The sequence below is a fragment of the Amycolatopsis sp. cmx-4-83 genome, from assembly GCF_046548815.1.
GTDB classification, from domain to species: Bacteria; Actinomycetota; Actinomycetes; order Mycobacteriales; family Pseudonocardiaceae; genus Amycolatopsis; species Amycolatopsis pretoriensis_A.
The window spans coordinates 515,258-571,918 of sequence record NZ_JAEBEF010000006.1 but is presented as its reverse complement, the minus strand read 5'-3'; the positions used below and the strand labels follow the sequence as shown (position 1 = coordinate 571,918).

Annotated in this window: 49 protein-coding genes and 1 pseudogene (1 of these 50 running past the window's edge); 18 read left to right on the top strand and 32 right to left on the bottom strand. The window is 72.1% G+C overall.

What is annotated here, in order from left to right; genetic code table 11:
- Positions 1-8 precede the first annotated feature (8 nt).
- On the top strand, positions 9-1,145 hold the full coding sequence (locus ACLJQM_RS21370; RefSeq protein ID WP_410632515.1) for an FAD-dependent monooxygenase: 1,137 nt from the start codon (positions 9-11) through the stop codon (positions 1,143-1,145).
- Positions 1,146-1,700: 555 nt separating this feature from the next.
- Here ACLJQM_RS21370 and ACLJQM_RS21365 read toward each other — a convergent pair.
- Entirely contained in the window at positions 1,701-2,378 is a 678-nt protein-coding gene (locus tag ACLJQM_RS21365; protein WP_247023431.1) for an NUDIX hydrolase, read from the bottom strand.
- Between the two features lie 84 nt (positions 2,379-2,462).
- Between ACLJQM_RS21365 and ACLJQM_RS21360 the strand changes: the two genes are divergently transcribed.
- The 5 genes from ACLJQM_RS21360 to ACLJQM_RS21340 all read left to right on the top strand — a co-directional run bounded on the left by ACLJQM_RS21360 (position 2,463) and on the right by ACLJQM_RS21340 (position 6,915).
- The gene (locus ACLJQM_RS21360) at positions 2,463-3,464 is read left to right on the top strand and encodes an SPFH domain-containing protein (RefSeq protein ID WP_247023432.1); all 1,002 of its coding nucleotides are present in this window, start codon (positions 2,463-2,465) and stop codon (positions 3,462-3,464) included.
- Positions 3,461-4,330 (top strand): hypothetical protein, encoded by an 870-nt coding sequence (locus ACLJQM_RS21355; RefSeq protein WP_410632514.1) that lies wholly within the window; start codon positions 3,461-3,463, stop codon positions 4,328-4,330. Before ACLJQM_RS21360 ends, ACLJQM_RS21355 begins: the two co-directional genes overlap by 4 nt.
- A 95-nt stretch (positions 4,331-4,425) precedes the next feature.
- Positions 4,426-4,731 (top strand): DUF6403 family protein, encoded by a 306-nt coding sequence (locus ACLJQM_RS21350; protein WP_410632513.1) that lies wholly within the window; start codon positions 4,426-4,428, stop codon positions 4,729-4,731.
- Positions 4,724-6,049 carry a hypothetical protein gene (locus tag ACLJQM_RS21345; protein ID WP_410632512.1) on the top strand — a complete coding sequence of 442 codons (1,326 nt, stop codon included), beginning with the start codon at positions 4,724-4,726 and terminating at the stop codon, positions 6,047-6,049. Before ACLJQM_RS21350 ends, ACLJQM_RS21345 begins: the two co-directional genes overlap by 8 nt.
- Positions 6,046-6,915 (top strand): hypothetical protein, encoded by an 870-nt coding sequence (locus ACLJQM_RS21340; protein ID WP_410632511.1) that lies wholly within the window; start codon positions 6,046-6,048, stop codon positions 6,913-6,915. Before ACLJQM_RS21345 ends, ACLJQM_RS21340 begins: the two co-directional genes overlap by 4 nt.
- On the opposite strand, the gene ACLJQM_RS21335 is transcribed toward ACLJQM_RS21340, so the two are convergent.
- Complete coding sequence (locus ACLJQM_RS21335) at positions 6,903-9,125, bottom strand: glycoside hydrolase family 15 protein (RefSeq protein ID WP_410632510.1); 2,223 nt, start codon at positions 9,123-9,125, stop codon at positions 6,903-6,905. The two genes, ACLJQM_RS21340 and ACLJQM_RS21335, sit on opposite strands and share 13 nt — an antisense overlap.
- Before the next feature lie 162 nt (positions 9,126-9,287).
- Between ACLJQM_RS21335 and ACLJQM_RS21330 the strand changes: the two genes are divergently transcribed.
- A complete protein-coding gene (locus tag ACLJQM_RS21330) occupies positions 9,288-9,995 on the top strand; it encodes a TetR/AcrR family transcriptional regulator (protein WP_360768715.1) in 708 nt (235 codons plus the stop codon).
- 3 nt (positions 9,996-9,998) lie between these two features.
- Here the strand turns inward: ACLJQM_RS21330 and ACLJQM_RS21325 are convergent, their stop codons facing one another.
- The 10 genes from ACLJQM_RS21325 to ACLJQM_RS21280 form a co-directional block, all read right to left on the bottom strand.
- Positions 9,999-11,093 carry a glycerate kinase gene (locus ACLJQM_RS21325; protein ID WP_410632509.1) on the bottom strand — a complete coding sequence of 365 codons (1,095 nt, stop codon included), beginning with the start codon at positions 11,091-11,093 and terminating at the stop codon, positions 9,999-10,001.
- Complete coding sequence (locus tag ACLJQM_RS21320) at positions 11,090-11,467, bottom strand: gamma-glutamylcyclotransferase (RefSeq protein WP_410632507.1); 378 nt, start codon at positions 11,465-11,467, stop codon at positions 11,090-11,092. Before ACLJQM_RS21320 ends, ACLJQM_RS21325 begins: the two co-directional genes overlap by 4 nt.
- An 11-nt stretch (positions 11,468-11,478) precedes the next feature.
- On the bottom strand, positions 11,479-12,930 hold the full coding sequence (locus tag ACLJQM_RS21315; RefSeq protein ID WP_410632506.1) for an NCS2 family permease: 1,452 nt from the start codon (positions 12,928-12,930) through the stop codon (positions 11,479-11,481).
- 109 nt (positions 12,931-13,039) lie between these two features.
- The gene (locus ACLJQM_RS21310; protein WP_360768727.1) at positions 13,040-13,522 is read right to left on the bottom strand and encodes a nucleoside deaminase; all 483 of its coding nucleotides are present in this window, start codon (positions 13,520-13,522) and stop codon (positions 13,040-13,042) included.
- Between the two features lies 1 nt (position 13,523).
- A complete protein-coding gene (gene pucD / locus ACLJQM_RS21305) occupies positions 13,524-15,815 on the bottom strand; it encodes a xanthine dehydrogenase subunit D (RefSeq protein WP_410632505.1) in 2,292 nt (763 codons plus the stop codon).
- Positions 15,812-16,282 (bottom strand): (2Fe-2S)-binding protein, encoded by a 471-nt coding sequence (locus ACLJQM_RS21300; protein WP_247023444.1) that lies wholly within the window; start codon positions 16,280-16,282, stop codon positions 15,812-15,814. Before ACLJQM_RS21300 ends, pucD begins: the two co-directional genes overlap by 4 nt.
- Positions 16,273-17,142 carry an FAD binding domain-containing protein gene (locus tag ACLJQM_RS21295; RefSeq protein WP_410632504.1) on the bottom strand — a complete coding sequence of 290 codons (870 nt, stop codon included), beginning with the start codon at positions 17,140-17,142 and terminating at the stop codon, positions 16,273-16,275. The genes ACLJQM_RS21300 and ACLJQM_RS21295 overlap by 10 nt, the downstream gene beginning before the upstream one ends.
- A 194-nt stretch (positions 17,143-17,336) precedes the next feature.
- On the bottom strand, positions 17,337-19,025 hold the full coding sequence (gcl, locus tag ACLJQM_RS21290; protein ID WP_410632503.1) for a glyoxylate carboligase: 1,689 nt from the start codon (positions 19,023-19,025) through the stop codon (positions 17,337-17,339).
- 1 nt (position 19,026) lies between these two features.
- The gene (locus tag ACLJQM_RS21285; protein WP_410632502.1) at positions 19,027-19,914 is read right to left on the bottom strand and encodes a 2-hydroxy-3-oxopropionate reductase; all 888 of its coding nucleotides are present in this window, start codon (positions 19,912-19,914) and stop codon (positions 19,027-19,029) included.
- Complete coding sequence (locus tag ACLJQM_RS21280; protein WP_247023447.1) at positions 19,911-20,717, bottom strand: hydroxypyruvate isomerase family protein; 807 nt, start codon at positions 20,715-20,717, stop codon at positions 19,911-19,913. The genes ACLJQM_RS21285 and ACLJQM_RS21280 overlap by 4 nt, the downstream gene beginning before the upstream one ends.
- Before the next feature lie 130 nt (positions 20,718-20,847).
- Between ACLJQM_RS21280 and ACLJQM_RS21275 the strand changes: the two genes are divergently transcribed.
- Entirely contained in the window at positions 20,848-22,083 is a 1,236-nt protein-coding gene (locus ACLJQM_RS21275) for a HEAT repeat domain-containing protein (RefSeq protein ID WP_410632501.1), read from the top strand.
- Here ACLJQM_RS21275 and ACLJQM_RS21270 read toward each other — a convergent pair.
- From ACLJQM_RS21270 to ACLJQM_RS21255, 4 genes are read right to left on the bottom strand one after another with little or no spacing between them, the layout of a single operon-like run.
- Entirely contained in the window at positions 22,080-22,937 is an 858-nt protein-coding gene (locus ACLJQM_RS21270; RefSeq protein ID WP_360768748.1) for a 2Fe-2S iron-sulfur cluster-binding protein, read from the bottom strand. The genes ACLJQM_RS21275 and ACLJQM_RS21270 overlap by 4 nt on opposite strands.
- Positions 22,934-24,679 carry an NAD(P)H-dependent oxidoreductase subunit E gene (locus ACLJQM_RS21265; RefSeq protein WP_410632500.1) on the bottom strand — a complete coding sequence of 582 codons (1,746 nt, stop codon included), beginning with the start codon at positions 24,677-24,679 and terminating at the stop codon, positions 22,934-22,936. The genes ACLJQM_RS21270 and ACLJQM_RS21265 overlap by 4 nt, the downstream gene beginning before the upstream one ends.
- Before the next feature lies 1 nt (position 24,680).
- Positions 24,681-26,600 carry a molybdopterin oxidoreductase family protein gene (locus ACLJQM_RS21260; RefSeq protein WP_410632499.1) on the bottom strand — a complete coding sequence of 640 codons (1,920 nt, stop codon included), beginning with the start codon at positions 26,598-26,600 and terminating at the stop codon, positions 24,681-24,683.
- Positions 26,601-26,614: 14 nt separating this feature from the next.
- Complete coding sequence (locus ACLJQM_RS21255) at positions 26,615-27,610, bottom strand: 2-dehydropantoate 2-reductase (protein WP_360768756.1); 996 nt, start codon at positions 27,608-27,610, stop codon at positions 26,615-26,617.
- A gap of 181 nt (positions 27,611-27,791) precedes the next feature.
- Between ACLJQM_RS21255 and ACLJQM_RS21250 the strand changes: the two genes are divergently transcribed.
- Positions 27,792-28,529, top strand: a complete 738-nt coding sequence (locus ACLJQM_RS21250; protein WP_281506294.1) for a GntR family transcriptional regulator — start codon at positions 27,792-27,794, stop codon at positions 28,527-28,529.
- Positions 28,530-28,559: 30 nt separating this feature from the next.
- Here the strand turns inward: ACLJQM_RS21250 and ACLJQM_RS21245 are convergent, their stop codons facing one another.
- Genes ACLJQM_RS21245 through ACLJQM_RS21230 form a run of 4 tightly spaced genes read right to left on the bottom strand, consistent with a single transcriptional unit; the run spans position 28,560 to position 35,079 of the window.
- Positions 28,560-29,936, bottom strand: a complete 1,377-nt coding sequence (locus ACLJQM_RS21245) for an OFA family MFS transporter (RefSeq protein WP_410632498.1) — start codon at positions 29,934-29,936, stop codon at positions 28,560-28,562.
- A gap of 15 nt (positions 29,937-29,951) precedes the next feature.
- Positions 29,952-32,096 carry an acetate--CoA ligase family protein gene (locus ACLJQM_RS21240; protein WP_410632497.1) on the bottom strand — a complete coding sequence of 715 codons (2,145 nt, stop codon included), beginning with the start codon at positions 32,094-32,096 and terminating at the stop codon, positions 29,952-29,954.
- Entirely contained in the window at positions 32,097-33,326 is a 1,230-nt protein-coding gene (gene frc, locus ACLJQM_RS21235) for a formyl-CoA transferase (protein ID WP_410632496.1), read from the bottom strand.
- A gap of 13 nt (positions 33,327-33,339) precedes the next feature.
- On the bottom strand, positions 33,340-35,079 hold the full coding sequence (locus ACLJQM_RS21230) for a thiamine pyrophosphate-binding protein (RefSeq protein WP_410632495.1): 1,740 nt from the start codon (positions 35,077-35,079) through the stop codon (positions 33,340-33,342).
- Positions 35,080-35,363: 284 nt separating this feature from the next.
- Here ACLJQM_RS21230 and sucC point away from each other — a divergent pair, with 284 nt between their 5' ends.
- From sucC to ACLJQM_RS21215, 3 genes are read left to right on the top strand one after another with little or no spacing between them, the layout of a single operon-like run.
- Positions 35,364-36,509, top strand: coding sequence for an ADP-forming succinate--CoA ligase subunit beta (sucC, locus tag ACLJQM_RS21225; RefSeq protein WP_410632494.1), 1,146 nt, complete (start codon positions 35,364-35,366; stop codon positions 36,507-36,509).
- A gap of 3 nt (positions 36,510-36,512) precedes the next feature.
- Positions 36,513-37,391: a succinate--CoA ligase subunit alpha gene (gene sucD / locus ACLJQM_RS21220; RefSeq protein ID WP_410632493.1), complete on the top strand. Its 879-nt coding sequence runs from the start codon at positions 36,513-36,515 to the stop codon at positions 37,389-37,391.
- On the top strand, positions 37,391-38,386 hold the full coding sequence (locus ACLJQM_RS21215) for a LysR family transcriptional regulator (RefSeq protein WP_410632492.1): 996 nt from the start codon (positions 37,391-37,393) through the stop codon (positions 38,384-38,386). The genes sucD and ACLJQM_RS21215 overlap by 1 nt, the downstream gene beginning before the upstream one ends.
- Here the strand turns inward: ACLJQM_RS21215 and fdhD are convergent.
- The 3 genes from fdhD to ACLJQM_RS21200 form a co-directional block, all read right to left on the bottom strand.
- A complete protein-coding gene (gene fdhD / locus ACLJQM_RS21210) occupies positions 38,374-39,207 on the bottom strand; it encodes a formate dehydrogenase accessory sulfurtransferase FdhD (RefSeq protein ID WP_410632491.1) in 834 nt (277 codons plus the stop codon). The genes ACLJQM_RS21215 and fdhD overlap by 13 nt on opposite strands.
- A gap of 1 nt (position 39,208) precedes the next feature.
- Positions 39,209-40,519, bottom strand: a complete 1,311-nt coding sequence (locus ACLJQM_RS21205) for an OFA family MFS transporter (RefSeq protein WP_410632490.1) — start codon at positions 40,517-40,519, stop codon at positions 39,209-39,211.
- A gap of 377 nt (positions 40,520-40,896) precedes the next feature.
- Positions 40,897-41,310: a histone-like nucleoid-structuring protein Lsr2 gene (locus ACLJQM_RS21200; protein WP_247023462.1), complete on the bottom strand. Its 414-nt coding sequence runs from the start codon at positions 41,308-41,310 to the stop codon at positions 40,897-40,899.
- 95 nt (positions 41,311-41,405) lie between these two features.
- Here ACLJQM_RS21200 and ACLJQM_RS21195 point away from each other — a divergent pair.
- Positions 41,406-41,864, top strand: a pseudogene (locus tag ACLJQM_RS21195) (class I SAM-dependent methyltransferase); the annotation flags it as partial.
- A 288-nt stretch (positions 41,865-42,152) separates the two neighbouring features.
- Here ACLJQM_RS21195 and dinB read toward each other — a convergent pair.
- On the bottom strand, positions 42,153-43,343 hold the full coding sequence (gene dinB / locus ACLJQM_RS21190) for a DNA polymerase IV (protein WP_247023464.1): 1,191 nt from the start codon (positions 43,341-43,343) through the stop codon (positions 42,153-42,155).
- Positions 43,344-43,497: 154 nt separating this feature from the next.
- On the opposite strand from dinB, the gene ACLJQM_RS21185 reads away from it, so the two are divergent.
- Positions 43,498-43,917 (top strand): hypothetical protein, encoded by a 420-nt coding sequence (locus ACLJQM_RS21185; RefSeq protein ID WP_247023465.1) that lies wholly within the window; start codon positions 43,498-43,500, stop codon positions 43,915-43,917.
- A 16-nt stretch (positions 43,918-43,933) separates the two neighbouring features.
- On the top strand, positions 43,934-44,446 hold the full coding sequence (locus tag ACLJQM_RS21180) for a 2'-5' RNA ligase family protein (RefSeq protein WP_247023466.1): 513 nt from the start codon (positions 43,934-43,936) through the stop codon (positions 44,444-44,446).
- 4 nt (positions 44,447-44,450) lie between these two features.
- Here the strand turns inward: ACLJQM_RS21180 and ACLJQM_RS21175 are convergent, their stop codons facing one another.
- From ACLJQM_RS21175 to ACLJQM_RS21160, 4 genes are all read right to left on the bottom strand, one after another.
- Positions 44,451-45,530, bottom strand: coding sequence for a hypothetical protein (locus ACLJQM_RS21175; protein ID WP_410632489.1), 1,080 nt, complete (start codon positions 45,528-45,530; stop codon positions 44,451-44,453).
- A gap of 9 nt (positions 45,531-45,539) precedes the next feature.
- A complete protein-coding gene (locus tag ACLJQM_RS21170) occupies positions 45,540-46,130 on the bottom strand; it encodes a hypothetical protein (protein WP_410632488.1) in 591 nt (196 codons plus the stop codon).
- Between the two features lie 19 nt (positions 46,131-46,149).
- Positions 46,150-46,584 carry a helix-turn-helix domain-containing protein gene (locus ACLJQM_RS21165; protein WP_247023469.1) on the bottom strand — a complete coding sequence of 145 codons (435 nt, stop codon included), beginning with the start codon at positions 46,582-46,584 and terminating at the stop codon, positions 46,150-46,152.
- A gap of 461 nt (positions 46,585-47,045) precedes the next feature.
- Complete coding sequence (locus tag ACLJQM_RS21160; protein ID WP_410632487.1) at positions 47,046-47,876, bottom strand: helix-turn-helix domain-containing protein; 831 nt, start codon at positions 47,874-47,876, stop codon at positions 47,046-47,048.
- A 76-nt stretch (positions 47,877-47,952) separates the two neighbouring features.
- Here ACLJQM_RS21160 and ACLJQM_RS21155 point away from each other — a divergent pair, with 76 nt between their 5' ends.
- Positions 47,953-48,303: a VOC family protein gene (locus tag ACLJQM_RS21155; protein ID WP_360768794.1), complete on the top strand. Its 351-nt coding sequence runs from the start codon at positions 47,953-47,955 to the stop codon at positions 48,301-48,303.
- Positions 48,304-48,346: 43 nt separating this feature from the next.
- Here the strand turns inward: ACLJQM_RS21155 and ACLJQM_RS21150 are convergent, their stop codons facing one another.
- Positions 48,347-50,473: a discoidin domain-containing protein gene (locus ACLJQM_RS21150; protein WP_410632485.1), complete on the bottom strand. Its 2,127-nt coding sequence runs from the start codon at positions 50,471-50,473 to the stop codon at positions 48,347-48,349.
- Between the two features lie 227 nt (positions 50,474-50,700).
- Between ACLJQM_RS21150 and ACLJQM_RS21145 the strand changes: the two genes are divergently transcribed.
- Together ACLJQM_RS21145 and ACLJQM_RS21140 are read left to right on the top strand one after the other, a co-directional pair.
- Positions 50,701-51,633, top strand: a complete 933-nt coding sequence (locus tag ACLJQM_RS21145; RefSeq protein ID WP_247023473.1) for a DUF1996 domain-containing protein — start codon at positions 50,701-50,703, stop codon at positions 51,631-51,633.
- Positions 51,630-52,169, top strand: coding sequence for a DUF305 domain-containing protein (locus ACLJQM_RS21140; RefSeq protein ID WP_410632484.1), 540 nt, complete (start codon positions 51,630-51,632; stop codon positions 52,167-52,169). The genes ACLJQM_RS21145 and ACLJQM_RS21140 overlap by 4 nt, the downstream gene beginning before the upstream one ends.
- A gap of 72 nt (positions 52,170-52,241) precedes the next feature.
- Here the strand turns inward: ACLJQM_RS21140 and ACLJQM_RS21135 are convergent, their stop codons facing one another.
- The 3 genes from ACLJQM_RS21135 to ACLJQM_RS21125 all read right to left on the bottom strand — a co-directional run.
- Positions 52,242-55,457: a TIM-barrel domain-containing protein gene (locus ACLJQM_RS21135; RefSeq protein WP_410632483.1), complete on the bottom strand. Its 3,216-nt coding sequence runs from the start codon at positions 55,455-55,457 to the stop codon at positions 52,242-52,244.
- A gap of 117 nt (positions 55,458-55,574) precedes the next feature.
- Positions 55,575-56,063, bottom strand: coding sequence for a DinB family protein (locus ACLJQM_RS21130; protein WP_410632482.1), 489 nt, complete (start codon positions 56,061-56,063; stop codon positions 55,575-55,577).
- Between the two features lie 16 nt (positions 56,064-56,079).
- Positions 56,080-56,661, bottom strand: the 3' portion of a protein-coding gene (locus tag ACLJQM_RS21125; protein WP_360768808.1) for a LacI family DNA-binding transcriptional regulator. The gene runs 450 nt beyond the window's last position; only the last 582 of its 1,032 coding nucleotides appear in the window; the start codon falls outside the window, past its right edge; its stop codon occupies positions 56,080-56,082.

The following is a 56,661-nucleotide window of genomic DNA, read 5'->3' as shown; positions in this document are numbered from 1 at the left end:
GTAGCACCATGACCGAACAGACCGCACTGATCTCCGGCGCGGGCGTCGCCGGGCCGACGCTGGCGTACTGGCTGGCCCGCGCGGGCTTCCGGCCGACCGTGGTCGAGCGCGCCGCCGGGCTGCGCTCGAGCGGCAGCCCGGTCGACGTCCGCGGGCCGGCGTCACGCGTCGCCGAGCGGATGGGCATCACGGCGAAGCTGCGCGAGGCGAGCACCGACGCGACGGCGCTGAAGTTCGTCGACGACGCGGGACGGCGCACCGGCCGGGTCGCACTGGGCGGCGACGGCGGCATCGAACTGCCCCGCACCGACCTCGCGGCGATCCTGCACGAGGCCGCCGCCGAAGACGCCGAGTTCGTCTTCCACGACTCGATCACCGAACTGCGCCAGGACGGCGGCGGGGTGGACGTCACGTTCGAGCGGGGTGCGCCGCGGCGCTTCGACCTGGTGATCGGCGCGGACGGCCTCCACTCGAACGTGCGGCGGCTGGCGTTCGGGCCGGAGCACGCGTTCGTCGAGCACATGGGCGTGTACATCGCGACTCTGCCGCTGGCGGAGCCGCCGGCCGACCGGACGGAGCTGGTGATGTACAACTCGCCGGGCCGCGCGGTGGCGGTCCACCCGTCCCGCGGTCACGGCATCGCGGCCTTCATGTTCCGCGGTGACGCCGTGCCGGGCTTCGACCACCGGGATTCGGCGCTGCACAAGCGCATGCTCGCGGAGGCGTACGACGGTGCCGGCTGGCGGGTGCCCGAGCTGCTGAAGCGCGTGCGCGAGGCGGACGACCTGTACCTGGACTCGGTGAGCCGGGTCCGGATGGACACCTGGGCGGCGGGCCGGATCGTCCTGGCGGGCGACGCGGCATCGTGCGTGTCGTTGTTCGGCGACGGTTCGACGTTGGCGATGGCGGGCGCGGACACGCTGGCCGAAGAGCTGGGCCGGACTCCGGGCGACGTGGCGTCGGCGTTCCGCCGGTACGAGGCCGCGCACCGCAAGCTGGTGGAACCCAAGCAGCGCAACGTCTCCACGGCGGCAGCCCTGCTGATCCCGGCCACGCGGCGCGGCTTGGCGGCCCGCAACTTCGGCACGCGGCTGCTGCCCCTGGTCACGGCGGCCCGGAAGCTGGTGCTGGCCCGGGCGGCCTGAGCCCGACACCTCCGACGCCGGACCGGCGGCTGCCGACCCGGCGGACGCTGGGTCAGCGACGCCGGCTCCGACGCTGGTCCAGCAGCCTGCGGCCCGCCCGACACTGGACCGGCAGCCTGCGGCCCGCCCGACGCCGGTCCGACAGCCCGTAGACCACCCAACACTCGGCCGACAGCCCGCGACCCACCCAACACCGGTCCGACAGCCCGCAGCCCACCCAACACTGGACCCGCAGCCCGCCCAACACTGGACCGACAGCCCGCAGCCCACCCAACACTCGACCGACAGCCCGCGACCCACCCAACACTGGACCGGCAGCCCGCGGGCCGGTCCAGTCGCGGGCTATCGGACCGGCAGCCGCCAGCCGGTCCGATGGCGGCCTCGCCCGCGCAACGCCAAGCCGGCGGCCCGTCACAGGCGCCCCGCCGGCCAGCGGCAGACGCGGGTTCAGCGTGGATCCGGCCTGCCGCACGGCCCGCCCGGCGGCTGCCGGCCTACTCCGGTTCCGGCGGAGCAGCCCAGCCTCACCGACCAGCCCCAGCCGGCTCCACCCGGTCAAGCCCGCAGCATCGGCGGGTACAGCAGCTCCGCTCTCCCCCGCCGGTACAGCTGCGCCGGCCGGCCACCATCGCGGGTCGTCGTGCGGCCGGTCGGGGTCAGCAGACCCTCCGTCCCCGTCACCTTCCGGTGGAAGTTCCGCGGGTCCAGCCGCGTGTCCCAAACCAGCTCGTACACCCGCCGCAGCTCGGCCACCGTGAACTCGGCAGCACAGAAAGCCGTGCCCAGCGGGGAATACTCCAGCTTCGCCCGGGCCCGCTCGAGACCGTCCGCCAGGATGCGGTCGTGGTCGAACGCCAGCCGCTCGGCCGCCAGCGATCGGACCGGGGCCCACCGGGCCTCCGCCGCGTCCGTTCCGGCGAGCGGAGTCGGCAGGTCCGGCGCCAACGCCAGGTAAGCGATGGTGATCACGCGCATCCGCGGATCCCGGTCCGGTGCCCCGTACCCCGCCAGCTGTTCGATGTGGACGGTCCCCGCCGCCAGCCCGGTCTCCTCCGCCAGCTCCCGCCGCGCCGCGTCCGACAGGTCCTCGTCGGCGCGAACGAACCCGCCCGGCAACGCCCACTCCCCTTCGTACGGCGGGACTCCCCGGCGCACCACCAGCGCGCACAGCTCGTCCCCGGTCAGGGTGAGCACGACGAGGTCCACGGTGACGGCGAACGGAGGGTGACCCATGCCACCACCCTACCTCTTAATCGTCACCTTGACGATTACGCCCGCCACCCCATATCGTCACCACGACGATAAGAGGAGGTCCCCATGGCCGACATCGACCGCCGCTTCGGGTTCCGGCACCTGCGGGGTGCGCCCACCGTGCACATCCGGCACTTCCGCCGCGGCCAGCTCGCGCACGACGGCGTCGGGCTGTCGTTCTGGTACCGGCCGCTCACCGCGGTCGTCTCGGAGGTGCCGGTCGACGACCGGGAGCTGCCGCTGCTGTTCCACGCCCGCACGGCCGACTACCAGGACGTCACCGTCCAGCTCGCGCTCACCTTCCGGATCGAAGACCCGACGCTCGCCGCGCAGCGGATCGACTTCTCCATCGACCCGGACACCGGCCGCTGGCGGGGCGATCCGCTCGCGCAGATCAGCGGGCTGCTCACCGAGAACGTCCAGCAGTACGCCGTCGAGGTCCTGACGCGCACGCCGCTGGAAACCGCGCTGGTCGACGGTGTCCAGGCGGTCCGCGACCGGATCCGCGCCGGGCTCGCCGAGGAGGACACCCGGCTCGCGCAGACCGGCTCGGCGGTCGTCGACGTCCGCGTCGTCGCCATCCGCGCCGAGCCGGAGGTCGAGAAGGCGCTGCAGACGACCGCGCGGGAGAAGGTGCAGCAGGAGGCCGACCGGGCGACCTACGAGCGGCGCGCCCTCGCCGTCGAACGCGAGCGCGCCATCGGTGAAAACGAGCTGCAGAACCAGATCGAGCTGGCCCGGCGTGAGGAGCAGCTGCTCGCCCAGCGCGGTGCGAACGCCCGCCGGCAGGCCGAAGAGGCCGCGGCGGCGAACCGGATCGAGACCGAGGCGCAGGCGTTGCGCCGGGAACGCCTGACGCAGGTCGAGGCCGACGGCAAGCGAGCGCTCGGCGAGGCCGAAGCCGCGGGTGAGGCCGCCCGGCTGGCGGCGTACCGCGACCTGCCCGAAGGCGTGCTCACCGGGCTGGCGCTCAAGGAACTGGCCGGGAACCTGCCGAAGATCGACAGCCTCACGGTCACCCCGGACCTGCTCGCCCCGCTGCTGACCAAGCTGGGCGTGCGGTCGTGAGCCTCGCCCCGCGCGTCGTGCTCGTGCACCGGCGCACCGAACTCGACGAGCTGCTGGCCCGGCACGGCACGCGCGGCCAGGCGGAGTTCTTCCTGCGCACGCGCGGCCGAGACCTCGCCGAAGTGACCGAGGCGGACGCCGCCCTGCGCGCCGCGCTCAAGACGGCGTCGGCGGCCATCCCGCTGGACTGGCGGCGCGGCGAGGTCGAACGCGCGGACCTGGACCGGTTCCTGTTCACGCCGGAGGACGTCGTCGTGGTGGTCGGCCAGGACGGCCTGATCGCCAACGTGGCCAAGTACCTCGACGGGCAGCCGGTGATCGGGGTGACGCCGGGCCGGCCCGGTGTCCTCGTCAAGCACCCGCCGGCCGCGGTCGCGGAGCTCGTGCGCGCCACCGGCGACGTCGAGCGCCGGACGATGGCCGAGCTCACCGCGGACGACGGCCAGCGGCTGCTGGCGCTCAACGAGATCTACCTCGGGCACGCCGGGCACCAGACAGCCCGCTACCGGCTGGGGGTCGGTGGCGGGCCGCTGGAACGCCAGGCGTCGTCGGGGATCCTCGTCGGGACCGGCACCGGGGCGACCGGCTGGTGCGGCTCGGTGTGGCGCGAACGCCACAGCGGGCTGCGCCTGCCCGGTCCCGGCGAGGCCCGGCTGGTCTGGTTCGTGCGCGAGGCGTGGCCGTCGCCGTCGACCGGCACCGAGCACACCGAAGGCGAGCTGACCGGGACGCCGCTGACGGTCGAAGTCGAATCCGACCGCCTGGTCGCGTTCGGCGACGGTCTCGAAACCGACATGGTCGCCCTCACCCGCGGCCAGACCGCGACGTTCGTCCCGGCCGCGAAGACTGTCCACTTGGTCCGGTGACCGGCCGGGACACGATGCGGCAACGTTGTCACATTCCCGGGCTCCGGCCGTCAGAATGACGTCCTCGCCGAAGATCGAAGTGCGAAGGTGGCCGGATGACGTGGCTCGTGTGGGTGCTCGGCGCGGTGGTGCTCGCCGCCGCCGGGGCCGGGGTCGTCGCGCTGCCGTGGTGGCGGAACCGGGACCTGCGCCGGCGGACCGCCTGGTCGGCCGCGCGGGCGGCGATCGACGCCGCCGCCGTCAGCCGGGACGCGGCGGCCGTGCCCCATCCGGAAGCCGAGCAGCTGCTGACGCGGGCCGAGACGATCGCGGCCGCCCGCGGCGGCGAACGAGCGGCCCGGGCGGCCGAGGACCACGCGCGCCGCGCCGACGCGCTGTGGCGGGAGGCGGCCGGTGGCTGACCGGATTCGCTGGGTCCTGCTCGCCGCGGCCGTCGCCGTGCTGGTCACGTTCCTCCTGGTGCAGAAGCAGAGCACCGACGTCAGCTACGGCCAGGCACCGGCGGCGAAGGACCCGATCCCCGAAGGCTCGGCGGGCGAGCTGAGCGGCGCGACCCTCCCGTCGGACGAACAGCTCACCGCGATGGTCGGCGCCGCGCCGGTCGTGCGGCTCCCGGGTGCGATCGCGACCTGGGACGACCAGGCCGTGCGGGCCGCGGCCGGCGGCCCCGGCTACCGGATCCTCGTCGTGCCGCCCGGGCTGAAGAAGGCGGACACGCAGCGGGTGCACGAGGTCGAAGCCGCGACCGTCCGCATCGTCGGCACCGAGGTCAGCGGCGGGATCTACCAGGCTTCGGCCGACCGCGCGAGCGAGTGGATCCACCAGTTCGCCACCGGGGACGTCACCGGGTCGCTGACCACCCTGATCGCCCGCCTGAACCACCGGCCCGAGCCGCCGGACCAGCCCGCCATCGCCCGGCGCGACCCGACGGCCGGGGAGCTGACCGCCGTCACCACCGCCCTGCGCGGCACCGGCCGGTACCTCGCCCCGGGCGCCACGCTGAACGACGCTCCCGCGACCACCTCCGCGTTCCCCGGCGCGCAGCCGCTGTACGTGGCGCTGCCGCGGCAGCCGGCCGGACAGCCGCTCGTCCACTTCGGACCGGCGCTGGCGAAGGAGTTCCCCGGCCGGCCGATCGTCGCCGTGTACGGCCAGTGGATCGAGTACGACGGCCCGTCGGCCGCCGCGTTCTCCGACGTCGTGACGGCCAGCTTCTACGGCCAGTTCGCCGACCGGCTCAGCGAGTACGCCTACCCGCAGCGCAACGTGCTGGGCGCGTGGCTCGACCGCGTCACGGCCATCCGCTACGCCGGGCTGTTCGACCGCCCGCTCCCCTACACCCCGTTCGACCCGCTCCGGGTCACGCTGCCCGCGCTGCCGTGGCTGTTCGCCGCCTGCGCGGTCGGGTTCCTCGCGCTCTCGGCCCGCCGGGTGGTGCACCGGGACCGGCCGGCCACGACGGGTGTGCCCGCGCGCCTGGCCGGGCTGACCGCGCTCGCCGTCGAGGTCTCCGGGCTCACCGACGGCGCCTCGGCGGCGGCACTGGGCCGCGGGATCACCCAGCTGACGGCGGCCGGGGAAGCGTTCACCGAGAAGCTTCCGGACCGGCACGTGCACAGCCTGCTCGACGCGGCCGAGTCCGATTTGGACACCACCGCCGACCTCATCGGCCGCCCGGACTACCGGCCGGCCGCGTTCCTGCGGGGGCGGCTCGCGTGACCCGGTTCTTCCGTTCGGCGTTCGGGATCGCGGTGCTCGGCTGCCTCGTGCTCGCGGGGTGGGCGGTGTGGTCGGCGGGCGTGTTCGACGGCCCGGTCGCCCGGCAGCTGCGCTCGGCGTCGGTGTACGCCGCGCCCGGGGTCACCCTCGACCGGCCGGCCGCCGAGCGCGTGATCGGCAACCGGCGGCTGGTGGTCGCGTTCCTCGAACCGGGCGCGGACCTGAGCGACGCGTGCGACAGCCTGGGCAGCGCGGCCGACGGCACCCTCGCCGTGATGCTCGGCCGGGACGGCGACGACTACGAGAAGTACGGGTGCTCGCGGCTGCCCGGCCGCGACGACGAGAACTTCGGCAAGGCGTTCGTCGCGGAGTCGATGATCGGCAACGGCATCGACGCCTTCGCCGACCGGCCCGTCGAAGCGCTGAAGGTGCTGGTCGTCAACTACGACCTGCTCGTGCGCTCCGGCGCGATCCCCGACGGCGGCCGCACGGTCAGCCCGTCGCTGCCGCGGTACCTGATCGCCGCCGCCGCGGCCGGGGCCGTGCTCCTGGGCTCGTCGGCGCTCTACCTCACCGCGCGCCGGGCCACCCGGACCGCGGTGGCGCGGCGCGAACGCCGGGACGCCGAAGCGGACGAGCGGACCGAACTGGCGGCGGCCGCGGCCGTGCTGGCCCAGGAGATCATCGACCTGGACGCCCGCTACGCCCGCCAGACCGGCAAGAGCAAGTTCGCGCGGAACTACCGGACCCTCGTCGCGGCCTACGCGAAGCTCCTGCCGGACCTCGGCCGCGACACCCCGGAGCTGCGGGCCCGGGTCGAGAAGCTGCTGACCCGGGCCCGCGAGCTGGCCGCTCAGGTGCCGTAGCGGGACTTGACGATCGACGGCGTGTCGAGGTTGCGGCCCGCGTCTATGTTCTGCGCCAGCCGGAGGTACTGGCCTTCGGCCCACATCAGCGGGCCCGCGCTGCCGGTCGGGCGGCCGAGCCCGAAGCACCCGGCGTCGCCGCGGTCCCAGACCTGTTCGGGCACGAAGTACCCGTCGTTGGCCGAGTCCGCCATGGACTTGAGGTACACCGCCGCCGAACGGCCGTTGGCGAGTTCGTACTGGCCCCGCTCCCCCGACAGCACCGGCCAAAGCCGTCCGAACCGCTGGTTTCCGCCCGCCGGCCAGCCACTGCAGTTCGCGGTGCTCTCGCCGTAGTTGTCGTGCGGGTAGCGGTGGAAGTAGACGTCGCCGTTGGGCAGCGTCACCTGCATCGGCGCGTTGCCGTCGGAGGCCGCCGCGGTCGGGGCGACCGAGTTCGCGATCGTGGTGTCGCCGGCCGGGCGGATGCCGAGGCGCACCAGGTCGAGGAAGCCGAAGTCGGTCACGTCGTGTTCGTAGAAGCAGCCTTCGTCGAAGCAGATCGTCGCGCCGTCGTTGGGGTTCCCCGCCCGGTCGAGGCGTTCGTAGTAGGTGTGGCCGCCCCAATAGCCGGACGTCGTCACCGTCCAGCCGGCCAGGGAGTTGCGCCAGGAGTCCGCTGTGGACTCCCACGAGGTCGCGCTCGCGGTGTCGCCGTTGGCCCGGGCGATGGCGCCCGCGGCGATCAGGCCGGCGACTTCGGCCGCGATCGACGACGGCGACTTGCCGTACTGCTCCTCCCACCGCTCGGTGGTGTCGGGGCCGGTCGAGACGATGTGGTTCGCCGTCGTCTTGACCTTGGCGTAGGTCGAGGCGTCGGTGAGACCGGTCAGCCACGCGAGCAGGATCGCGTCGGCGTCCTGGTCGAGCTGTTCGCAGCAGCCGAGCTGCTGGGCGCTCGCGCCGGCGACCCCGGAGACCGGGCTGTAGCGCGGGAACGAACCCGCCGGGTACGTCGTGCCGTCCCCGGCGGTCGGGCTGCCGATCCACTGGGAGTTCCAGAGGAACTGCGCCATCCGCTTGGCCTGGGCGCTGTCGCCGGCGGCCAGCAGACCGGTCGCCTGCTGGTAGAGGTCGCGGCCCCAGACGCGGTGGTAGCCGTCGTTGAGGTGGTCGCCGTTGGTGAAGTTGCCCCACGGCGTCGCCAGGCCGGCGACGCTCGCGCCCGGGTGCTGCTTGTCCTCGGCGGTCTTCAGCGCCATCGCGGCGACGTAGTAGGCGCGCCGCCGTTGCGTGTCACCGGAGACGCTGGCCGGGGCGGGTTTCAGGCTGCCGACGTAGGAGTTCCAGCCGCTGCGGTAGGACGCCGAGACGCCGGCGAACCCGCTGCTCAGCGACCCGCTCGCGGCCGAGGTCGCGGCCGCCGGGGTGGCACCGAAGCCGAGCGCGACGGTGAACGTCGTGTCGCTGCCGACCGGGATCTGGCCACATTGGACGACGTTGCCGGTGCCGGAGACGTTGTCGAACTGGTTGTTCAGGTTCTTGTCGGCGCGCAGGTCGGTCAGGCAGTCGCTGCCCGCACCGGTGTAGCCGTTGTCGTGCGCGGTGAAGCCGGTCGAGACGCGCAGGGCCTGGACCACCGTGGTGGCCGAGCCGCCGAACAGCGTCTCGGTGCCACTGGCGAGCAGGCCGCTGCCGTCCCACCAGGCGTTGTCGTTCGCGCCGCCGCCCGCCATCGACGGGTTGGCCAGCAGGTAGAGCCGATAGCTGCCGCCGTCGAGGGACTGGAACCGGGTGTTCGTGACCAGGGTGGCGCGGGCCGGGTCGGTCACGTAGTCGGTGGTGATCCGGTACTTCCCGCTCTTGGCGGTGTTGGTGACGGTGTACTGCAGCGCCTTCTCGTCGGGCATCGTGACGACGTGGTTCGTGGCGTCGCGTTCCAGGTCGACGAAGGTCGAGCCGTCGGTGACGACGTACTGCACGTCCTGGGTGTTCGGGACGTCGGCGCGGGGGTAGAAGACCTCGGACGTGACGCCGTCGGCGACGGTGAACCACACCGGGCTGCCGGCCGTCGTCGAGGTGCCCAGCGCGGACTTGTTGCCGGTCGCCCAGGACGCCCCGCCGCCGCAGCAGTCGGTCGCGGTGCCGCTGGCCAGCGCCGTGCCCTGGCCGAGCCCGGCGAGCAGGACCCCTGCTCCGGCGCAGGCCAGGACCGCTCTCCACCTGATCATTTCCGACCTCCGACGGCGTTGTCGTCAATATGTTGCGAGCGGCAACATATTGAGCCACCAGCAGGTGACAAGCAATGTCCGGTCGGGCTGAACCGATCCAGCCCTCCGCCGGACGGCCCAGCGCCAGACTAGTGCTACCCGAGATTTGTTACCATTGGAACCATGGTGACGAAGACTCCGGTCAGCCCGGCGGCGGAGACCCGCGAGCGGATCCTCAAGGCGGCGGCCGAACTGCTGGCGGCGGAGGGCCGCGACGGGCTCTCGACCCGCGCGGTCAGCGCGGCCGCCGGTGTCCAGCCACCCGCGCTGTACCGGCTCTTCGGCGACAAGGACGGCCTGCTCGACGCGGTCGCCGCGTACGGGTTCGACGAGTACCTGACCAGCAAGCGCGCGCTGGGCTCGACCGGCGACCCGGTCGAGGACCTGCGGCGCGGCTGGGACCTGCACCAGGAGTTCGGGCTGTCCCGCCCGGAGTTCTACGTGCTCATGTACGGCGACGCCCGCCCGGGCCGCACCTCCCCCGCCGCGCGCGAAGCCGAAGGAATGCTGCGCGAGATCATCGAACGGGTCGCGGCGGCGGGCCGGCTGCGGGTCAGCGTCGAACGCGCGGCCCGGCTCGTGCACGCGACCGGCATGGGAGTCGTGCTCTCGCTGATCGCGACCCCGGAGGCGGACCGCGACCGCGAGCTTTCGGCGACGGCGCGGGAAACGGTGCTGAGCCGCATCCTCACCGATACCGCGGAACCGGCGTCGTCCGGCCTGCCCGAACGGGCGATCGCCCTGCGCGCCGGGCTCGGCGGCACCACCGCGCTCACCGACGCCGAGCGGGTGCTGCTCGCCGAGTGGCTGGACCGCATCGCCGACGCCTGAGCCTCACCGGCCCAGGTGGTCCGCCCCCACCCGGCGGGCCAGGCGGCGCAGCAGCGGTCCCGCCTCCGCCATGCAGCGGGCCGGGTCCGGCTCCAGGTCCGTCAACGCGTACGCCGCCGCGATCCCGGCCCCCGCCAGCTCGGACGCCGACAGCTTGCAGCGCCCGGAGACCGCGACGCACGGGATCCCCGCGGCCGCCGCGGCCCGCGCGACCCCGGCGGGAGCCTTGCCGGACAGCGTCTGGTGATCCAGTGACCCCTCACCGGTGATCACCAGCGAAGCTCCGGCCAACGCCGACTCGAAGCCCAGCAAGTCCAGCAGCAGCGAGATCCCCGGCCGCATCCGCGCGCCCAGCACCGCCATCGCGGCGAACCCCACTCCCCCGGCCGCTCCGGCACCGGGCCTCGAGGCGAACTCCGGACCCGCGATCGACGCCCAGTGCCGCAACGCCGAATCGAGCGCTTCGACGTCCGCGGGGGAAGCGCCTTTCTGGGGTCCGTAGACGAAAGCCGCGCCACTCGGCCCGTACAGCGGATTGTCCACATCGCTCGCCAGCTCGATGTCCACTTCGGACAGACCGGACAAGTCCAGTGAGGACAGCCGGGCCAACGCCGCGCCACCGAAAGGGAGTTCGCGGCCGGCGTCGTCCAGCAGCCGGGCACCCAGCGCGGTCAGCAGGCCCGCGCCGCCGTCGGTGCACGCGCTGCCGCCGACGCCGAGCACGATCCGGCGGCAGCCCGCGGCCACCGCCGCCGCGATGACGTCCCCCGTTCCCGCGCTCGTCGCCGTGAGCGGCGCGGGCGCCCCGGGCAGCCGGTGCAGCCCGGACGCCTCAGCCAGCTCGACGACCGCGGTGTCCCCGCGGACCGCGTACGACGCCGTCAGCGGCGCCCCCGTCGGTCCGCGGGCCGGGACGCGCACCCGCTCGTACCCGGCGGCGACGGCGGCGTCGACCGTGCCGTCGCCGCCGTCCGCCACCGGCAGGGTCTCCACCGTGACCGACGGGTGGCCGTCGGCGAGGCCCGCGGCCACCGCCGACGCCACCTCGGCCGCGGTCAGCGACCCCTTGAACTTGTCCGGCGCGACGAGGACTTTCACGCGCTCGCCTTGTAGGCCCGCCAGTCGCCTACCTCGGTGATGTCCCGCAGGGCGACGTGCGAGGTGTACGGCCGCCGCAGCAGCATGGCGAACGCCGAACTGCCGTCGGTCAGCTCCACCACGCCGAGCTCCAGCTCGTGCGGTTCGGACGGCAGCACCTTGTCGCGCAGGTCGTCGAGCGAAACGTCGTAGACCTCGCCGACCACCTCCGCACCGCCGTGCGACACCGGGTACAGCGCCGGGCACTGCTCGCCGACGGCGTAGAACCGGTACTTCGCCGCGGTCCGCGCGGTGCTCACGAACGGTGAGCCGTCCAGGAGGTGGTGCAGCGGTTCGCCGCGCATGGCGCCGCCGTTGAAGAACATCAGGGCCACGGGATTTCTCCTTAGCGGAAGAGGGCTTCGACGCCGTCGACGGCGAAGTACACCGCGAACACCAGCGCCAGCACGGAAAGCAGCCAGCCGGCCTCGCGCCACTTGCCGCGGCCGATCTTGATGAGCACGAACGCGATCAGGCCGGCGCCGACGCCGTTGGTGATCGAGTAGGTGAACGGGATCAGGGCCGCGGTCAGGAACACCGGGATCGTGTAGTCGGGGTCGTTCCACGGGATGGTGCGGCACTGCGCGACCATCATGCCGCCGATGACGACCAGCGCGGGCGCCGCGGCCTGCGCCGGCACCACGCCGGCGAGCGGGGTGAACAGCAGCGTCCCGGCGAACAGCAGCCCGGTGACGACGCTCGCCAGCCCGGTCCGGGCGCCTTCGCCGACGCCGGCCGCGGACTCCAGGAACACCGTGTTCGGCGACGAGCCGGTGACCCCGCCCGCGATCGCGCCCGCGCCGTCGACCAGCAGGATCCGGCCCATCCGCGGGACCTTGCCGTTCTTCGACAGCCCGGCCTCGTCCGAGACGCTGGTGATCGTGCCCATGGCGTCGAAGAACCCGGACAGCACCAGCGTGAACAGGAACACCGTGGCCGCGAGCGCGCCCGCCGAGGCGAACCCGCCGAACAGGTCGATGTGGCCGAACAGCCCGAAGTCCGGTGCGGCGACGACGTGGTCGGGCAGCGCCGGGGTGGTGAGGCCCCAGCCGCCGACGCCGAACCCCTCGTGCAGCACGACGGCGAGCACGGTGGACACCCCGATGCTGATCAGCACCGCGCCGGGGACCTTGCGGGCCATCAGCACGATCATCAGCAGCAGGCCGAAGCAGAACACGACGATCGGCCAGCCGTGCAGGTGCCCGCTCGCCCCGAGGCGCACCGGGACCGTGGTCTGCGCCGCGTCCGGCACCCGGGTCACGAACCCGGCGCTGACCAGCCCGACCAGGGCGATGTAGAGCCCGATCCCGACGGTGATCGCCATCTTGAGCGGCCTGGGGATGGCGTTCATGATCCGTTCGCGGACGCCGCTGACCGCCATCAGCACGATGCACACGCCTTCGAGCACGACCAGCCCGAACGCCTGCGCCCACGTCATCGACGGCGCCATCTGGAAGGCGACGATGCCGTTGATGCCGAGGCCGGCGGCCAGCGCGAGGGGCGCGTTGCCGACGAGTCCCATGAGGACGGTCATCACGGCGGCGGCGAGCGCCGTCGCGGTGGTCACCTGCGCGGCGGAGAGCCGGGCGCCGGTGATGTCGGCGGAGGCGCCGAGGATGAGCGGGTTGAGCAGCACGATGTAGGCCATCGCGACGAACGTCGTGACGCCGCCGCGGACTTCACGGCCGATGGTGCTCTGCCGGGCCCGCAGCTCGAACAGCCTGTCGAGCAGGGATCGGCGCTGCGGTGGTTCGGGTACTCCGTCGACCACTGGTGCGGTGACTTCGGTCTGGGTCATGCGTCCTGCCCTTGCCGGTGGGTGTGCTCGGCCAGGCCGAGGCACAGCACCGTGCCTGGGCGAGCGGGACGTTCGATTCGGTTGTGCTCCGGTCAGCTGGCCTTGTGGGTCAGTAGTCGGTGCGGTCGGCCTTGTCGAGCCAAGCCGCGAAGGGGGCGAAACCGTCCTTTGCGGACAGTTGCGTGACGGGGACCGTCCAGGTGTCGCGGGGACGGTCGAAGAGTTCGTAGAAGGCGCGGTCGTCGAAGCCGGCCTTGGCCGCGTCGTCGCGGTCGGCGGCGAAGAGGACCTTGCCGACGCGCGCCCACAGCGCCGAGGACAAGCACATCGGGCACGGCTCGCAGCTGGACACGAGCACGCAGCCGTCGAGCTTGAACGTGCCGAGTGCCTGGCAGGCCGCCCGGATCGCGACGACCTCGGCGTGCGCGGTCGGGTCGAGGTTGGCGGTGACGCGGTTGACGCCGGTCGAGACGATCTCGCCGTCCTTCACGATCAGCGCGCCGAAGGGGCCGCCGCCGTTCGCGACGTTGGTCTCCGCGATGCGGACGGCTTCGTCGAGCCATTCGGTCTCGGCGGAAATCGACGTGGTCATCTCAGACTCCAGTGATGTGTTCGGGGCGGATGGGGACGCGCGGCAGCTCGAGGCCGGTGGCCGCGCGGATGGCGTTGGCGATCGCGGGGGTCGCCGAGATGGTCGGTGGTTCGCCGACGCCGCGGACGCCGTAGGGCGCGTGCGGGTCGGGCCGCTCGAGGACGTCGACGCGCATCGGCGGCATGTCCAGGATGGTCGGGATGAGGTAGTCGGTGAACGACGGGTTCCGCACCTTGCCGTCCTTGACCAGGATCTCCTCCATCACGGCCAGGCCGAGGCCCTGCGCCGAGCCGCCCTGGATCTGGGCGACGACGGCGTCGGGGTTCATCGCCTTGCCGACGTCCTGGGCGCAGTCCAGCTGCACGACCTTGACCAGGCCGAGATCGAGGTCGACGTCGACCACCGCGCGGTGGGCCGAGAAGCCGTACTGCACGTGGGCGTCACCCTGCCCGGTCTCCGGGTCCAGCGGGTAGGTGGGGCGGTGGTGGAACTCGCGGGTCTCCTCGATCGCGGCGTCGCCGAGCAGTTCGGCCAGGTCCGCGACGACTTCGCCGTCTGCCGCGACGACCTTCCCGCCCACCAGGGACATCCCTTCGGCGGACACGCCGAGCCGCGCGTACACCGCTTCGGCGACCGCGCGGCAGGCGTTGCGGACCGCGCCGCCGGTGACGTAGGTCTGGCGTGACGCCGAACTGGACCCGGCGTCACCGACGCTCGTGTCGGCCGGGTGCACGCTGACCCGCGTCAGGCCCAGCTCGGTGCGCGCGATCTGCTGCTGCAGGGTGACGAGTCCCTGCCCGACCTCGGCCGCGGCGGTGTGCACCATCGCGACCGCTTCGCCGCCGAGCACCTCCAGCCGGACGCGGGCGGTCGAGTAGTCGTCGAGCCCTTCGGCGTAGGAGATGTTCTTGATCGTGACGCCGTAGCCGACCCCGCGGACGACGCCTTCGCCGTGCGTGGTGTTGGACGCGCCGCCGGGCAGCTCGCGGATGTCGCGTTCGCCGGCCGGCTCGGGCGGCAGCGGCAGGTCGCGCACCCGCTGGACCAGCTCGGCGACCGGCGCCGGGAAGTCCACCACCTGGCCGGTGACCACAGTGGACCCTTCGCTCAGCGCGTTGCGGATCCGCAGTTCCGCCGGGTCCAGGTCCAAAGCGGACGCCAGTTTGTCCATCTGGGACTCGTAGGCGTAGGTCGGCTGGACCGCGCCGAGACCGCGCATCGCGCCGCAGGTCGGGTTGTTGGTGTAAACGCCCCAACCCTCGATGTGCGCGTTCGGCACGTCGTAGGGACCGACGCTCAGGGTGGTGCCGTTGCCGACCACGACCGGGGTCTTGGACGCGTACGCGCCGCCGTCGAAGTACATCCGCGCCTTGACGTAGACGAGCTTGCCGTCGCGGGTGGCACCGTGCTCGTAGTACATCTTCGCCGGGTGGCGGTGGACGTGCCCGAAGAACGACTCCAGGCGGTTGTAGCTCATCTTCACCGGACGCCCGGTGCGCAGCGCGAGCATGCACGAGTGGATCTGCATGGACAGGTCCTCGCGGCCGCCGAAGGCGCCGCCGACACCGGACAGCGTCAGCCGCACCTTCTCCAGCGGCAGGCCGAGGGCCTTCGCCGTCTGGCGCTGGTCGACGTGCAGCCACTGGGTGGCCAGGTAGAGGTCGACGCCGCCGTCCTCGGCCGGCACGGCGAGCCCGGACTCCGGGCCGAGGAACGCCTGGTCCTGCATGCCGATTTCGTAGACGCCGGAGACCACGACGTCCGCGGTCGCGGCCGGGTCGCCCTTGACGATCCGCTGGTGGCGGACCAGGTTCCCGTCCGCGTGCAGCTTCGGCAGGGTGTCGTCGTGCGCGGCCCGCTCGGGGTCGGTGATGGGCTCGAGGACGTCGTACTCGACGACGATCTCCTTGAGCGCCTGCCGCGCGATCTCCGGGTGGTCGGCGGCCAGGATGGCGATCGGCTCGCCCTGGTAGCGGACCAGGTCCGCGGCCAGCGCGGGGGTGTCCTGGTACTTGAGGCCGTAGACGTTCTCACCGGGTACGTCCTCGTGCGTGAGCACCGCGTGCACGCCCGGCTGGGCCAGCGCGCGCGAGACGTCGAGGCGGACGATCCGGGCGTGCGGGTGCGGGCTGCGCAGCGTCGCGCCCCACAGCATGTCCTCGTGCCACAGGTCCGAGGAGTAGGCGAACTCGCCGCGGACCTTGAGCGTGCCGTCCGGGCGCAGCGGGCTCTCGCCGATGCCACCGGCGATCGTGTCGTGCAGCTCCTGCGGCGAACGGGCCGGGGCGCTCATCGGACGGCCTTCTTCGCGGCGGCGTCGCGGACGGCGTCGAGGATCTTCTCGTACCCGGTGCAGCGGCAGAGGTTCCCGGCGAGGGCCTCGCGGATCTCGACGTCGCTCGGGTCCGGGACCCGCTCGATCAGGTCGTGCGCCGCGACCAGCAGGCCGGGCGTGCAGAACCCGCACTGGACGGCGCCGCGCTCGACGAACGACTCCTGGACCGGGTCGAGCTCGTCACCCTCGGCCAGGCCCTCGACGGTGACGACGTCGCGGCCCTCGGCCTGCCCGGCCGCGACCAGGCACGCGCACGCCGGGACGCCGTCGAGGTAGACCGTGCACGAACCGCATTCGCCCTGTTCACAGGCGTTCTTCGAGCCGGGGAGGCCGAGCCGCTCGCGCAGCACGTAGAGCAGGCTCTCGCCTTCCCAGACGTTGTCCGCCCGGCGGTGCTCGCCGTTGACGGTGACGTTCACGCGCACTTCGCGCTCCCTTCGCAGTATTCGGTCCAGGCCCAGGTCAGCGTCCGCCGCGCCATGACCCCCAGTGCGTGGCGCCGGTAGGCCGCGCTGCCCCGGACGTCGTCGATCGGCGAGGCGGCCCCGGCGACCAGGTCGCCGAAGCGGCGCTTGACCGAGTCGTTCAGCGCCTTCGGGGCGTCCCAGTCCAGCTCGCCGGCCAGGAACTCCTCGGCTTCGACGGCCCGGCGCGGGGTGGGCGCGGCCGAGCCGACGCCGGTGCCGACCCGCCGTTCGGCCGGGTGCAGGGCCAGCCCGAACGCGGCGACCGCGATGACCATGGCGTTGCGCGTGCCGATCTTGCTGAACTGCTGGGGCCCGGTGGCCGGCTCCAGCAGCACCGCGGTGATCAGCTCGTCTTCGGCCAGGACGTTGCGCTTGACCCCCAGGTAGAAGTCCTTCGCCGCGACGACCCGGGTGCCGCGGACCGAGGCGATTTCGACCTCGGCGCCGGCCGCCAGCAACGCCGGGTGGGCATCACCCGCGGGCGAAGCCGCGCCCAGATTGCCGCCCACGGAACCGCGGTTGCGGATCTGCGGGGACCCGACGGTCCGCGCGGCCATCGCCAGGCCGGGCAGCTGCGCGCCCAGTTCGGCGATGATCCGGGTGTAGGGCACGGCCGCGCCGATGCGGATCCGGCCGCCGTCGGTGCCGTGCTCGTGGAGCTCGGCGACACGGCCGAGGTCGAGCAGGGCGCCGGGACGGCGGTGGTCGAAGTTGATCTCGACCATCACGTCCGTGCCGCCGGCGATCGGGACCGCACCGGGGTTCGCGGCACGCGCGGCGAGCGCGTCGGCCAGCGAGGCGGGTCGGAGGAATTCCACTGTGGACGTCCTTTCGGGGCTGCTTCGTGAAGAAGTACACACGCTCGGGTGTGGCCGGGACCACGGCAAAACCCCTGAAAGGCGGGTGAATTTACCGCCCGCGTTTGTACTTTCCGACAACCGCCTGATCCAGGGCACGGAAAGGCCGCCGCACGAGGTCAGGGTCTCGCGCGGCGGCCGTGGTCACGCGGGTGTTACGCGGGTTCGAACTCGCGGACGGCGTCGAGGGCGGCACCCATGGCGGCGTTGCCCTCGCGTTCGATCATGATCTCCACCAGGACCGGGCGGCTGGTGCGCTCGGCCTCCTTGCGCGCCCACTCCAGCGACGTCCGGATCTCCCCCGGCTCGTGCACGCGGGTGCCGGAGCAGCCGTAGGCCTCCATGATCTTGACGTTGTCCGTGCCGTTCGCGTCGTAGTGGATGTCGACCTCGAAGTTCATGTCGTACCCGGTCTCGGCCTGGCGGATCAGGCCGAGGTACTCGTTGTTCAGCATGATCAGCACGAACCCGACGTCGTACTGGGCGGCCACCGCCAGCTCCTCGACGAGGAACTGGAACGAGTAGTCGCCGACCACGCCGACGACCTCGGCTCCGGGCCGCGCCTTCTTCACCCCGATCGCGGCGGGGATCTCCCAGCCGAGCGGGCCGGCCTGGCCGCACACCTGGTAGTGGCGCGGCTTGTGCGCCTGCTGGAACTGACCCGACCAGATCTGGTAGAGCCCGATCGCGGTGACGAAGTACGTGTCCTCGCCGAAAGTTTCGTTGATCTCCTTGAAGACCCGCGGCGCCTTGATCGGCAGGGCGTCGAAGTCGTCGCGGCGGGGAAGCGCTTCCTTGAGCTCCGCGATCCGGCCGACCCACGCACGCCTCTGCGAGATTTCCCGCTTCTCCAGCGCCACCAGCAGCGCGTCGAGGAACTCCCGCGTGTCCGAGACGATCCCGAGGTCGGGCCCGAACACCTTGCCCAGCTGCGTCGGCTCGATGTCGACGTGGATGAACTTCCGCTCCCCCCGGTACACCGACAGCTCGCCGGTGTGCCGGTCGCCGAACCGAGCGCCCAGCGCCAGCACCAGGTCCGACTCCAGGAAGGCCGCGTTCGCCCAGCGCTGCGACGTCTGGATGCCCGCCATCCCGGCGAACAGCTCGTGGTCCTCGGGGAAGCTGCCCTTGCCCATCAGCGTCACCTGCACCGGCACGTCCAGGCGCTCGGCCGCGGCGCGCAGCTGCTCGCTCGCCTCGCCGAGGACGACTCCGCCACCGGCCAGGATGATCGGGCGTTCGGCGGCCAGGAGCATTTCGAGGGCCCGCTCGACCCGCGCGGCCGCGGGCTTCACGGCGGTCACCGGCAGCGGCGAGTCGATCGACGAGTCCCACTCGATGTCCTGCTTCTGGACGTCGATCGGCAGGTCGATGAGCACCGGACCGGGCCGGCCGGACCGGGCGACCCGGAAGGCCTCGCGGAAGATCCACGGCAGCTGCGCGGCTTCCTTGACCTGCACCGCCCACTTCGTCACGGGCTTGGCGATCTCGACGATGTCGACCGCCTGGAAGGCTTCCTGGTGCAGCTTCGTCGTGGCCGCCTGGCCGGTGATGCAGATCATCGGGATCGAGTCCGCGTGCGCGGTGTAGAGCCCGGTGATCATGTTGGTCCCGGCCGGGCCGGACGTGCCGATGGCGACGCCGACGTTGCCGTTGGTCCTCGCCCAGCCGTCGGCCATGTGCGTCGCGCCCTCTTCGTGGCGGACGATCAGGTGCTCGATCGCCCGGCCTTGCAGGGCGTTGTACAGCGGGAGGATCGCGGCGCCGGGGCAACCGAAGACGGTGTCGACGCCTTCGCTCTCCAGGACGTCGACGACCGCCTGCATCGCGGGGATTCTGGGCATGTCACACCTCCGCCGGGACGCGGCCCGACAACTGTTCGGCGACCTTCAGCAAGGCCGAGTGGTCCAGGGAGCCGTACCCCATGGCGCGGCCGGCGGCGACGAGCTGGGCGACCAGCCCGGTGAGCGGGAGCGCGACGTCGGCCTGCCGGGCGGCGGCCAGCGCGATCCCCATGTCCTTGTGGTGCAGGTCGATTCGGAACCCCGGCGCGAACTGGCGGTCCACCATGGACTTGCGCTTGAGCTCGAGGATCCGGCTGCCCGCCAGTCCCCCGGCGAGCACGTCGAGGCCGGTGGCGGCGTCCACACCGGACGCTTCGAGCAGCACGATCGCTTCGGCGACGAGCCCGTAGATCCCGCCGACGACGAGCTGGTTCGCGGCCTTGACGACCTGGCCGGCGCCGTGCGGGCCGACGTGCACGACGGTCTTGCCGACGGCGTCGAGCACCGGCTTGGCGGCCTCGAAGTCCTCCTCGGAGCCACCGACCATGATGGACAGCGACGCCTGCTCGGCGCCCGCCTGGCCACCCGACACGGGAGCGTCGAGGACGCGGATCTTCTTGTCCCGCGCCGCTTCGGCGACCGCGATCGACGTCTCGGGCCTGATGGTGCTCATGTCGATCAGCAGCGCGCCGGGCTCGGCGGCGTCGAGGACGCCACCGGCGGTCAGCACGACCTCCTCGACCTGCGGGTGGTTCGGCAGCATCGTGATCACGACGTCCGCGCCGGCCACCGCGTCGGCGACACTGGTCGCGGCGCGCCCGCCGGCGGCCGCGAGCTTCTCCCCCGCCGCCGCGTGGACGTCGTAGCCGGCGACGTCGTGCCCGGCCGCGACCAGGTGCGCGGCCATCGGGGCGCCCATCACGCCCAGTCCGATGAATCCCAGTTTCATGCTCGTCCCCTTCGGGTGATCGGCAGCCAGTCCAGTGACGCGAGGGTGTCGGGCTCCGGGACGTACTCGATCCCGACGAACCCGTCGTAGCCGGCGTCCTGCAGCTTCGCGAGGTGTCCCTCGATGTCCAGCGAGCCGGTGCCGGGCTGGTGGCGCCCGGGCGCGTCGGCGATCTGCACGTGCCCGATCCGGGCGATGTGCGTCGTCGGCAGCGCGTCCAGGTCGTCGCCGTTGACTGCCAGGTGGTACAGGTCGGCCAGCAGCCGCACGTTGTCGCGCCCGAGGTCGTCGAGCACGGCCACGGCGTCCGCGGCGGTCTTGAGCGGGTAGCGGTCCGCACCGGAGAGCGGTTCGAGGACCAGCTGCGCACCGATCTTCGCGGCGGCTTCCGCGGCGGTGGCGAGGTGCACCAGCGCCAGGTCGTCCTGCTTGACGGGGTCTTCGCCGTCGAGCCGGTTGCCGTAGAGCGCGTTGAAGCTGCGGCACCCGGTGCGCTCGGCGATGTCCAGCGCGACGACGAGGCTGTCGGCGAACTCGGCTTCGCGCCCGATCCAGGACACCAGGCCCCGCTCCCCCGCGGCCATGTCCCCGGCGTAGAAGTTCAGCCCGCGCAGCCGGACACCGTCGAGGCTCCGCACGAAGGCGTCCACCTCGTCCCGCCCGGGCACGGCGGACTCGAACGGCCACCAGTACTCGACGTCGCTGAAGCCCGCCGCCCGCGCGGCCGCCGCGCGCTCGAGGAGGGGGACCTCCTTGAACAGCAGCGACAGGTTGACGACGTACGGCAGGGAGTGCTCGGGCATCGCTACCTCAAATTTCGCTATCCGGAATTTTTCTTTCGCATATCGAGAATAGCTGCCGGACAGGCCCGAGGTCAACGCTCGCGTCGGCGACCGCTCGCTACGCTGGCGCCGAACCACAGGGGGAAAGACCATGACCGGAACGCGTGCCGCGGTCGTCGAGAAACTCGAGCGGGCGGCCGCCGACCCGCGGCTGCGCGATTCGTTCGGCGCCGGCCACCACCGCTACCGGCTGAACGCGGTCCTGCCCGAGCACGAGGTCGCGGCGTTCGAGGCGGCGCACGGCATCCGCTTGCCCGAGAGCTACCGCGCGTTCCTGCTCGAGGTCGGCGACGGTGGTGCGGGCCCGGGTTACGGGCTGCTCCGGCTCGCCGACGCCTACGCGGAGGTGTCCGGCTCGTTCCCCGGCCACCTCCGCGCACCGAGCCCGTTCCGGCCGGGCCAGTGGTACGAGAACGAGTGGTGGGACGCATTCTGGGGGCCGGACGACCGGCCCGACCCGGTCCAGGGCACGCTCGCGGTCGTCCACCACGGCTGCACCGGGTACACGCACCTCGTCGTGTCCGGCCCGGGCCGCGGGCGGCTGGTCAACCTCGACCTCAACGGTGTGCCCGCCCCGTACGTCCTGGAGGACGAGAGCTTCCTCGTGTGGTACCACCGCTGGCTCGACGAGTTGCTGGCCGGGTGCTCCGTGTCGGCGTTCGGCCACAAGCTCCCCGGTGGCGAAGCCGCCCTGCTCACCGTCCTCACCGAAGATCCGGATCCGCGACGGCGAGCCAAGGCCGCGTATTCGGTGGCCTGCTTGCCCTCGACCGGCCAGGAGGCGGCCGTGGCGTTCGCCGCCGCGTCCGCCGATCCGGATGCCCGGGTGCGCGTGGCGGCACTGGCGGCCGCCCGGGCGGCGAAGGCGGCGGTGGCCCCCGCCGCCCGCGCCGCGCTGACCGACTCCGACCCCGCCGTACGGGCCGAAGCGATCCACGTCCTCGCCGCGCTGGGCACCCCGGATCTCGCCGCCCGGGCCCGGGCGCTCCTCGCCGACCCCGACCCCGGCGTGGCCTGGCAGACGATGCGGGCGTTGACCGCTTCCGGCGAACTCCTCGTCACGGACCTGGCACCCCTGCTCGCCCGGCCCGATCCGGGCACCCGCGCGTCCGCCGCCTGGCACCTCGTCGATGCCGGCGGGGACGCGACAGCGCTGCTGGAGTCGGCGCTGGAGGACGAGGACCCCCACGTGCGGATCCAGGCCGTGCAGACCGTGGACCGCCGGAACGAACGTTCCCTCCTCCGGGCGTTGCGCCGCCGCAAGGCCGTCGAGCGGCACCCCACCGTGCTCCTCAACCTCGACCGCGTTACTTCGGCGTGGTCCTAACGGTTCTGGACGTGCTGCCAGCCGAACCGGCCCTTGATGCAGAGGTTGCCGTGCGTCACCGAGCTCTCGTGCGGTGAAGTCACCTTCACGATCTCGTTGTCCTGGACGTGCAGTGTCAGGTTGCAGCCGACGCCGCAGAACGTGCAGACCGTCGTCGTCGCCGTCTGGCGGGACTCGTCCCAGGTGCCGTCCTCGCGCTTGTCGTACTCGCGTTTGAAGCTGAGCGCCCCGGTCGGGCACACCTCCACGCAGTTGCCGCAGTAGACGCACGCGCTCTCGGGGAGCGGGTTCGAGAACTCCGTCGAGATCCGCGCGTCGAAACCCCGGCCCGCCACGGTGATCGCGAACGAGTTCTGCCACTGCTCGCCGCACGCGTCGACGCACTTGTAGCAGAGGATGCACTTCCCGTAGTCCCGCACGTACAGCTCGTTGTCCACAATGGCCGGCTGGGCGACCGTCGCCGCGTCCGGGCCGAAGCGGTCCGGGTCCGCACCCGTTTCCGCCAGCCACTCCGCGACGCCGGGCGTGGTCGAGAGGTCGGTCGCGGAGGCCAGCAGTTCGAGGACGACCTTGCGGCTGGTGCGCGTCCGCTCGGAGCCGGTGTGCACGACCATGCCCGGTTCGGCCTTGCGGGAGCACGACGGCACCAGCGTCCGCGAGCCCTCGACCTCCACCATGCAGACGCGGCAGGCGTTCGCCGGTTCGAGGGTGTCGCCGTAGCACAGCGTCGGGATGTCCGTGCCCGTCGCCGTGCACGCGTCGAGGATCGTCGAGCCCTCGGGAACGCGGACGGTCCGGCCGTCCACAGTGAACTCGACGAGCCGTCGCGGGATCCCGATGTCCACGATGGTCATCCCAGTGCCCCCAGCCGGTCGATCGCGGATTCGATGGCGTTCCACGCGGTCTGGCCCAGACCGCAGATCGACGAGTCCCGCATCACCCCGCCCATCTCGCGCAACAGCGCCCGTTCGTCCGAGCCCGCCGCCAGGTAGCGGTGGATCGCCTCCTCCTGCCGGACCGTCCCGATCCGGCACGGGACGCACTGCCCGCACGACTCGTCGCGGAAGAACTCCGCGATCCGCAGCAGGAAGCCACCGAGGTCGGCCAGGTCGTCGAGGACCAGGACGACGCCCGAGCCGAGCGTCGTCTTCGCCGCCCGCGCGTCCTCCATGGTCAGCGGCAGGTCCAGCTCGTCGGGCCGGACGAACCCGCCCGCCGCGCCGCCGAGCAGGATCGCGCGCAGCGACCGGCCTTCGGGCACGCCCCCGGCCAGGGCGAGCAGCTCCCGCAGGGTCGTGCCGAACGGCACTTCGTAGACGCCGGGGCGTTCGACGTTGCCGGACAGGCAGAACAGCTTCGGCCCCGCCGAGGCCTCGGTGCCGATCGCCCGGTAGGCGGCCGCGCCCCCGGTGAGGATCAGCGGCACGTTCACTAGGGTCTCGACGTTGTTGACGACCGTCGGCTTGCCGAAGAGCCCCTTCTCGACGGGGAACGGCGGCTTCGTGCGGGGCTCGCCGCGGAAGCCCTCGATGGAGTTGAAGATCGCCGTCTCTTCGCCGCAGATGTACGCGCCGGCGCCGCGGCGGATCTCGATGTCGAACGAGAACCCGGGGTGCCCCATGATGTCCGTGCCGAGGAAGCCGCGTTCCCGGCAGACCGCCACTGCGTTGCGCAGCAACCGCAGCGCTCGCGGGTATTCGCCGCGCAGGTACACGTAGCCCCACTGGGCGCCGATCGCGAACGCGGCGATCGTCATCGCCTCCACCAGCGCGAACGGGTCGCCTTCGAGCAGCACCCGGTCCTTGAACGTGCCGGGTTCGCTCTCGTCGGCGTTGCACACCAGGTAGTGCGGCCCGGCGGGCTGCGCGGCCGTGGCGGCCCACTTGCGCCCGGTCGGGAACGCCGCCCCGCCGCGGCCGAGCAGGCCGGCGTCGGTGACCTCGCGCAGCACCGCGGCCTCCCCCATCCGCAGGGCGTTCCGCAGTGCCGCGTAGCCACCGGTCGCGCGGTAGCCGTCCAAACTGGACGGATCGACGACGCCGACGCGGCGCAGCAGCCGGAGGCCGTCCTTCTGGTGGATCAGCGGCGGCGAACCGTCCGAAGCGGACGGTTCGCGCTGGGCGGCCAGCACGGCCGACGCCCCAGTGGCCGGGGCGACCAGCTCGGTGGTGGCCGGGTCGCCGGCCTGGAACGTCAGCGCCGCGGGGGCCCGTTCGCACACGCCGAGACACGGGCTGCGCAGCCACGTGACCCCGCCGCGCGCCTTCCCCGCGGCGCCGACGTGCTCGGTGAGGACGTCGCACACCGTCTCCGCGCCCTTGACCCGGCACGCCAGGTCGGTGCACACGTGCACGACCCGCTCCGGGCGTTCTTCGAGCGCGAACAGCGAGTAGAAGCTGGCCACGCCGTACGCGTCGGCGGGCGGCACGTGCAGCGTCTCGCAGATCAGGTTCAGCGCGCCCTGGCTGAGCCAGCCGACCCGGTCGTTGACTGCGTGCAGCGCGGGCAGCAGCTGGTCGCGGCCGCCGCCCGCGAACCCGGCGACCGCCTCCTCCTCTTCACGCGACGCCACGGCGTCCAGGAGCTTGAGGTCCACTTCAGACCTCCACCGTGAGCTTGTCGACGCGGATGGCCGCGGCCTTGTACTCCGCGGTCCCGGCGATCGGGCAGGTCGCCTCGATGGTGATGACGTTGACGTCGACCTCGTCCGGGAAGTGGAAGGTCATGAACGCCAGCCCCGGCTTCAGGCCCTTGTCGAGCCGGACGGGCGCGATGATTTCCCCGCGCCGCGAGGAGATCCGGACCAGCTCGTCGGGTTCGACCCCCAGTGATCGCGCGTCCTCCGGGCACAGGTCGAGGGTCTCGCCCTGCCGCAGCGGCGACGGGAACCCGCCCGACTGGACGCCGGTGTTGTAGGAGTCCAGCCGCCGCCCGGTGGTGAGCCGGATCGGGAACTCCTCGGACAGCAGGTCGACCGGCGGGCTGTGCTCGAGCACCGTGAACGGCGCCGGCCGCCCGCGCTCGGCCGGGTCCTCGGCCCACAGCCGCCCGTGCAGGAACGTCGGTTCCAGGGTGTCCTCGGAGAAGCACGGCCACTGGATCCCGCCGAGTTCTTCGAGGCGTGCGTACGACATCCCGGCGTGCATCGGCGAGAGCGAGCGCAGCTCGTCCCAAATCTTTTCGCCGCCGGTGTAGTGCCAGTCGTGGCCGAGCCGGCGGGCCAGCTCCGACAGCAGCTCGATGTCGTCGCGCGCGCCTTCCGGCGGTTCGAGGGCCTTGCGGACGCGTTGGACCCGCCGTTCGGAGTTGGTGAACGTGCCGTCGCTTTCGCACCAGGCCGCCGACGCCGGCAGCACGACGTCGGCCAGCTGCGCGGTCTTGGTGAGGAAGATGTCCTGCACCACGAGGTGGTCGACGTTGGCCAGCCGCTTGATCGTGTGCTCGCAGTCCGCTTCGGACTGGACCGGGTTCTCGCCGATGATGTACACGCAGGTCAGGTCGCCGCGTTCCATCGCGTCGAGCATCTGCGTGAGGTTGAGGCCCTGGTGCGGCGGGACGGCCGAGCCCCAGGCCGCGTCGAACTTCGCGCGGACGCCGGCGTCGAGGACGTCCTGGAAGCCGGGCAGCCGGTCCGGGATGGCACCCATGTCGCCGCCGCCCTGGACGTTGTTCTGCCCGCGCAACGGGTTCAGCCCGGCCCCGTAGCGGCCCACCTGACCGGCCAGCAGGGACAGGTTGATCAGCGACAGGACGTTGTCGGTGCCGTTGTGGTGCTCGGTGATCCCGAGCGTCCACGACAGCTGGCCGCGATCGGCCCGGGCGTAGGTGTGGGCGAGCTCCTCGATCAGCTCGGCCGGCACGCCGGTGGTCTTCTCGGCGACCTCCAGGGTCCACGGCTCGACCGACGCGGCGAATTCTTCGAACCCTTCGGTGGCCCGCTCGATGAACGCACGATTCGCCAGTCCGGAGTGGATGATCTCCCGCGCGATCGCGTGCGCGAGCGGGATGTCGGTGCCGACCTCCGGCTGCAGCTGCCGGTGCGCCCAGCTCGCGGTGCTCGTCCGGCGCGGGTCGACGACGAAGAGCTTCGCTCCCTTGTGGACGGCCTTGAGCACGTGTTGGAAGAAGATCGGGTGCGCCTCGCGCGGGTTGCCGCCCCAGATCACGATGACGTCGGCGTCCTCGATCTCCTGGTACGACGACGTCCCGCCGCCGCTGTCGAACACCCGCGCCAGGCCGGCCACGCTCGGCGCGTGGCACGTGCGGTTGCACGAGTCGACGTTGTTCGTGCCGATCACCGCGCGGGTGAACTTCTGCGCGACGAAGTTCATCTCGTTGGTCGCGCGGGCGCACGAGAACATCCCGAACGCCTCGGGCCCCTTGGCTTCGAGGGTCCGGCGGATCCCGGCGGCGGCCCGGTCGAGGGCCTCCTCCCAGGTCGCCGGCCGCAGGACGCCGGAGTCCCGCACGAGTGGCCGGGTGAGCCGGACGTACGGCTCGGTGTTCTTGCGCTTCACGGGGTACCTCCGGTTCAGTGCGACCCGACGGGGACGGGCGTCGTGCTGGTGTGGCCGAGCAGGCCGATGGCGGCGTGGACGTGGCGCAGCGCCGGCGCGGGGACGCCGGTCAGCGCCGCCAGCTCGACGACGGCGCCGATGATCGCGTCGGTCTCGAGCGGCTTGCCGGCTTCGAGGTCCTGCAGCATCGACGTCTTGTGGTGGCCGACGCGCCAGGCGCCGTCGATGCGCTTCTCGACCGAGACCTGCGGGTCGCTGCCCGCGGCGCGGGCGATGGCGAGGGTTTCGGTCATCATCGTGGCGACGAGCGCGCGCGTGTCGTCGTGCTCGCACATCTGCGCCATGGTCGCCCGGGTCAGTGCGGACAGCGGGTTGAAGGCGACGTTGCCCATCAGCTTGACCCAGATGTCGGTGCGCAGGTCGGGTTCGACCGGCGCCTTGAGCCCGCCGGCGATCATCGCCGCGCTGAGCACCTTGCAGCGCGCGGAGATCTCGCCGTCCGGCTCGCCGAGGGAGAACCGGGTGCCTTCGAGGTGCCGGATCACGCCCGGCTCCTCGATGACCGTCGAGCAGTAGACGACGCAGCCGATGGCGCGACGCAGCTCGAGCACCTCGGTCACCGAGCCACCGGGGTCGACGGCCTCGACCCGCCGTCCTTCGAGCGGGTGACCGGTGAGGCCGTGGAAGTACCACCACGGGATGCCGTTCTGCGCGGCCACGATCGCCGTCTCGGGACCGAGCAGCGGTGCGAGCAGCGGCCCGCACGAGGCGTAGGAGTTGGCCTTGAGGCCCAGGAAGACGAAGTCGACCCCGCCGACTTCGGCCGGATCGTCCGTGACGTGGGGGTGCGCGGTGAAGTCGCCGCGCGGGCTGAGCACGCGGACGCCGTGCTCGCGCATCGCCGCGAGGTGGGCCCGCCGGGCGATCAGGTGCACCTCGGTCCCGCCGCGGTGCAGCGCGGCCCCGACGTAGGCACCGATCGCCCCGGCCCCGAGAACAGCCACCTTCATGATGTGCCTCCCGCTTCGGTCGAGCACGTGATTGCATACAGTATCCTGGATCCACGGCGCTGACCAGGGGTGCACTCCTCGCGGGGAAAACTCCCGAGCGGGTGAGAGTCTGGGATTTTGCATACCAAAACCTGTATCCTGATCGCAGAAGATCGCTTTCCTCTCCCCTTCGAGGTGTCCCGTGAGCCAGCCCGCATCCCCGCTTCCAGAGCGCGGCCCGTCCGGCCGCCGCACGGCCAAGGGTTCGCTCAGCTCGACCGCCGCCAAGCGCGTCGAACGGCCCGCGCCGCTGCGGCAGGTCGTCTACGAAGCCCTCGCCGAGCTGATCATCAACCGCACCCTCGAACCCGGGCAGCACCTGGTCGAAGCCGACCTGGCGGAGTACCTGGGCGTCAGCAGGCAGCCCGTCCGCGAAGCCCTGCAGCGGTTGCAGAGCGAGGGCTGGGTCGACCTCCGCCCGGCGCAGGGTGCGTTCGTGCACCTGCCGACCGACGAGGAGGCCGACCAGCTGCTGAGCGTCCGCAGCGTGCTGGAGACGCACTCCGCGAAGCTCGCCGCCGGCAACGCCACCCCGCAGGACGTCCGGCGCCTGTGGGACCTGCAGCAGGTCGGCGTCCAGGCCCTGCACGCCGACGACACCGAAGGCCTGGTCGCGGCCAACGCCGCCCTCCACGCGTTCATCACGCAGCTGTCGGGGAACGCCGTGCTGGCGGAACTGATCGGCCTGGTCGACCGCCGGGTCCGCTGGTACTACACGCCGATCGCCCGGCCCCGCGGCCGCGACGCGTGGAACGAGCACGACGAGCTGATCCACGCGATCTCCGACGGGGACACCGAAGCCGCGGAGCAGATCATGGCCAAGCACACCGAACGGACGCGCCAGGCCTACCACGAACGCCCGGAGGCTCCCCGGTCCTGATGGCCGCGGGACCGGGGAGCGAACCGGTGCTCAGCCGCCGGCGGCGGCTGAAGGCCGCGCCACCAGCTCGGTTTCGGCGAGCTGGTGGCGCGGCCGGCCGGGCTGGCGCAGGAAGAGCGTCAGCACCGCCGAAAGGAGCGCGATGCACCCGGCGAGGACGTACGCTCCCGTGTAACCCCACGCGCTGATGACGCCCGCGGCGAGCCCGCCGCCGCCGACGCCGCCCACGAGCTTCGCGCTGTAGACCAGGCCGTAGTTCGACGCGTTGTTGTTTTCGCCGAAGTAGTCCGGCACGAGCGCCGCGAACAGCGGGTAGAACGCCCCGCCGCCGAACCCGGTCAGGAACGCGAACACCATGAACAGGAACAGGTTGTGCGTGTTCCCGGCGTACAGCACGCCGAACTGCGCGCCGGCCGCGATGACCAGCACCACGGTGAGCGTCTGCCGTCGCCCGATCCTGTCCGACGCCCAGCCGACGACCGCGCGGCCGGTGCCGTTCACGATCGCCAGCACGCCGGCCGAGGAAGCCGCGACGAACGCGCCGAAGTGGCTTTCCTTGGCGAAGGGCACCTGGAAGTTGATGCCGAACAGCGAGACCCCGCCGATGATCACCAGGCACACCCACATCAGCGGGAGCATGCCGGTCCGGATCGCCTCGACCGGGGTGAGCTGCCGGACCGCGGGCGGGTTCTTGGCGAGGCTCCTGACCCCGGACTTGTTCTTCGCCCAGGTGAGCGGGTCGATCTCCTTCGGCCACCAGCTCTTCGGCGGGTCCTTGAACAGGAACCCGCAGACGCCGACGACGATCAGCATGTAGAGACCGATCCCGTCCAGCACCCCGGTGACGTTCTCGTGCCCGAGGAACGCGCTGAACAGGTAGATGAACGGCACCGAACCGTAGGCGAAGCCGCCGTTGACGAACCCGGTCCGCGCGCCGCGCTTCTCCGGGTACCACTTGCCGACCATGTTGATGCAGGTCGCGTACACGAGCCCGGCGCCGGTGCCGCCGAGCACCGAGTAGCCGATGAACGCCACCGTCAGGTTCCCGCTGTGCGCGATGGTGAAGTAGCCGATGCCGCTGCACACCGCGCCGGCCAGCATGGCCGTCTTCGCCGAGACGATGTTCTTCTCCCGGAGCCGTCCGGCCGGGAACGCCACCCCGGCCTGGAACACCGCCCAGATGCTCGCCAGCCAGAACGCGTCCGACAGCGTCCAACCGTACTTCTCCTCCAGGGTGCCTTCGACGGCCCCCCAGCCGTACTCGAACACGCTGACCGCCATCATGGCGATCCAGGGCAGCCAGACCATGAAGCTCCGGGAGCGCCCCATGATGTCGTGCGGTGACTCCCCTACCCGGTAGGTTCTGCCGTTCTCGTCAACTATCTCCCGGTAAGTGGCTGCAGTCATGGAAGTTCTCCTTCGTCATCGTCGACTCAGGTTCGAAAGCAGGCCCGCGGCCCGTGCCCAGCGGTACTTCGCGCCGAGCACCGCCACCGGCTTCTCGGTCGTGTACGGATACGCCACGATGCCGTGGTCGTACAGGTGATCGCTCGCCTCCTCGACTTCGACGTCCCCCGACAGCGACGCGACGACGGGCTTGTGGATGCCCTTCGCCCGGTACTCCCCGACCACTTCGGACACCAGTTCGGCGAACACCATCGGCGGGGTGACGATGGTGTGCCAGTAGCCGAGGATCAGCGCGTGGATCCGGTCGTCCGCCAGGCCCAGCGCGATCGTGTCGCGGTAGGTCGAGGGCGGTTCGCCGCCGGTGATGTCCACCGGGTTGCCCGCGGCGCCGAACGGCGGGATGAACTCGCGGAACGCCGTGTCGAGGTCCGGCGGGATCGTCATCAGCTGCAGCCCGTTGTCGACGCAGGCGTCTGACAGCAGCACGCCCGAACCGCCGGCCCCGGTGATGATGACGACGTTCTCGCCCTTCGGCGTGGGCAGCAGCGGGATGCCGCGGGCGTACTCGAGCATGTCGTTGAGGCCGGGCGCCCGCACCACGCCGCTCTGGCGCAGGATGTCGTCGTAGACCTTGTCGTCGCCGGCCAGCGCGCCGGTGTGCGAACTGGCCGCCTTGGCGCCTTCCGACGTCCGGCCGGCCTTGAGCACCACGACCGGCTTGCGGCGCGAGACCCGCTTCGCCGTCTCCGCGAACGCCCGCCCGTCCTTGAGGTCCTCCAGGTGCATGGCGATGAGCTCGGTGTTCTCGTCGTGCTCGAAGAACGTGAGCAGGTCGTCCTCGTCGATGTCGGCCTTGTTGCCCACGCCGACGATCGAGGAGACGCCCATCTTCGCCGAGCGGCTGAAGCCGAGGATCGCCATCCCGATGCCGCCGCTCTGGGATGACAGCGCCACACCGCCCTTGACGTCGTACGGGGTGCAGAACGTCGCCGACAGGTTCTCCGGCGTGTAGTAGTAACCGTAGATGTTGGGACCGAGGACGCGCACGCCGTGCTTGCGCGCGATCGCGACGACCTGGTCCTGCAGCTCGATGTTGCCGGTCTCGCCGAAGCCGGACGGGATGAGGATCGCGCCGCCGACACCTTTCTTGCCGGCTTCTTCCAGCGCCGCGGGCACGAACTTGGCCGGGATGGCGAAGACCGCGACGTCGACGTCGCCGGGTACGTCGGCGATGCTGGCGTAGGCCTTGCGGTCGAGGATCTCGGCGGCCTTCGGGTTGATCGGGTGGATCTCCCCCGCGTAGCCGCCGCCGACCAGGTTCTTCATCACCGAGTTGCCGATCTTCCCGGCCTCGGCGGACGCGCCGATCACCGCGATCGACGCCGGCTTCATGATCCGGGTCATCGACGCCAGGATCTCCTCCTGGGTGAACCGCTGCGGCTCCTTCGCCGCGTCCGGGTCGACCAGGATGCGGACGTCGACCGCGGTCGCCCCGCGCGCGGTGGCCAGCACCGGGTTGAGGTCCACTTCGGACAGCTGGGGGAAGTCGGTGACGAGCTCGCCGAGCCCGGTGATCACGGCGGCGAGGGCGGCACGGTCGACAGGATCCGAACCGCGCACGCCCCGCAGGATCTCGGCCGCTTGGATACCGTCGACCATCGACAGCGCTTCCTCGGCCGTCGTCGGCGCGAGCCGGAAGGTGACGTCCTTGAGCACCTCCACCAGCACGCCACCGAGGCCGAACGCGACGACCTTCCCGAACGTCTGGTCGGTGACCGAGCCGATGATCACCTCCTGGCCCTCGGTGAGCATCTGCTGCACCTGGACGCCGACGATCCGCGCGCCGGCGTTGTACGCCTTCGCGTTCTCGACGATCTTCCCGAAACCCGCCTTCACCGCTTCGGCGTCCTGCAGGCCGACGAGCACCCCGCCGGCCTCGGTCTTGTGCAGGATGTCCGGGGAGACGATCTTGAGCACCACCGGCAGGCCGATCTCCTCGGCTTGTGAGACGGCTTCGGCGGCCGTAGCCGCCAGCCGCTCGGCCGGGGTCGGGATACCGTATGCCTCGCAGACCGCACGCCCCTCGGGCGCGGTCAGCGCGGACCGCCCTTCGGCCGCCACCTGGGCGAGGATCTTTTCGACCGCCGCGCGATCCGCCACTCAGATCACCCCCGCGGCGCGGAACTTCTCGAGCTCCGTTTCGCCGTAGCCGAGCTCCGCCAGCACCTCGACGTTGTGCTCGCCGAGCAGTGGCGACCGTTCGATCTCGACCGGCGAGTCGGACAGCTTCAGCGGGCAGCCGACGGTCTTGAAGGCGCCGCGTTCCGGGTGCGGCACCTCGACGACCGAGCCGAGCTCGGCCAGTGTCTCGTCCTCGATCAGCTCCTTCGTGGACAGGATCGGGCCGCACGGGATGTTGCAGGCGTTGAGCTTCTCCATCACCTCCCACTTGCTGTGCTTCTCGGTCCACTCCTCGACGAGCGCGAACATCTTGTCCAGTTTGGACAGCCGGACCTCGGGGGTGGCCCACGCCGGGTCCTCGGCCAGCTCGCCCTTGCCGATCAGCCGGGCGAGCGGGGCCCAGCCGGGCGGCTGGACGATCACGTAGATGTAGTCGTTCGGGCCGCCGGGCGCGCACTTCACCGCCCAGCCGGGCTGGCCGCCGCCGGAAGCGTTGCCCGAGCGCGGGACCTCGTCGCCGAAGTTCTCGTTCGGGTACTCCCCGAGCGGTCCGTGGGTGAGCCGCTGCTGGTCGCGCAGCTTGACCCGGCACAGGTTGAGCACGGCGTCCTGCATGGCGACCTGGACGCGCTGGCCGCGGCCGGTGGAGGTCCGCTGGTACAGCGCGGCGAGGATGGCGGCCACCAGGTGGATGCCGGTGCCGGAGTCGCCGATCTGCGCGCCGGTCGCGGTCGGCGGGCCCTCTTCGAAGCCGGTGGTGCTCATCGCGCCGCCCATGGCCTGCGCGATCACCTCGTAGGCCTTGAAGTCGGCGTAGCGGCCGGGCCCGAACCCCTTGATGGAGGCGTAGACCAGCCGCGGGTTGAGCGAGGACAGCTTCGCCCACGGGTAGCCGAACCGGTCGACGACGCCGGGGCCGAAGTTCTCGACCAGGACGTCCACCCCGGACACGAGCTTCTCGAAGATCTCCTTGCCCTCGTCGCTTTTCATGTTGAGCGTGATGCTGCGCTTGTTGGCGTTCAGCATCGTGAAGTAGAGGCTGTCCACCCCGGGCAGGTCGCGCAGCTGCCCGCGGGTGATGTCGCCGCGGCCGGGGGTTTCGAGCTTGATCACGTCCGCGCCGAGCCAGGCGAGCAGCTGCGTCGACGACGGACCGGACTGCACGTGCGTCATGTCGAGGACGCGCACGCCCTCCAGTGCCTTACCCATGCTTGGCCTCCGCTCACTTGTACATGGTCTGGTTCATGGTTCCGGGGGCGTACACGTCGGGATCGACCCAGACGTTGATCAGCGACGGCTTGCCGGACTCCCGCGCCCGCAGCAGCGCCGGCCCGATGTCGGCGGGGTCGCGGACCTCTTCGCCGTGACCGCCCAGCATCCGGGCGAACTCGTCGTAGCGGACGTCGCCGAGGGTGTTGCCGACGCGCTCGCGCCCCACGCCGTACTTCGCGGCCTGGCCGTAGCGGATCTGGTTCATCGACGAGTTGTTGCCGACGATCCCGACGAACGGCAGGTCGAACCGCACGAGCGTTTCGAAGTCCCAGCCGGTGAGGCTGAAGGCGCCGTCGCCGAACAGGGCGACCACCTCCTTGTCCGGGCGGGCGTGCTTGGCGGCCAGGACGAAGGGGATGCCGACGCCGAGCGTCCCGAGTGGACCGGGGTCCATCCAGTGCCCGGGCGACTTCGGCTGGACGACCTGGCCGGAGAAGGTGACGATGTCGCCGCCGTCGCCGATGTAGATCGAGTCCTCGGTGAGGAACTCGTTGATCTCGTGGACGAGCCGGTACGGGTGGATCGGGCTCGCGTCGGAGTGCTGCAGCGGCAGCCGCTTCCGCTTCGCCTTGTCTTCCACGGCGTGCAGTTCTTCGAGCCACGCCTTGCGGCCGACGGCGCCGTTGTCGGTGCGGCCGGACGCGGCCTCGGCCACCGCGGCCAGCACCTGGCCGGCGTCGCCGACGATGCCGAGGTCGACGTCGCGGTTCTTGCCGACCGTGCGGTAGTCCAGGTCGATCTGGACGACGGTGGCGTCCTTCGAAAGCCGCTTCCCGTAGCCCATCCGGAAGTCGAACGGGGTGCCGACGATGATGATGACGTCGGCGTTGTCGAAGGCGTACCGGCGGGACAACTGGAAGTGGTGCGGGTCGCCCGGGGGCAGCGTGCCGCGGCCGGCGCCGTTCATGTACGCCGGGATGTTCAGCGTGCGCACGAGGCCGGTCGCCGGGCCGGTCGCCCGCGTGGTCCAGACCTGGCTGCCGAGCAGGATGGCCGGCTTCTTGGCGTGCACCAGCAGGTCCGCGAGCTTCTCGACGTCGGCGGGGTCGCCGGCGTTCTTCGTCGACGCGCGGTAGCGGCCCGCTTCGGGGATCCGGGCCTGGTCGAGCGGCACCCGCGCGTCGAGAACGTCGCGCGGGATCTCGAGGAACGACGGGCCCGGCGCACCGGCGTAGGCTTCGCGGAAGGCCATCGAGACGAGGTCGGCGACGCGGGCGGTGTGCGGCACGGTCGCGGCGAACTTGGTGATCGGCGCCATCATGTCCACGTGCGGGAGGTCCTGCAGGGACCCCATCTTGTGCTGGGTCAGCGCACCCTGGCCGCCGATGAGCAACATCGGGCTTTCCGCGCGCAGCGCGTTCGCGACCCCGGTGACGGCGTCGGTGGTGCCCGGACCGGCGGTGACGACCGCGCAGCCGGGCTTGCCGGTGATCCGCGCGTAGCCGTCCGCGGCGTGCGCGGCGACCTGCTCGTGCCGGACGTCGATGACCTCGATGCCTTCGTCGACGCAGCCGTCGTAGATGTCGATGATGTGGCCGCCGCACAGCGTGAAGATCGTGTCGACCCCTTCGGCCTTCAGGGCTTTCGCCACCAGGTGCCCGCCAGATATCTCCGTGGCCGGCGCGGGCTCGGCGCCGTTCATCGCACGGGCACTCTCCCCCGCGGTCGTGCCGGTCGTGGTCAGCGCCATCGCTCAACTCCTCTGGTCCGCCACCGGATCTCTCTTGTCCGGCGGTCCGTTTCCGGGTCCGCTCGCGCCGCTGCCGGCGTCCTTCGAGGTCAGCGGCCTCTTCGCGGCAGACTGTAGATTGCATACCGTATGGGGTAGGCATATAGTCACCTCTCAAGCAGCCCGTGTCCAGGGCTATCCGCAGGGTTTTTCCCGGGCCTCGATCCCGCCCCCGCCGACCGTCACCGCACGCCCGGGCACGGCGGACCTCCTTGCCCTGCCCCGCCGTGGAAAGGAAGCCCCGCATGGATCTCTTCGAACACGAAGCCCGTGATCTCTTTGAGAAGCACGGCGTCCCCGTCCCCCGTGGCCGCGTCGTCGCCGAGCCGGCCGAAGCCCGGGCCGCGGCCGCGGCCATCGGCGGCTCCGTCGTCGTCAAGGCCCAGGTGAAGACCGGCGGCCGCGGCAAGGCGGGCGGCGTCCGCGTGGTGCACACAGCCGACGACGCCGAGCAGGCCGCCGACGACATCCTCGGGATGGACATCAAGGGCCACACCGTCCACCGCGTCCTCGTCACCGAAGCCGGTGAGATCGCCGAGGAGTACTACGTCTCCTTCCTGCTCGACCGCGCCGGGCGGACGTTCCTGGCGATGGCGTCCGTGCACGGCGGGATGGAGATCGAAGAGGTGGCCGCCACCGACCCCGCGGCACTCCGGCGCGTCCCGGTCGACCCGCTGACCGGCGTCGACGCGGCCGAGGTCACGGCCGGGTTCCCCGCCGACGTCCGGGCGGAAGTGGCCGGGGTCGTGGAGAAGCTGTGGGCGGTGTTCGTCGCCGAGGACTGCACGCTGGTCGAGGTCAACCCGCTCGCCAGGACGTCGGCCGGGATCGTCGCGCTGGACGGGAAGATCACCCTCGACGACAACGCGGACTTCCGGCGCTCCGATTCGTTCGACGACTCCGCGGACGGCGATCCCCTCGAACGGGAGGCGCACGCGAAGGGCCTCAACTACGTCAAGCTGGACGGCGACATCGGCGTGATCGGCAACGGCGCCGGCCTGGTCATGTCCACATTGGACGTCGTCGCCTCGGCCGCGGCGGAGGCGGGCGCGCGCGGCCCCGCCGACTTCCTCGACATCGGCGGCGGCGCCTCGGCCGAGGTGATCGTGAACGGGCTGACCGTGATCCTCGGCGACCCGCAGGTCCGCAGCGTGTTCGTCAACGTCTTCGGCGGGATCACCGCGTGCGACGCCGTCGCGACCGGGATCGTGCGCTCGCTGGAGGTCCTGGGTTCGCGCGCGACCAAGCCGCTGGTGGTGCGGCTCGACGGGAACAACGTCACCGAAGGCAGGCGGATCCTCGCCGACGCCGCCCATCCCCTGGTCACCGTGGTGGCCACCATGGACGACGCCGCCCGCGAGGCGGCGAAGCTCGCGATCGCGGAGGTCTGACCCGTGGCCATCTTCCTGGACGAGACCAGCCGGATCGTCGTCTCCGGCATCACCGGCTCCGAAGGCGCCAAGCACACCCGGCGGATGCTGGCCGCCGGGACGAACGTCGTCGGCGGGGTGAACCCGCGCAAGGCCGGGCAGACGGTCGAGCTCCCGGGCTGTTCGCTGCCGGTGTTCGGCAGCGTCGCGGAGTCGATGGCTTCGGCCGCCGCCGACGTGTGCGTGCTGTTCGTGCCGCCGCCGTTCGTCGCCGGCGCGGTGATCGAAGCGGTGGACGCCGGCATCGGCCTCGCGGTGGTGATCACCGAAGGCGTCCCGGTGCACGACTCCGCGCGGTTGTGGGCGCACGCCGTCGCCGCGGGCGGGCGGACGCGGATCATCGGCCCGAACTGCCCGGGCATCATCTCCCCCGGCCGCTCCAACGCGGGCATCATCCCGGCCGACATCACCGGCCGGGGCCGGATCGGCCTGGTGTCGAAGTCCGGCACGCTGACCTACCAGCTCATGCACGAGCTGCGCGACGTCGGCTTCTCGACGTGCGTCGGCATCGGCGGCGACCCGATCATCGGGACGACGCACATCGACGCGGTCGAAGCGTTCGAAAAGGACCCGGAGACCGACGTGATCGTCCTGATCGGCGAAATCGGCGGCGACGCCGAGGAACGGGCGGCGGACTTCGTGAAGGCGAACGTGTCGAAGCCGGTGGTCGGCTACGTCGCGGGGTTCACCGCCCCCGAAGGCAAGACGATGGGCCACGCGGGCGCGATCGTCTCCGGCTCGTCAGGCACGGCGGCGGCGAAGAAGGCAGCACTGGAGGCGGCCGGCATCCGCGTGGGCCGGACCCCGAGCGAGACGGCAGCGCTGGTCCGCGAGGTGCTGTGATGGACCTCCGTCAGCTGGCTGTGGCGGTGGCGGTCGCCGAGGAAGGCGGTTTCACGGCGGCAGCCCAGCGTTTGCGGACGGTGCAGTCGACGGTGTCCACTGTGGTGCGTGCGCTGGAGCGGGACCTGGGCACGCCGCTGTTCCACCGGACAACGCACCGGGTGGTTTTGACGCCCGCCGGCGAGGCTTTCGTGCCCGCCGCGCGGGCGGCGCTGGAGGCGGCGGAGCGAGCCCGCGCGGCGGTCTCCCCGCTGGGCGGGTGCGTACGGGTGGGGATGTGCCCCGGATTGCTGGCGGACCTGCACCGGCTACTGGCGAAGCTGCGGCACGCGCACCCGGGTTTGGGGGTGGAGGTCCGCCAGCTGCCGCCCGGGGATGCGGGGTGCGCGGTGGCGGAGTCCACAGTGGACCTGCTGCTGACCGCGCTACCCGGCCCGCTGGGCACGACACCAGCCGGCGAACCGGCCGGCTCCGGGAGCCACCGTGCCTTCCCCGGCCCGCTCGGCAAGGTGGCGGACGCCACCGCCGGCGCGTCGCCGCCTGCCCATGGCAGCGCAACCTCCGGCGAGCCGACTCCCGCGGTCTCCGATACCCCCGGCGCCGCGCCGGCCGGCCGCCGCGGTGCCGGGCTCGTCACCACCGCGCTCCCGGCCGAAGAACTCGTTCTCGCCACCGCTCCCGGCGGGGCGCGCTCCGCTCCTTCGGACCTCTCCGGCCTCACGCTCGTCGGCTTCCCACCCGGCTGGGCGATCCGCGAAGCCGTCGACCGCGCGTTCCCCGGCCGGCGGCCCACCCTGGAAGTCGACGATCTCGCCGCCGCCGCGAGGATCGTGCAGGCCGGGCTCGCCGCCTGTGTCCTGCCCGCCTCCGTCGTCACCCGGTTTCCCGAGCTCACTGTCCGGCGGTTCGACCGGCCTCCCCCGTGGCAGCTCGCCGCCGTGCACCGGTCACCCGAAGACGCCGTGGTCGGGGCGGTGCTCGGTCAGCTCGGCTGAAGGCCCAGGCGGTCCGGTCGGGTGTAGACGTTCATCGACGTCCCCCGCAGGAACCCCACCAGCGTCAGCCCCAGCTCCGCGGCCAGGTCCACCGCCAGCGACGACGGTGCCGAAACCGCGGCCAGCAACGGGATTCCCGCCATCACCGCCTTCTGCACCAGCTCGAACGACGCCCGGCCGCTCACCATCAGCGCCGTGCCCGGGAGGGGCAGCTTGCCGTCGCGGGTGGCCCAGCCGACGACCTTGTCCACCGCGTTGTGCCGGCCGACGTCCTCGCGCAGGCACAGCAGCTCGCCGTCGCCGTCGAACAAGCCCGCCGCGTGGAGGCCGCCCGTGCGGTCGAAGACCCGTTGTGCCGCGCGGAGTTCGTCCGGCAGGGCGGCCAGTGTCGCCGCGTCCGTCGTGAACGGGTCCGCGGCGACCGGCCACGGCACCGTCGTGCGGACCGCGTCCAGGCTCGCCTTGCCGCACAGGCCGCACGACGACGTCGTGTAGAAGGTGCGCTCGACCGACGCGTCCGGCGGTGCTACGCCGTCGGCGAGTGTCACGTCGAGGACGTTGTAGGTGTTGCCGCCGTCGGCCGTCGCGCCGGCGCAGTAGCGGATCGCCCGGATGTCGGTGGCCGCACGGACCACGCCTTCCCCGACGAGGAACCCCGCGGCGAGGTCGAAGTCGTCGCCCGGCGTGCGCATCGTGATCGACAGGGCCTTGCCGCCGACCCGGATTTCGAGGGGTTCCTCGACGGTGAGCGTGTCCGGCCGGGTGGTGTGCGCGCCGTCGCGGACGCGCACCACCGGGCGCCTGCTGGTCATCCGCCCCACGTCAGGCCGCCGGCAGCAGCGACTCGGGGCGGCCCGGCTGGGTCAGCCGCCCGGACAGCACGCCGGCCGCGAGGCTCAGCACACCGGCCACGGCGAACGCACCGGCGAACCCGTGCGATGCCACGACGAGCGCGGCCAGCCCGGTCCCGACCCCCGCGCCGACTGCCTTCGCGCTGTAAAGTATCCCGAAGTTCTGCGCGACCGACTCCTCGCCGAAGTACTCGCGCACCAGGCCGACGAGCAGCGTGTAGCAGCAGCCGTTGCCGAGGCCGGCGAGCGCGACACCCAGCAGCAGGCCGACCGCGTGCCGGTGCTCGCCCGAGGAGAACAGCGCGAACTGCGCGAGCCCGCCCGCGACGAGCGCGAAGCGCAGGATCCGGTGGCGGCCGAGCCGGTCGGCGAGCCGTCCGACGAGGACACGCCCACTGCCCGTCGCCGCGGCGAGCAACGCAACCGCGGCCCCGGCGAGCCCGGGCCCGCTGCGTTCGGCGACGAACGTCGCCAGGTAAGCCAGATCGAACAACAGCACCGCGGCGGCGAGCACGACCACGAGGTACAGCGCCCGCGTCGTCGCGCACCGGAGGAGCTCCGCCGGCCGGTAGTGCCGGACGGCCGGCCGCCGGTTGTGCGCCCGGTCCAATGCCCAGGCACGCGGTTCCGGAGTGGCGGGCCACCAGTGCCGCGGCGGGTAGCGCAGCACCGCGCCGCAGCCGGCGATCACGACGAGCACGAGAGCGGCGGACATGTCCAAGAGCACTGCTCTCGCTTCCGGCAACGCTGCGGCGAGGACGACGAACGGCACACTGCCGAAGGCGAACGCCCCGCTCACGACGCCCGCGCGCGAGCCGCCGCGGTCCGGGAACCACGCGAGCACCGCGCCGATGCACGTGGCGTACACCAGACCGGTGCCGAGCCCGCCGAGCACGGAGTAGCCGAGGAACACGGTGAGCAGGCTGCTCGCGTGGCCGAGCGTCACGAGCCCGGCGGCGCACAGCACCGCGCCGGCGGCCATCGCGGCCGGCGCGGGGAACACCCCGCGGTCACGCAGCCACGCCGCCGGGAACGCCACCCCGGCCTGGCAGATCGCCCAAACGGCGAAGGACAGCGCGATCCCGCCGAACGTCCAGCCGTGCGCCCGGCTCAGCGCCGGGACGATCGCGCCGAAGCCGTACTGCTGCACCCCGGCGGCGAGCATGGCCGCGGCGGCCAGCCAGGTGATCCACGTCCGGGGCCTGCCGAGCAGCTCCCGGTCGGACTCCCCGACGCGGTAGCGCCGGCCGTAGACGTCTCGGAGCTCGCGGATCTCGGCCATGGCGACCGCCTCCTCGCAGACTGCAGATTGTATGCAGTATGCGGTAGGCTGCGGTTCGAGGCAAGAAGGCGGCCCGGTGGCCATCGAGGGAGGAGGCGGCCACCGGGCCGGTGCTCCGCCGCGGTACCGGCCGCGCGGAGCACTGCCAGTCTGGCCATCGAAGGCACCGTCGACAAGCTTTGACACCCGTCGAACCGCGTCCGGCGTCCACAACGAACACCTACGGACGCACAAAAGCGCCCCGAAGTGACGTCGGGTGCGGCATTCGCACTCGACGGCACTTCGGGGCGCTCGGGCCGGAATCCCTGGGGCGGGCCGGGCGGTGCGCACGCACCGCGACGAACCCGTTACCCGTCAGGAAGTTTTGCCGCTCCGGTTCAAGACTTCTTGCGCGGGGCTCGCTTGCGCGCCGGCTTGACGTCGACGGGCTCGGCCGCCGCGGCCTGGTCGGCCTCGAAGCCCGCGATGATCTCGCTGGAAAGGCGGCCGCGCTCGGCGACCTCGTAGCCGTTGGCCTGCGCCCACTCGCGGATCTGCCGGTTGCGCTCGCGGTCGGTCCCCGAGCCGCCGCCCGAGCCGGACAGCGACTGACCGGTCGCGAGGCGCACCTTGCGGCCGCCGATGCGACGCGCGGCGCCGACGTAGCGCGCGAGTTCGTCCCGCAGCGCGGAGGCGTTGTCCTCGGACAGGTCGATTTCGTAGGTCACGCCGTCGAGACTGAAGGGGACGGTCTGCGAAGCCTCGCTCCCGTCGAGGTCGTCCACCATCTGGACCTGCACCCGTTGCGCCATGGTTCGTCGTTCCTCATCTTCTCCAGAACACGGTCGGACAGACCCTAACCTGTCGAATCACGTCCGGCACGCGCGACACCCGTCAAGCGTCCACAATGGCCGCCCGGGCGAGCGGGTCGCCCGCGTCCAGAGTGACCGCAACGGCGCCGGAATGGGCTGCGCCTTGGCCGAAAATCAATTTCGTGATAGGCTCGAAATCAAATCGGTACCGTGACGGCGTGACCAACCCCGAGTTTCCCGGTAATGCGAGCCGCACCGTCTTCACCGCGGCTGTCGCGCGGGCGGCACATTTGCTCGACGACACCGAACCCTACATCTTCGCGAGCTCCTTCGCCGCTCCGCTGCTCGGCGAGCACGCGGAGGAACTCTTGGCGTACCACCGGCTCCACGGCACCCACCCGGTCCTCGGGGGTGCCCGCGCCGAGGCGGTGTGCCGCCGACGGTTCGCCGAAGAGCAGCTCTCCCATTCCGGTATAGACCAGTATCCGATTTCGGGCGCCGGTCACGATTCGTTCGCGTATCGGGCCGTCTCCGGACGTTTCCGGGTGTTCGAGGTCCACCACCCGGCGACACAGGTGGTCGAACGGGAACTGCTCGCCGCCGCCGGGTCGCCGAACGGCTCGTCCAGAGTGGACTGGACCTGTTTCGCCCCGTGTCCGCGAGCTGGCTCGGCGTCACCACGGACCTGGCGCGAGGCGATTGCCGCCACATTGACGGATCCCGGCGGTTTCGCACCGGGATCGGAAATCGTGGCGGATCACCTGGTTCCCGCGGAACTGCGCGACGCGACCGGAAACAGTTGCGCGGAAGCGGTGTGCTGCCGCGGCGGAGGATCGGGCCGCTCAGTCGGGCAGCATCGGCACTTCGAGGTCGTCGGGCCGGCCGAGCAGGACCGCGCGCGTCACCGCCGCCTTGCCGAACCTGTCGCGCACCGCGTCCAGTGCCGTGTCCAGCTCCGTCGCTCGCTGGCGCTCGAAGGGCAGTGTCAGCTGGAACGGGTCGTCGTCGGCCAGGTTGGACAACGCGGCGCCCAGCAGCGTGATCCCGCGGTCGGCGATCAACGGCAGCGCGGCGACGAGCAGTTCGCGCGCCGCCGTGAGCAGCACGCCGGTGCCGGCCGTCGGCTCGGTCAGCGTGTGCGAACGAGTGGCCCGCTCGAAGTCGGCGAAGCGCAGGCGGATCGTCACCGTCCGGCAGACGCGGTGGGCGGCCCTCAGGCGGCGGGCGATGCGGTCGATCAGGGCCACCAGCACCACGTCGAGCTCGGCCGGGGTCCGTCTGGCGCGGCCCAGGGACCGCTGGGCGCCGATCGAGCGGCGGCGGACGCCCACCTCGACGCGGCGGGGGTCGCGGTTGTGGGCCAGGGCGTGCAGGTGGCGGCCGGGGCCCCGGCCGAGCAAGCCGTCGAGGTCCACCTGCTCGGACGTCGCGAGCTCGCCGACCGTCCGGATCCCGCGTGCGTGCAGCTTCTCCGTCGTGACCTTGCCGACGCCCCACAGCGCCGAAACCGGCAGCGGGTGCAGGAACTCCAGCTCGCCGTCGTGCGGCACCACCAGCAGGCCGTCCGGTTTCGCGACCCGGCTGGCGACCTTGGCCAGGAACTTCGTGCGCGCCACCCCGACCGTGATCGGCAGCCCGGCCCGCTCGGCGACCGCGACGCGCAGCCGTTCGGCGATGTGGCTCGGCCGTCCGCCGATCCTGGCCAGGCCGCTGACGTCGAGGAACGCCTCGTCGATCGAGATGCCCTCCACCCACGGCGTCGTGTCGTGGAAGACCTCGAACACCGCGCGGCTGGCGGCCAGGTACGCCGACATCCGCGGCGGCACGACGACCGCCTGCGGGCACAGCCTGCGGGCCTGCGCACCGCCCATCGCGGTGCGGACGCCGTAGGCCTTGGCCTCGTAACTCGCCGCCAGCACGACCCCGCCGCCGACGATCACCGGGCGTCCTTTCAACGCCGGATCGTCGCGCTGCTCGACCGACGCGTAGAACGAGTCGAGATCGGCGTGCAGGATGGGCCCCTCGTCGGTCATAGAACATATGTTCGCATAACCGAGCGCCGAAGTCCGCTCACCCGTCCGTCGCGAGTGGCGTGCCGCCGGTCGACACTGAGCGCTTTTCCGGTTGTCCGGCGTCCGTGGCCGCGCTCACACTCGAAGCATCGAACGACCCGACCCTGGGGGCTCCATGACCGAGAAGTGCCGGTGCGGCGACCACCACGCGTGGGCCGCGCCCAACCCCGAAGACCGGCCCGCCGCCGCGCGGCAGCCGCTGCTGGCTTCGACTCTGGCGCGCGAAGACCGCGTGGAGGACGACGGCGGGCTCGACCCGACCGACCGCGTCACCTGCCGCACGCACCGCCGCTGGCTGCACGAATGCGTGTCGTCGCCGGTGCACACGAACCCGGCGATCGGCTACCGCTGGTGCCGCCGCTGCGACCACCAGGCGCTGGTCGCGGTGGACGAGCTGGCCGGCGAGGTGACCATCCGCTGCGGGCTCTGCGGGCACGTCCCGCGCAGCCGCGCCAACGAAGAGCTGGTCCAGCTGTGCATGCGCAGCCTCGCACTGGCCCGCGCGGGCCGGTTCCCGGCGGCCGCCGTCGCCTGACTGCCATGATGCGGGGGTGCCCGAACCCGGAACCACCGCACTGGTGATCCTGCTGCCCGCCGCCGAACCGGTGCTGGCAGCGGCCCGCCGCGTCGACCCCGCCCTGGTCCGCCCCGGCCTGCCCGCCCACGTGACGGCGCTCTACCCGTTCTTGCCGGCTGCCGAAGTGAGCGACGCCGTCCTCGACGCGGTCCGCGCGCTCGCCGCGACGTTCTCGCCGACCGAAGTGCCGCTCACGGAGTTCGTCACGGCACCCGGTTTCGCTGCGATCCCGGCGCCCGCGCTCCAGCCGGTCACCGACGCCGTCTGCGCGCGCTGGCCCGAAGTCCGGCCGTACGGCGGGCGGTTCGGTCCCCGCCCGGGCGCCCACGTGACGGTGGCGATGGGTGGCGAGGCGGACGTCCTCGAGCGGGTGGCCGCCGAGGTCCGGCCGCTGCTTCCGCTGACGGATCAGGCGGCGGAACTGCAGCTCGTCGCGCTCACCGACCGGGGCTGGGAACCGCGGCTGTCCGCGCGCTTCGGCGGCTGAGCGCTCAGCGGCGGCTCGGCGGGGCGGCCGGGGTGCCCGCCAGCTGCCGGTAGGCGCGGGCGATCGCGCGGAGCCGGGCCACGTCGGCGGCGAACGGTTCGCCGGGCGCGGTGGGTGGCGGGGTCTCGCGGGGTTCGTCCGGAAGGTCGCGGACCAGGCGCGCCACCGCCGGCGGCGGGAGGTCCGGGGTCGCGCCGGCCAGGATGAGGCCGTCGTTGGTCTCGCTCATCGCCGTCAGCAGGCGTTCGCGCCGCGACGGGCCGCCCGGGTCGATGCGGACGATCTCCGGGTAGCGCCGCGTCAGGTGCGCGCGCAGCGGACGCAGCAGGCGCAGCGTCCGGGCGTCGCGGCGGGCCGCCGTCAGGCCCGGGACCGCCGGGATCGTCAGGCCCAGCACGATCAGCAGCACCGAGACGGCCGGGAACCCGACGTCGAGCGCGCACGGCACCGTCGAGAAGGGCCCGCGGCACAACGCTTTCACCGGGTGCTCGGCCTGCAGCGCGTGGATCGTCCCGACGACCTTCCCGGCCAGGTACGCGAGCGCGAACGCCGACGCCAGCAGCAGCAACACCAGCCCGGCGCGCAGCGCCCCGCCGCTCGCGCGGATCGTCACGGCCGCCACGATCCCGATGTCGATGACCGCGAGTCCCAGGTAGACGGTGTAGGCGAAGACGTAGACGACCAGCGTCGGGTGCGTGCGGTAGAGCTCGTCGAACACGCCGACCCCGTGGGGCAGCCCCTGCGTGCTGAAGAACGTGACGACCAGCAACGTCAGCGCGACGCCGAGCGCGACCAGCCGGGTGCGGCGGCCGCGGTCGCGGGTGCCGCTGATCTCCGCGACGGTCAGCCCGATCCCGTACGCGGCGACCATCGTCGCGAGGTTCGACAGCAGGCGCCCGAGGCTGGGGTAGAGCTCGCTCTCGAACTGCTGCGCGCGGTTCGAGAGGAAGCAGAACGCGGCGCCCAGCGCGATGAGCGAGACGGCCAGGCCGGCGCCCGCACCGGTGCGCCGGGCGCGCACGGCGCGCCAGATGCCGACGACGAGCGCGAAGGCCCCGACCCCGAGGAACAGAATGTCGATCACGGGACGCGACTATCCCAGGAGTGCCGCCAGCCGCCTAGCCTGGTCGGCTGCCCGGCCGGACGCTCCCGGCTGAACGGCGGGCGGCTCACTGGTCGCGGCGCTCATCAGCAGGACGGCGATCAGTTCGGCCTCGTACTCCTCGGTGCCGCTCGTGACGCGCGTGAGCAGGTGCGACAACGCCGCGGGCGCGAGGTCCGGGGCGAGCTGGGCGGCGTCGGACTCGGCCATCAGGCAGGTGCCGGTGTGCGCGCAGAGCATGTGGGCGAGCTCGTGGGCGATGATGTGGTCCTGGTGCAGCGCCGACGTGTGCTCGGTGTAGGCGATCAGGTCGTAGTCCGGGCGCGCCTGCCAGGCCCCGGAGGGCTGCCCGGGCCGGTAGGTGATCGGGACGAGGTCGATTTCGCGCCCCCGCCAGGCCTCGAGGCGGTCCACCCAGCCGTTCATCGACCACGGCCGCGGCAGCGGGACGACGGCGAGCACCGCCCGGACGCGCTCCCGCGCCCGGTCACGGAGGTCCGGCAGACCACGCTCGTCGATGGGTCCTCCCCGCTCACCGGGCGCCAGCCGGCTGCACCGGGGCGCGATCACGGACGAGGTCATCGTAACCGACCGGCGCGGCTCACTCGGGCTTCCGGCGCCGGCCTTCGCGGCGCCGGGTCTCGTCGTAGCTGCCGAGCTGGTCGAGCAGCGCGGTGACGGTTTCGCGGTCGCGCGGGGAGAGCCGCATCGCCCGCTGCGCCAGGGTGCGCGCCTCGGTGTCCCGCCACGCCACGACGTCCTCGACCTGGCTGTCGATCCGGCCCGCGACCTCGTCGTCGAAGAAGTAGGTGACGGGCACGCCGAAGAACTGCGCGAGCGCCTGGATGTGCGAGCGCTTGGGGTCCTTGCGCGCGCCGACGGCCAGCTGCTGCACGTGCGTCGCGGACATCGAGACCCCGGTCCGGTCGGCGACGCCGGTCGCGATCTCCCGGTAGGAGTACGGCTTGCGGTCCGGCGGGTGCACGGTCGCGATCAAGTGCGCCAGCCGTTCGGCGAAACTGCGCCCTTCGCTCACCACACACCACCCTCAGCCAAGAAACGTGACAACCGTCAGCGTAGCTGTCCCGAAAACTTGACACAGCCCGTCCCGGAAAGACTACGATACTCCCGTTCGGTGTTTCGGAAACATGACACGGAACCCGGGGTGGCGCAGCGGCCGCGGGGTGACTCACGTGGCCGCTGGGGGTGGCCACGCGCCTAACTCCGTGCCCGCCGCGCGATCCTTGCGAACGGGTGTCGGGGGTTCGGCTTCGGCAACCTTGCGCGCGCTGGATCGACCCGCGGGTCTTGCGGGGCGCGGGTGCTCGAGGGTCGGCACGCGTGGACCGTTCCTGGTGCGCCGGTCGCCATCCGCGCGAGCGGCACCGACGCCACGCCGCCGTGCACTTCCGCGCCGGCGGTCGATCGGCAACCACCTCGCGCCGCCAAGTACTTCCGCGCGAGCACGCACGCATCGCCGGGTCTCGCGGGACCTCCTCACCTCCGTCCGTTCGCCAGCAGCCGGCGCATCACCCCCGGCGTCGTTCCGGCGTGCTCGCGGACCGTGCGCGTCAGGTGGGCCTGGTCGGAGAACCCCAGATCCGCCGCCAGGGCCGCCAGCTCCCGCTCCCCCGCCTCCAGCCGGTCGAGTGCGCGGCCGACCCGGACGCGGTTGCGGTACCTCGTCACCGAAACGCCCAGCTCGCGCGGGAACGCGCGGCTCAACCGGTACGGCGACACCCCCAGCGCCTCGGCCAGCGTGAACAGCCCGCGGGCCGCCGGCTCGTCGGACCCGATCGCTTCCCGGGCCCGCGCGACCAGCTCGCGGTCGTCCGCGCGCACCGGACCCGCCGGCGTCGAGGCAACCGCCTGGGTGATCGCCCGGCCGACCAGCGCCAGCAATTCCTCCGCCAGCGCGTAGTCCGGGTCGGCCACCGACGCGACGGCTCGGCGGTGGGCCAGCTCCAGCGCGCCGTCGACGTACACCGTCGGCCGCGCGGGCCGGTCGCCCGCCAAGCGGGACCACAGCCCGGGACCGAAACTCACCGAGGTGCACGTGTCGCCGCCCGCCGGGTGGGCGAAGCACTCCTCGTCGCCGGGAGCCGCGAGGTAGGCCACCGTCCGGTCGGCGTCCGCCACCACTCCCCCGGCGCGGCGGCGGAAGCGGCCGCGGCGGACGAGCACGATCCGGTGCGCCGACGACACTTCGGCCGGCGACCACCCGGTGTGGTCGTCGGCGCACTCCACCACGCTCACCGCGTACCCGGGGCGGGCCACGACTTCGACTGCTTCACGCACGAACCGGACCGTACGCCGGGGGTACGACAATCCCGGCCCGCAAGGATCTTCAAGACCGCACCCCCGGACCGCGGGCAGGCTGCCGCACGACGAAAGGAGCAACTCCATGCCCGCAGAACTCACCACCATCGTCCTCGACTGCGCCGACCCCGCCGCGCTCGCCGCCTTCTACGCCAAGGCGCTCGGCTGGGAAGTGACGCACCAGGACGCGGACTCCGCCCAGCTCGGCGGCGGCCCGGTCGGGCTCGGCTTCCAGCGCGTCGAGGGCTACCGCGGTCCCGGCTGGCCGGACGCCGCCAAGCACGCGCACTTCGACCTCACCGTCGGCGACCTCGAGGCCGCCGTCGCCGAGTTCGAAGGACTCGGTGCCACCAAGCCGGGCTTCCAGCCCGGGGGCACCGACTGGGTGGTGCTCGCCGATCCCGAGGGGCACCTCTTCTGCCTGATCCCGGCCTGACGCGCGGGGTGGCCCCCACACCGGAGGGGCCACCCCTCCCGGGTCAGGAGCGGTAGACGCCGAACTCGTAGAGCGAATAGCCGTACGCGGTGCCGCGCTGGGTGGCGTTCACCCGGACGTACCGCGCGGTGGCCGAAACCGCGATGTCGTCGGCGCCGCCGTCCCCGGACGTCGTCCCGTACACGCTGCGCCAGTTCGCGGCGTCGTCGCTGACCTGGATTTCGTAGGCCTTCCCGAACGCCGACTCCCAGACCAGCTGCACGTGGTCGAACGCCTGGCTGCGGCCGAGGTCGACCTGCAGCCACTGCGGGTCGGCCCAGGCACTCGCCCAGCGGGTCGCGGTGTTCCCGTCGGTCGCGGCCTGCGGCGGGTACGGCGCGCCCGGACCGTCGGCCTGGTACGTCGAGGCCGTCGTCGCGGCGCCGCGGGCCAGGTTCGTACCCGGCACCGGCGGCGCGACCACGCGCAGCGAACGCGTCTCGATGCCGACGTTGCCGTGGCCGTCCCGGGCGTAGAGGTAGATCTTCCAGACGCCCAGCTGCTGCGGCGCGGTGACGGTGAACGTCCCGTTCCCGGTGAACTGCGCCGGGATCAGCCCCGCCGCGTTGTTGATGTACTTGCTGTTGTACCCCATGGTGTAGGCGATCGGGTCACCGTCCGGATCGGACACGGCGGCGGTCAGGGTGAACGTGCCGCCCGCGGGGACGTCGGTGGTGCGGCTCAGGTTCATCGACGAGATCACCGGCGGCGTGTTGCCCGACGTCTGTCCACTGTAGAGCCTCCGCACGGCGTACCAGGACAGCCGCTTCTCGTTGCCGGTGGTGATGTTGAACCAGACGCCGCCGAAGTCGCCTTCGGTGCCGTAGTGGAAGAGCGTCGCGCCGAGCGCCACGCCCGGGTGGGCCAGCACGCAGTTCCAGGCGTTGACGTAACCGTCGCGCTTCTGCTGGTCCGTCGGCTCGCCGGGGACGCCGTTGGCGTCGTTCGGCACCTCCCACTCGCCGGCCGGCCCGGTCTCGGTGATGATGTAGGGCTTCGTGTAGCCGCCGGCCAGCCAGTCCTGCTTGACCTGGCACACCTGGGCGTAGGAGTTGACGGAGTACAGGTCGAGGTCCGGCGCGTACGCCTTGTAGTACGGCCAGGCACCGGTCCAGGCGTCGGTCGAGGTGACCGGGTGGTTCGCGTCGATCGCGTGGATGGCCTGCGCCGCCTGGTCGACGAACCGCGTGTAGGCGATCCGGTTCTGCTCCAGCAGCGTGCCGGAGTAGCAGTTCTGCATCCCGAGGATCGACTCGTTGCCGACGTTCCACATCAGCACGCCCGGGTGTGCTTTGTAGGCGGTGACCCACTTCTGGATTTCGGCGAGCATCGTGTTCTTGTAGTTCGCGTCGGTGGTGTAGTCGACGCACCCGCCGCTGCCCGGGCCGCCGCCCGGTTGCAGCCAGAAGCCGCTGACCACCTTGATGCCGTTGGCCGCGGCGGCGTCGAGCAACGGCTGCGAAGTGCCGTCGGTGCCCCAGGTCCGGACGGTGTTGACGCCGATCGCGTGCAGTTCCGGCATCCGCGTCGCCGCTTCGCCGACCGGCGGTCCCCAGGTCAGTCCCTTCACGGTCCACGGGATACCGTCGACCGTCAGCTGCCAGTTCCCCTGCGCGCCGGTCACCCGTGTGACGCCGGGACCGCTCTGCGCTCCCGGGGTGCCGCTGACCTGGAACTCCCACAGCGAATAGCCGTAGCCGCCGACGCGGTGCGTGCCGTAGAGGCGGACGTACCGGCCGTGCCCGGTGACCGTGAGATTTTGGATACCACCGACCGCCGTGGTCGTACTGTATACAGTCTGCCAATTCACGGCGTTGTCGGAAATCCGGATTTCGTATGCAGTCGCGTAGGCGGCCTCCCAGTTCAGGGTGACCTGGCTGATGTCGGCGGGCGCGCCGAGGTCGACCTGCAGCCACTGCGGGTCGCTCCAGGCGCTCGCCCAGCGCGTGCCGGGGTCGCCGTCGACGGCCGCCGACGCCGGGGTGCCCGCGCCTTCGGTGCTGGACGCGGTCACCGGTCTGCCTTGGGAAAGAACGGTGGCGGCGTGCGCCGGGGACGGGCCGGCGAGCAACCCCAGCACCAGCAGGGCCACCAGCGCCGGGACGGCACGGAGGAGCGACGGTCGGTCCACGATGACTCCCGTACGACTACAGCGAGGGACGAGGGACGGAGGTTGGAGAGCGCTCTCCAGCGCGACCGATGGTTCGTCACCGCGCCCCGCGTTGTCAAGGATCTCGTCCCGAACCGGACAATGCCTTCCCGCCGCGGTATCCGGGTGCTCCTTGACACGGCGGCACCCCGGTGCGCATGCTCTTGGAGAGCGCTCTCCCATCCTTGGCACCTCACCGTGGAGGACCCTTGGCAACGAAAGCCGCGCTCCTCGCCTGCACCGCCGCCACCGTGCTGGCAGGCGCCTTCCTGACCGCGGCCACCTGGTCGCCCGCCGGAGCCGACGACCTGGTGACCCACCACGAGTTCCAGGTCAACTGCTCCCCCAGCCACCACCAGCCGGACGACCCGATCGTCTTCCCCGGGCTGCCCGGCGCCTCGCACGACCACACGTTCATCGGCAACAAGACGACGAACGCGGCCACGACCCTGCAGTCGCTGCAGGCCGCGGGCGTCGGCAACACGACCTGCCTGGCCCCGGACGACCTGTCCGCGTACTGGTTCCCGACCGTGCTCAACGGGAACCAGGTGGTGCTGCCGAACTTCGCGCAGGTCGTCTACTACAAGTCGGGCATCCTCGACTACACGAAGGTGGTGCCGTTCCCGCCCGGGCTGCGGTACGTCGCCGGCAGCGTCACCGCGACGCAGGACGAGTTCCAGCACGCCCCCGGCGCGATCGAAGGCTGGGAGTGCGGGGACAGCTTCCACAACTGGGACATCCCGGTGAACTGCGTCGCCGGCAGCCAGCTCAACATCCGCTACCAGGCACCGAGCTGCTGGGACGGCGTCCACCTGGATTCGGCCGACCACAAGGGGCACATGGCGTACCCGGACCGGGCGACGCTGACGTGCCCCGCCGACCACCCGGTGGCGGTGCCGATGCTCGAGTTCAAGATGGCGTTCCCGGTCAGCGGCGACATGTCGGGGGTGCACCTGGCCAGCGGACGCGGGTACTCGTGGCACTACGACTTCTTCAACGCCTGGGACCCGCAAACCCTGGCCGCGCTGGTGACCCACTGCATCAACGGTGGCCTGCAGTGCGACCCGCGCGGGTTCGACCTCTACAAACCCGACCGCGGCACCGTGCTCGGGCCGAACTACCGGTTGCCCGGCCGCCCGTGAAAAGGCTGGCCTTGGGGGCGGCGGTGGTGGCGCTGTCCGTGGGCGGGTGCGCCACCACCGGCCCCACCCCCGCTCCCGGGCCGGCCACCGCCGCCTTCAACCCCACGGACGTGGCCTGGCTGCAGCTCGTGGTGCCGATGACGTCGAACGCACTCGCCGCGGCCCGGCTCGCCCCGGAGCGGGCCGGGAGCGCGGCGGTGCGAGAAGCGGCGAACGCGGTGGTGGCGCCTTCGCAGCGCCTGCTGACGCGGTTGGAGTCGGTGCGCGACCGGGCCGGGCTCCCGGCCGCGGATGTCCACAGTGGACACCGGATGCCGGGCATGGTCACGCCGGCCGATCTGGCGGCGCTGCGCACCGACACCGGCCCCGAGTTCGACCGGCGCCTGATCGCGCTGCTGCGGGCGAACGCGGCGCAGGTCGTCGTGCTCGCCCGCGGCGAGCAGACGTCCGGGGCCGAGCCGGAGACCCGCGAACTGGCCGGCGAGCTGGGCACCGAAGGCGCCCGCCAGACCGAGGTGCTCCCGAAGACCGTTTGAAATCCGTGGAGGCCACCTCGAAGGATTCCTTCGAGGTGGCCTCCACGGCATTTCCGGCCGCCCGCCGGAGGCTCAGTACGTCACGGTGACCGGCGCCCGCCCGGGCCGGGCCGGGGCCTTCACCGTCAACGTGTGAGTGGCCGCGTCCCAGCTCCACGCCGACGACGGGGCCCACCCGCCACCGACCTTCACCCGGCTCGGGGCCGCGGACACGCCGAGGAACTCGACCGTCCACTCCCGGTCCGCCACGCGGTACCGGCCCTGCGGCGGCGCCACCGTCACCGAGCGCGAACCGCCCCGCTCGGCGTAGGTGATCTTCGTCGTCGAGCTCTGCGCCGACGACGTGCCGTTGTCCTCGTACAGGGACAACGACCCGGCCCCGCCCGGCGCGACCGTCACCGTCACCCGGTTCAGCGGGCTCTGGACGTCGTCGGGCACGTCCGCCGTCCGGGTCGCGGTGATGCCGCCGCCGCGCTGGAACACCGGCATCGTGCCGAGGTCCGACGTGACCTGCTGCGTCGTGCCGCCCGCGTACGTCTTGCCGCTGAAGTAGTCCGTCCACTGCCCCGGCGGGAACCAGACCGACGTCGTCGCGGACGTCCCCGGCGTGGTCACCGGCGCCACCAGCAGGTCCGGCCCGTAGAAGTACTCGCTCGACGCCGCCGCGTACGCGGCCGGCTCGTCCGGGTACTCCAGGTACGTCGGGCGCACCACGGGCACGCCCGTCGTCGCGGCTTCCTGGGCCAGCGTGTAGGTGTAGGGCACCAGGTTTTCCCGCAGGTTCAGGAACTTCGTCGCCGACGCCTTCGCCGCGTCGCCGTACTGCCACGGGAGCCGGTCGCTGTGGTTGCTGTGCAGGCGGTCGATCGGCTGGAACGTGCCGAGCTGCACCCACCGGGCGTACATGTCGTCGGGCAGCTTGGCCGTCTGGTGCTGCTGGCCGCCCGAGGTGTAGGTCTCGCTGCCGCGCAGGCCCGTCGTGTCGTTATGGCCGCCGATGTCGTGGCTGATCGCCGACATCCCCGTCGCCGCCGACTCGGCCGGGGTGATCCCGACCTCCATCCGCAGCGTGCCCCACGTCGAGGACGTGTCACCGGTGAAGTGGAGCGTGCTGCGCTTGTCCGCCCACGGTCCCGTCGACAGCCCGATCGGGCCGCCGTAGCCGCCGGCCTGCAGCGAACCGTAGGCCCGAGAGGTGACGAAGCCGCGGCCGGTCGCCGGGGCGGCCAGGTCGGCGTACTGCTGGTTGATCCACGCGTCCGGGGTGACGCCGGGCAGGCTCGACTTCGACCCGTCGCAGCACCAGTCCAGCCACCAGAAGTCGTTGCCCTGCTGCATCATCCCGGCGTGCAGGTCGAGGTAAGCCTTCAACTGGTCCGGGTCGCCCCAGTCGAAGACGTAGCAGTCGGTGCCGCAGCCGGACTTCACCAGCTTGCCCTTCGCCGTCGCCTGCGCGCGGGCGAACTGCGGGTCCGAGCCCATGATGCTCGGGTGGGTGTTCAGGGTGTTGTGCAGCCCCTGCGCCTTGGACCACGCGAAAAAGCCGGCCGGGTCCGGGAACTTGTTCGTGTCGAACTGCCAGCCGTTCCAGGTGTCGGGTGCCTTGAAGTCGGTGTCGGTGACGAGCACGTCGAGCGGCACGCCCTCGCTGCGGAAGCGCGGCAGGATCGTGTCGCGGTAGTCGGCCGCGGTGCGGTCGATGTACTCCGAGTACCAGACGCCGTACGCCCAGCGCGGCAGCAGCTCGGGCGGTCCGGTCAGGGTCGCGAGGTCGCGCAGCCCGGCCTTGTAGTCGTGCCCGAAGGCGAAGACGTAGCCGTCCTGGTACGGGCTCCCGCCGTGCGACGGCCGCTGCGTGACCTTGCGGGTCGCGGTGTCGTACAGCGCCGAGGGGCTGTCGTCGAGCAGGTACCAGCCGTCCTGGTGCAGGAGCCCCTCGGTGAGCGACGGGGTGCCGTTGTCGCCGTTGACGCCGTCGAGGCCGCGCCGGTACCCGCCGAGCGCGAGGTGCGGCTGCGGGGCCGCCGCGCCCGTCGCCGTGACCGCGACGGTGTCGACGTTGACGTGGCAGCTGGTGTCGTCGGGGCAGCCGAGGACGACGTCGTTCGCGCCGGCCCGCAGGTCGACCGGGACGGACGCGGTCTTCCACGCGTTCCAGTCGTCGGTCACCGGCAGGGACAGCGTGCGCGTCACGCCGTTCGCGGCGACCGTCGCGGTCCGCGTCTCGTGGCGCCCGTCGCCGCCGGTGCCGTTGGCGTACCGGACGCTCAGCTGGTACGTGCCGGCGGTGGCGACGTCGGTGATCCGCTGCGTCAGCGCCGAACCCCGGTTGAGCTTGGCGACGAAGCCGCGCCCGGCGTAGCCCGGGTGATCGGTCGCGACGACGGCCGAGCCGGTCCGCAGCCCGGCTTCCGCCTCGCAGCTCACGCCGGCCGGGCAGCCGGTGTAGGCGCGGGCCGACGCGGGCGGGAAGGCCGCACCGGCGGGGAGCGCCGCGAGGGCGTCGACGTTGACGTTGCCGGAGTCCGCCGCGGTCCGCTGCAGGCGGACGCTGTGGTGGCCGGCGCCGAGGGTGACCGGGACGGACGCGACCGCCCAGGTGTCCCAGTCGGTGGTCGCCGGCAGGGTGAGCTTCTGCGGCGCACCCGCGTCGACCGAGACGCTCAGGGTGCGGGTGACGTGCTGGCCGTCCCCGCCCTGGCCGTTGGCGAAGCGGACGGCCAGCGAGTACGTGCCGGCGGCCGTGGCTTCGACGTCCGCGGTGGCCGAGGTGCCGGCGCTTTCGAAACCGGCGAGGAAGCCTTCGCCGGTGTAGCCGCGGTGGTCGGTGGCGATGCCGAGCCCGTCGGCGGTCAGGTCTTCGGCCTCGCACAGCGCGCCGGTCCGGCAGGTCAGGTGGCGCCAGGGCGCGGCGAGCACCGGGGTCGCGCCGGCGGTGGTGCGCACTTCGAGGTTGCCGCCGTCGAACGGGCCGGAGTCCAGCCGGTAGGTCAGGGTCGTCGCGCTCGTCCGGATCGTGAGCACGCCGCCGGAAACCGTGGAGGTGTAGGGCGTCGGCGTGAACGAGCCGCGGCCGACGGCGTTGAAGGTGGCGGCGTCGGTGAAGCGGCCGTCGCCGGCGTACTCCGTCCGGATCACCGTCGGGGACAGCACCTGGAAGCGCGCGTTCCCGGCGGTGACGGTCTGGCGCTGGGGCGCGGCGGTGGCGGGGGTCGCGACGGTCACCGTAGCCGCGGCGACGGCGACCACGCACGTCAGCCGGAGGGCTCTCGCTGTTCTCGTCCGCACGGCGGAACTCCGTTCCGGTAAGGGGACTCGGCGTTTTACAACGTTGGAAAAGCGTTCAGATCCGATCACAGCGAGAGGGGTGATGTCCAGACCACTGACCGGAACTGTCCGGACAGATCAGCGGCCGGTGACGCCGTCGAGCTGCTCGCGCAGGATGTCGGCGTGCCCCGCGTGCCGGGCGGTCTCGGACGTCATGTGCGCGAGCACCCACCGGAGGGTGTGCGCGGTGCCCAGGACGGGGACCGCCACCGGCACCGCCGGGTCGCCGGCCGCCCGGATCGCCGCGTCACTCGCTTCGATCGCCGCCCGGTAGCCGGCCAGCACGTCCGCCGTCGACCGGCCTTCAGGCACGGTCATGTCCACGTCGCCGGGGTTTTCGCCGCCGGCGACGTGGTGCCCGAACCAGACCCGCTCGGCGAACGTGAGGTGGTGGACGAGCCCGAGCAGCGTGGTGCCGGACCCGACGAGGACCTCGCGCAGCTGCTCGTCGGTCAGCCCGTCGGTCTTCTTCAGGACGGACTCGCGGGCGAAGGTCAGGAACGCCGTCGCGGTGTCGAGCTCGCCGCCGTCGTTGCGCGGCACGGGTTTGCGCTGGGTCTCGGCCATCGGCCCAACGTAGTGCTCAGCCCGAGTCGCGGACCACGAGTTCCGGGTCGAAGATCACCGATTCGGCGCGCAGGTCCGGGTCGGCCATGCGGTCGAGGACCATCCGGGCCATCGCCGCGCCCATCTCCTCGACCGGCTGGCGGACCGTCGTGAGGCGGGGGCGGCAGCTCAGCGCGACGCGGCTGTCGTCGAAACCGACCACCGCCACGTCGTCCGGGACGCGCCGGCCGGCTTCGCGCAGCACCGTCAGCGCGCCGTACGCCATCAGGTCGTTGGCCACGAAGAGCCCGTCCAGCGCGGGTTCCTCGGCCAGCAGGCGTTCCATCGCCCGTTCGCCGCCGTGCTCGGTGAAGTCGCCCTCGGCGACCGCCACGTACGCGTGGCCGTGGCGGGCCATCGCGTCGCGGAAGCCGGCTAGCCGGTCCTGGCCCGCCGGGGTGCCCGCCGGGCCCGCGATCGTCGCGACGCGACGGCAGCCGCGCGAGACGAGCCGCTCGGCCGCGAGCCGGGCGCCGTCCTGGTGGGCGACGTCGACGTAGCACACCGGCGCCGGGCGGGCGGGCCGCGCGAACAGCGCCGTCGGCACGCCCGCGTCGGT

Excerpts from the sequence above, each read along its gene's own strand:
- ACLJQM_RS21365 (WP_247023431.1), bottom strand. The coding sequence starts at position 2,378 with ATGGGTCACCCTCCGTTCGCCGTCACCGTGGACCTCGTCGTGCTCACC.
- ACLJQM_RS21155 (WP_360768794.1), top strand. The coding sequence starts at position 47,953 with ATGCCCGCAGAACTCACCACCATCGTCCTCGACTGCGCCGACCCCGCC.
- frc (WP_410632496.1), bottom strand. The coding sequence starts at position 33,326 with ATGGGTAAGGCACTGGAGGGCGTGCGCGTCCTCGACATGACGCACGTG.
- ACLJQM_RS21270 (WP_360768748.1), bottom strand. The coding sequence starts at position 22,937 with ATGACCATCGTGGACATCGGGATCCCGCGACGGCTCGTCGAGTTCACT.
- sucC (WP_410632494.1), top strand. The coding sequence starts at position 35,364 with ATGGATCTCTTCGAACACGAAGCCCGTGATCTCTTTGAGAAGCACGGC.
- ACLJQM_RS21185 (WP_247023465.1), top strand. The coding sequence starts at position 43,498 with ATGACCGAGAAGTGCCGGTGCGGCGACCACCACGCGTGGGCCGCGCCC.
- ACLJQM_RS21255 (WP_360768756.1), bottom strand. The coding sequence starts at position 27,610 with ATGAAGGTGGCTGTTCTCGGGGCCGGGGCGATCGGTGCCTACGTCGGG.
- ACLJQM_RS21315 (WP_410632506.1), bottom strand. The coding sequence starts at position 12,930 with ATGACCCAGACCGAAGTCACCGCACCAGTGGTCGACGGAGTACCCGAA.
- ACLJQM_RS21130 (WP_410632482.1), bottom strand. The coding sequence starts at position 56,063 with ATGGCCGAGACCCAGCGCAAACCCGTGCCGCGCAACGACGGCGGCGAG.
- ACLJQM_RS21360 (WP_247023432.1), top strand. The coding sequence starts at position 2,463 with ATGGCCGACATCGACCGCCGCTTCGGGTTCCGGCACCTGCGGGGTGCG.
- dinB (WP_247023464.1), bottom strand. The coding sequence starts at position 43,343 with ATGACCGACGAGGGGCCCATCCTGCACGCCGATCTCGACTCGTTCTAC.
- ACLJQM_RS21335 (WP_410632510.1), bottom strand. The coding sequence starts at position 9,125 with ATGATCAGGTGGAGAGCGGTCCTGGCCTGCGCCGGAGCAGGGGTCCTG.
- ACLJQM_RS21275 (WP_410632501.1), top strand. The coding sequence starts at position 20,848 with ATGACCGGAACGCGTGCCGCGGTCGTCGAGAAACTCGAGCGGGCGGCC.
- ACLJQM_RS21230 (WP_410632495.1), bottom strand. The coding sequence starts at position 35,079 with ATGGCGCTGACCACGACCGGCACGACCGCGGGGGAGAGTGCCCGTGCG.
- ACLJQM_RS21370 (WP_410632515.1), top strand. The coding sequence starts at position 9 with ATGACCGAACAGACCGCACTGATCTCCGGCGCGGGCGTCGCCGGGCCG.
- ACLJQM_RS21205 (WP_410632490.1), bottom strand. The coding sequence starts at position 40,519 with ATGGCCGAGATCCGCGAGCTCCGAGACGTCTACGGCCGGCGCTACCGC.
- ACLJQM_RS21215 (WP_410632492.1), top strand. The coding sequence starts at position 37,391 with ATGGACCTCCGTCAGCTGGCTGTGGCGGTGGCGGTCGCCGAGGAAGGC.
- ACLJQM_RS21245 (WP_410632498.1), bottom strand. The coding sequence starts at position 29,936 with ATGACTGCAGCCACTTACCGGGAGATAGTTGACGAGAACGGCAGAACC.
- ACLJQM_RS21330 (WP_360768715.1), top strand. The coding sequence starts at position 9,288 with ATGGTGACGAAGACTCCGGTCAGCCCGGCGGCGGAGACCCGCGAGCGG.
- ACLJQM_RS21200 (WP_247023462.1), bottom strand. The coding sequence starts at position 41,310 with ATGGCGCAACGGGTGCAGGTCCAGATGGTGGACGACCTCGACGGGAGC.
- ACLJQM_RS21310 (WP_360768727.1), bottom strand. The coding sequence starts at position 13,522 with ATGACCACGTCGATTTCCGCCGAGACCGAATGGCTCGACGAAGCCGTC.
- ACLJQM_RS21280 (WP_247023447.1), bottom strand. The coding sequence starts at position 20,717 with ATGCCCGAGCACTCCCTGCCGTACGTCGTCAACCTGTCGCTGCTGTTC.
- gcl (WP_410632503.1), bottom strand. The coding sequence starts at position 19,025 with ATGCCCAGAATCCCCGCGATGCAGGCGGTCGTCGACGTCCTGGAGAGC.
- ACLJQM_RS21170 (WP_410632488.1), bottom strand. The coding sequence starts at position 46,130 with ATGACCTCGTCCGTGATCGCGCCCCGGTGCAGCCGGCTGGCGCCCGGT.
- pucD (WP_410632505.1), bottom strand. The coding sequence starts at position 15,815 with ATGAGCGCCCCGGCCCGTTCGCCGCAGGAGCTGCACGACACGATCGCC.
- ACLJQM_RS21350 (WP_410632513.1), top strand. The coding sequence starts at position 4,426 with ATGACGTGGCTCGTGTGGGTGCTCGGCGCGGTGGTGCTCGCCGCCGCC.
- ACLJQM_RS21285 (WP_410632502.1), bottom strand. The coding sequence starts at position 19,914 with ATGAAACTGGGATTCATCGGACTGGGCGTGATGGGCGCCCCGATGGCC.